Annotated in this window: 53 protein-coding genes (2 of these 53 cut by a window edge); 27 read left to right on the top strand and 26 right to left on the bottom strand. The window is 64.6% G+C overall.

Translation table 11 applies throughout. The features are described from left to right. The 3 genes from alkB to JOE27_RS03415 form a co-directional block, all read right to left on the bottom strand. Positions 1-436: the 5' portion of a DNA oxidative demethylase AlkB gene (gene alkB, locus JOE27_RS03405; RefSeq protein WP_046787656.1), read on the bottom strand. Its footprint begins 209 nt before the window's first position; 436 of the gene's 645 nt are visible here — the first part of the coding sequence; its start codon is at positions 434-436; the stop codon falls past the left edge of the window. Positions 437-477: 41 nt separating this feature from the next. Continuing rightward, positions 478-831 (bottom strand): cupin, encoded by a 354-nt coding sequence (locus JOE27_RS03410; protein WP_115274980.1) that lies wholly within the window; start codon positions 829-831, stop codon positions 478-480. A 98-nt stretch (positions 832-929) separates the two neighbouring features. Continuing rightward, positions 930-1,541: a LysE family transporter gene (locus tag JOE27_RS03415; protein WP_174141515.1), complete on the bottom strand. Its 612-nt coding sequence runs from the start codon at positions 1,539-1,541 to the stop codon at positions 930-932. 106 nt (positions 1,542-1,647) lie between these two features. Between JOE27_RS03415 and JOE27_RS03420 the strand changes: the two genes are divergently transcribed. Then, positions 1,648-2,643, top strand: a complete 996-nt coding sequence (locus JOE27_RS03420; protein ID WP_204917865.1) for a helix-turn-helix domain-containing protein — start codon at positions 1,648-1,650, stop codon at positions 2,641-2,643. Here the strand turns inward: JOE27_RS03420 and JOE27_RS03425 are convergent. The 3 genes from JOE27_RS03425 to JOE27_RS03435 form a co-directional block, all read right to left on the bottom strand. Then, positions 2,610-3,461 carry a CAP domain-containing protein gene (locus tag JOE27_RS03425; protein WP_115274977.1) on the bottom strand — a complete coding sequence of 284 codons (852 nt, stop codon included), beginning with the start codon at positions 3,459-3,461 and terminating at the stop codon, positions 2,610-2,612. The two genes, JOE27_RS03420 and JOE27_RS03425, sit on opposite strands and share 34 nt — an antisense overlap. Before the next feature lie 254 nt (positions 3,462-3,715). Continuing rightward, on the bottom strand, positions 3,716-4,327 hold the full coding sequence (locus tag JOE27_RS03430) for a cell wall hydrolase (protein WP_046787649.1): 612 nt from the start codon (positions 4,325-4,327) through the stop codon (positions 3,716-3,718). A gap of 48 nt (positions 4,328-4,375) precedes the next feature. Beyond that, a complete protein-coding gene (locus tag JOE27_RS03435; RefSeq protein WP_046787648.1) occupies positions 4,376-5,293 on the bottom strand; it encodes an AEC family transporter in 918 nt (305 codons plus the stop codon). 206 nt (positions 5,294-5,499) lie between these two features. Between JOE27_RS03435 and sodC the strand changes: the two genes are divergently transcribed. Continuing rightward, on the top strand, positions 5,500-6,015 hold the full coding sequence (sodC, locus tag JOE27_RS03440) for a superoxide dismutase family protein (RefSeq protein WP_046787647.1): 516 nt from the start codon (positions 5,500-5,502) through the stop codon (positions 6,013-6,015). A gap of 6 nt (positions 6,016-6,021) precedes the next feature. On the opposite strand, the gene JOE27_RS03445 is transcribed toward sodC, so the two are convergent. The 6 genes from JOE27_RS03445 to JOE27_RS03470 all read right to left on the bottom strand — a co-directional run bounded on the left by JOE27_RS03445 (position 6,022) and on the right by JOE27_RS03470 (position 10,780). Further along, positions 6,022-6,621 (bottom strand): START domain-containing protein, encoded by a 600-nt coding sequence (locus tag JOE27_RS03445; protein WP_204917867.1) that lies wholly within the window; start codon positions 6,619-6,621, stop codon positions 6,022-6,024. Positions 6,622-6,710: 89 nt separating this feature from the next. Continuing rightward, positions 6,711-7,547, bottom strand: a complete 837-nt coding sequence (locus JOE27_RS03450) for a bifunctional allantoicase/(S)-ureidoglycine aminohydrolase (protein WP_012314347.1) — start codon at positions 7,545-7,547, stop codon at positions 6,711-6,713. Positions 7,548-7,747: 200 nt separating this feature from the next. Continuing rightward, a complete protein-coding gene (locus JOE27_RS03455; RefSeq protein WP_204917870.1) occupies positions 7,748-8,419 on the bottom strand; it encodes a class I SAM-dependent methyltransferase in 672 nt (223 codons plus the stop codon). Positions 8,420-8,463: 44 nt separating this feature from the next. Beyond that, positions 8,464-9,015: a YbhB/YbcL family Raf kinase inhibitor-like protein gene (locus tag JOE27_RS03460; protein WP_204917872.1), complete on the bottom strand. Its 552-nt coding sequence runs from the start codon at positions 9,013-9,015 to the stop codon at positions 8,464-8,466. 48 nt (positions 9,016-9,063) lie between these two features. Beyond that, positions 9,064-9,375, bottom strand: coding sequence for a hypothetical protein (locus tag JOE27_RS03465; protein ID WP_174141519.1), 312 nt, complete (start codon positions 9,373-9,375; stop codon positions 9,064-9,066). 112 nt (positions 9,376-9,487) lie between these two features. Continuing rightward, positions 9,488-10,780: an MFS transporter gene (locus JOE27_RS03470; protein ID WP_204917874.1), complete on the bottom strand. Its 1,293-nt coding sequence runs from the start codon at positions 10,778-10,780 to the stop codon at positions 9,488-9,490. A gap of 532 nt (positions 10,781-11,312) precedes the next feature. On the opposite strand from JOE27_RS03470, the gene JOE27_RS03475 reads away from it, so the two are divergent. Beyond that, entirely contained in the window at positions 11,313-12,188 is an 876-nt protein-coding gene (locus tag JOE27_RS03475) for an AEC family transporter (RefSeq protein ID WP_046787642.1), read from the top strand. Between the two features lie 35 nt (positions 12,189-12,223). On the opposite strand, the gene JOE27_RS03480 is transcribed toward JOE27_RS03475, so the two are convergent. The 5 genes from JOE27_RS03480 to JOE27_RS03500 form a co-directional block, all read right to left on the bottom strand. Continuing rightward, a complete protein-coding gene (locus JOE27_RS03480) occupies positions 12,224-12,856 on the bottom strand; it encodes a hypothetical protein (protein WP_174141521.1) in 633 nt (210 codons plus the stop codon). 128 nt (positions 12,857-12,984) lie between these two features. Then, a complete protein-coding gene (locus tag JOE27_RS03485; protein ID WP_204917876.1) occupies positions 12,985-14,118 on the bottom strand; it encodes an HlyD family secretion protein in 1,134 nt (377 codons plus the stop codon). Then, complete coding sequence (locus tag JOE27_RS03490) at positions 14,115-15,764, bottom strand: MFS transporter (RefSeq protein ID WP_204917879.1); 1,650 nt, start codon at positions 15,762-15,764, stop codon at positions 14,115-14,117. The genes JOE27_RS03485 and JOE27_RS03490 overlap by 4 nt, the downstream gene beginning before the upstream one ends. Before the next feature lie 119 nt (positions 15,765-15,883). Then, entirely contained in the window at positions 15,884-18,400 is a 2,517-nt protein-coding gene (uvrA, locus tag JOE27_RS03495) for an excinuclease ABC subunit UvrA (protein WP_204917881.1), read from the bottom strand. Between the two features lie 519 nt (positions 18,401-18,919). Further along, positions 18,920-19,003, bottom strand: a complete 84-nt coding sequence (locus tag JOE27_RS03500; protein ID WP_237858969.1) for a DUF2345 domain-containing protein — start codon at positions 19,001-19,003, stop codon at positions 18,920-18,922. On the opposite strand from JOE27_RS03500, the gene JOE27_RS24970 reads away from it, so the two are divergent. Both JOE27_RS24970 and JOE27_RS03505 read left to right on the top strand, forming a co-directional pair. Next, positions 18,968-19,372 (top strand): hypothetical protein, encoded by a 405-nt coding sequence (locus tag JOE27_RS24970; RefSeq protein WP_237858347.1) that lies wholly within the window; start codon positions 18,968-18,970, stop codon positions 19,370-19,372. The genes JOE27_RS03500 and JOE27_RS24970 overlap by 36 nt on opposite strands. A 75-nt stretch (positions 19,373-19,447) precedes the next feature. After that, positions 19,448-19,798, top strand: a complete 351-nt coding sequence (locus tag JOE27_RS03505) for a hypothetical protein (RefSeq protein WP_204917883.1) — start codon at positions 19,448-19,450, stop codon at positions 19,796-19,798. A gap of 226 nt (positions 19,799-20,024) precedes the next feature. Here the strand turns inward: JOE27_RS03505 and JOE27_RS03510 are convergent, their stop codons facing one another. Both JOE27_RS03510 and JOE27_RS03515 read right to left on the bottom strand, forming a co-directional pair. After that, positions 20,025-20,294: a DUF3077 domain-containing protein gene (locus JOE27_RS03510; RefSeq protein WP_204917885.1), complete on the bottom strand. Its 270-nt coding sequence runs from the start codon at positions 20,292-20,294 to the stop codon at positions 20,025-20,027. A 164-nt stretch (positions 20,295-20,458) separates the two neighbouring features. Next, on the bottom strand, positions 20,459-20,701 hold the full coding sequence (locus JOE27_RS03515) for a hypothetical protein (RefSeq protein ID WP_115274965.1): 243 nt from the start codon (positions 20,699-20,701) through the stop codon (positions 20,459-20,461). 481 nt (positions 20,702-21,182) lie between these two features. On the opposite strand from JOE27_RS03515, the gene JOE27_RS03520 reads away from it, so the two are divergent. The 7 genes from JOE27_RS03520 (at position 21,183) to JOE27_RS03550 (ending at position 30,366) form a co-directional block, all read left to right on the top strand. After that, positions 21,183-22,352, top strand: coding sequence for a M20 aminoacylase family protein (locus JOE27_RS03520; RefSeq protein ID WP_115274964.1), 1,170 nt, complete (start codon positions 21,183-21,185; stop codon positions 22,350-22,352). Positions 22,353-22,412: 60 nt separating this feature from the next. Beyond that, positions 22,413-23,723 (top strand): citrate-proton symporter, encoded by a 1,311-nt coding sequence (locus tag JOE27_RS03525; RefSeq protein WP_204917887.1) that lies wholly within the window; start codon positions 22,413-22,415, stop codon positions 23,721-23,723. Beyond that, positions 23,720-25,177, top strand: a complete 1,458-nt coding sequence (locus JOE27_RS03530; RefSeq protein ID WP_204917889.1) for an amidase — start codon at positions 23,720-23,722, stop codon at positions 25,175-25,177. The genes JOE27_RS03525 and JOE27_RS03530 overlap by 4 nt, the downstream gene beginning before the upstream one ends. Before the next feature lie 69 nt (positions 25,178-25,246). Then, positions 25,247-26,020 carry a helix-turn-helix domain-containing protein gene (locus tag JOE27_RS03535; RefSeq protein ID WP_115274961.1) on the top strand — a complete coding sequence of 258 codons (774 nt, stop codon included), beginning with the start codon at positions 25,247-25,249 and terminating at the stop codon, positions 26,018-26,020. Between the two features lie 182 nt (positions 26,021-26,202). Beyond that, the gene (locus JOE27_RS03540) at positions 26,203-26,859 is read left to right on the top strand and encodes an ABC transporter ATP-binding protein (RefSeq protein ID WP_115274960.1); all 657 of its coding nucleotides are present in this window, start codon (positions 26,203-26,205) and stop codon (positions 26,857-26,859) included. Then, on the top strand, positions 26,859-29,318 hold the full coding sequence (locus JOE27_RS03545; RefSeq protein WP_204917892.1) for an ABC transporter permease: 2,460 nt from the start codon (positions 26,859-26,861) through the stop codon (positions 29,316-29,318). Before JOE27_RS03540 ends, JOE27_RS03545 begins: the two co-directional genes overlap by 1 nt. Further along, positions 29,308-30,366 carry a lipocalin-like domain-containing protein gene (locus JOE27_RS03550; RefSeq protein ID WP_204917894.1) on the top strand — a complete coding sequence of 353 codons (1,059 nt, stop codon included), beginning with the start codon at positions 29,308-29,310 and terminating at the stop codon, positions 30,364-30,366. Before JOE27_RS03545 ends, JOE27_RS03550 begins: the two co-directional genes overlap by 11 nt. A gap of 69 nt (positions 30,367-30,435) precedes the next feature. On the opposite strand, the gene JOE27_RS03555 is transcribed toward JOE27_RS03550, so the two are convergent. Together JOE27_RS03555 and JOE27_RS03560 are read right to left on the bottom strand one after the other, a co-directional pair. Beyond that, the gene (locus JOE27_RS03555) at positions 30,436-31,431 is read right to left on the bottom strand and encodes an aldo/keto reductase (protein WP_012314410.1); all 996 of its coding nucleotides are present in this window, start codon (positions 31,429-31,431) and stop codon (positions 30,436-30,438) included. A gap of 97 nt (positions 31,432-31,528) precedes the next feature. After that, entirely contained in the window at positions 31,529-32,380 is an 852-nt protein-coding gene (locus tag JOE27_RS03560; RefSeq protein WP_039601455.1) for a LysR family transcriptional regulator, read from the bottom strand. A 196-nt stretch (positions 32,381-32,576) separates the two neighbouring features. Here JOE27_RS03560 and JOE27_RS03565 point away from each other — a divergent pair, with 196 nt between their 5' ends. From JOE27_RS03565 to JOE27_RS03635, 15 genes are all read left to right on the top strand, one after another. Further along, positions 32,577-33,488, top strand: a complete 912-nt coding sequence (locus tag JOE27_RS03565) for a LysR family transcriptional regulator (protein ID WP_204917896.1) — start codon at positions 32,577-32,579, stop codon at positions 33,486-33,488. A 101-nt stretch (positions 33,489-33,589) separates the two neighbouring features. Beyond that, entirely contained in the window at positions 33,590-34,498 is a 909-nt protein-coding gene (locus JOE27_RS03570; RefSeq protein WP_204917898.1) for a hydroxymethylglutaryl-CoA lyase, read from the top strand. An 11-nt stretch (positions 34,499-34,509) separates the two neighbouring features. Continuing rightward, positions 34,510-35,703, top strand: coding sequence for a CaiB/BaiF CoA-transferase family protein (locus tag JOE27_RS03575; RefSeq protein WP_204917900.1), 1,194 nt, complete (start codon positions 34,510-34,512; stop codon positions 35,701-35,703). 2 nt (positions 35,704-35,705) lie between these two features. Beyond that, positions 35,706-36,230, top strand: coding sequence for a gamma carbonic anhydrase family protein (locus tag JOE27_RS03580; RefSeq protein WP_046786350.1), 525 nt, complete (start codon positions 35,706-35,708; stop codon positions 36,228-36,230). A 65-nt stretch (positions 36,231-36,295) separates the two neighbouring features. Next, positions 36,296-37,612, top strand: a complete 1,317-nt coding sequence (locus tag JOE27_RS03585) for an MFS transporter (RefSeq protein WP_046786349.1) — start codon at positions 36,296-36,298, stop codon at positions 37,610-37,612. A 52-nt stretch (positions 37,613-37,664) separates the two neighbouring features. Further along, the gene (locus tag JOE27_RS03590; RefSeq protein ID WP_115274952.1) at positions 37,665-38,948 is read left to right on the top strand and encodes an OprD family porin; all 1,284 of its coding nucleotides are present in this window, start codon (positions 37,665-37,667) and stop codon (positions 38,946-38,948) included. A gap of 228 nt (positions 38,949-39,176) precedes the next feature. Then, positions 39,177-39,914: a gluconate 2-dehydrogenase subunit 3 family protein gene (locus JOE27_RS03595; protein ID WP_119688979.1), complete on the top strand. Its 738-nt coding sequence runs from the start codon at positions 39,177-39,179 to the stop codon at positions 39,912-39,914. Positions 39,915-39,917: 3 nt separating this feature from the next. Further along, positions 39,918-41,702 carry a GMC family oxidoreductase gene (locus JOE27_RS03600; protein WP_204917902.1) on the top strand — a complete coding sequence of 595 codons (1,785 nt, stop codon included), beginning with the start codon at positions 39,918-39,920 and terminating at the stop codon, positions 41,700-41,702. An 11-nt stretch (positions 41,703-41,713) separates the two neighbouring features. After that, entirely contained in the window at positions 41,714-42,961 is a 1,248-nt protein-coding gene (locus tag JOE27_RS03605) for a cytochrome c (protein ID WP_204917904.1), read from the top strand. Positions 42,962-43,019: 58 nt separating this feature from the next. Further along, positions 43,020-43,298, top strand: a complete 279-nt coding sequence (locus JOE27_RS03610; RefSeq protein ID WP_204917906.1) for a hypothetical protein — start codon at positions 43,020-43,022, stop codon at positions 43,296-43,298. 787 nt (positions 43,299-44,085) lie between these two features. Further along, positions 44,086-45,108 carry a LacI family DNA-binding transcriptional regulator gene (locus JOE27_RS03615; RefSeq protein ID WP_115274945.1) on the top strand — a complete coding sequence of 341 codons (1,023 nt, stop codon included), beginning with the start codon at positions 44,086-44,088 and terminating at the stop codon, positions 45,106-45,108. A gap of 72 nt (positions 45,109-45,180) precedes the next feature. Then, a complete protein-coding gene (locus tag JOE27_RS03620) occupies positions 45,181-45,960 on the top strand; it encodes an AP endonuclease (protein WP_115274944.1) in 780 nt (259 codons plus the stop codon). Continuing rightward, positions 45,953-46,903, top strand: coding sequence for a sugar kinase (locus JOE27_RS03625; protein ID WP_046786342.1), 951 nt, complete (start codon positions 45,953-45,955; stop codon positions 46,901-46,903). The genes JOE27_RS03620 and JOE27_RS03625 overlap by 8 nt, the downstream gene beginning before the upstream one ends. A 61-nt stretch (positions 46,904-46,964) precedes the next feature. After that, complete coding sequence (locus tag JOE27_RS03630; protein WP_046786434.1) at positions 46,965-48,257, top strand: MFS transporter; 1,293 nt, start codon at positions 46,965-46,967, stop codon at positions 48,255-48,257. Between the two features lie 9 nt (positions 48,258-48,266). Beyond that, complete coding sequence (locus JOE27_RS03635) at positions 48,267-49,268, top strand: D-glycerate dehydrogenase (protein ID WP_119688987.1); 1,002 nt, start codon at positions 48,267-48,269, stop codon at positions 49,266-49,268. A 61-nt stretch (positions 49,269-49,329) separates the two neighbouring features. Here the strand turns inward: JOE27_RS03635 and JOE27_RS03640 are convergent, their stop codons facing one another. From JOE27_RS03640 to JOE27_RS03660, 5 genes are all read right to left on the bottom strand, one after another. Next, positions 49,330-50,397 carry an NAD(P)/FAD-dependent oxidoreductase gene (locus tag JOE27_RS03640; RefSeq protein WP_204917908.1) on the bottom strand — a complete coding sequence of 356 codons (1,068 nt, stop codon included), beginning with the start codon at positions 50,395-50,397 and terminating at the stop codon, positions 49,330-49,332. Then, positions 50,394-52,340: a LodA/GoxA family CTQ-dependent oxidase gene (locus JOE27_RS03645; protein WP_204917910.1), complete on the bottom strand. Its 1,947-nt coding sequence runs from the start codon at positions 52,338-52,340 to the stop codon at positions 50,394-50,396. The genes JOE27_RS03640 and JOE27_RS03645 overlap by 4 nt, the downstream gene beginning before the upstream one ends. 27 nt (positions 52,341-52,367) lie before the next feature. Then, a complete protein-coding gene (locus JOE27_RS03650) occupies positions 52,368-53,375 on the bottom strand; it encodes a hypothetical protein (protein WP_119688990.1) in 1,008 nt (335 codons plus the stop codon). Positions 53,376-53,599: 224 nt separating this feature from the next. Further along, positions 53,600-54,787, bottom strand: a complete 1,188-nt coding sequence (locus tag JOE27_RS03655) for an MFS transporter (protein WP_204917913.1) — start codon at positions 54,785-54,787, stop codon at positions 53,600-53,602. 88 nt (positions 54,788-54,875) lie between these two features. Further along, a protein-coding gene (locus JOE27_RS03660) for an APC family permease (protein WP_115274942.1) crosses the window boundary here: on the bottom strand, positions 54,876-56,152 show its 3' portion. 97 nt of this gene lie beyond the right edge of the window; only the last 1,277 of its 1,374 coding nucleotides appear in the window; its start codon lies beyond the right edge, outside the window; the stop codon is at positions 54,876-54,878.

Genomic DNA, 56,152 nt, shown 5'->3' on the forward strand with positions numbered 1-56,152 from the left:
ACACGATCGGCTGGCCGAAGTCCGCTTCGTCGCGATCCTGGTGCAGGCTCAGGCGGGTACCGGGCAGATAGTGGTTGACCAGGCAGGCATCAGGTACGAACGCGTCGAAGCCTGCCGCGGCCGCAGCACGCCCGGCCAGGTCAAGCAGAGCTTCAGGCAGGGCTGGCCAAGGTTCGCCGTTGGCTGGGTCGGTCGGGCTGTATCGGTAGCCCTTGGCGTCGCTGACCCAACCCAGCGAACCGCAGTTGGTCAAGGCCACCGCCATGTGCAGCCCGCCAGGCGTACGCATGTGCCGGAAGGGGGCTGCGCGAAGCACAGGGCGCAGAGCGTCGAGCAGCCGCTCGACTTGCGCAAGGGCGAAGCCGGGCAACAGCACGGTGTGGCTGGCCAGCCGTTGTGGCTGGGGGCCGAACAGGTCGAGATCGGACTGGATCATGGTCGTGATGTCGAGGGATGTGTGTGGCCATTCTAACCCGCTCAGCAGGCAGGCCAGGGTTTTTCACTGCTATAGAACACGGCGAGCCACACGGTATGGGTGCCTTGTGCGGTCCATTCCACGCGATGGCGGCAATGGGCCGGGATGTCCAGGCAATCACCCGGCGCCAGCAGCCGTGTGTAGGCTTCATGCTCGAGGCGCAGGCCGGCACTGCCGCTCAGCAGCACGATCCATTCGCCTTCGGGCTGGTCGTACCAGAACCCGGCAGGGCTGCACTGGCCGCTTGAAACAATGCGCTCGATACGCAGGCCCGGGCGTTGCAGGAGGTCATCGACCCGTTCCGGTGTGGCAGGGTCACACGGTGGGAGGGTGGTCAGCACGTTGGCAGGTGTCATAGCGCATCTCGCTGTATGGGAGGTATTTCACTATGGACTGGATCGAAAGGTCGCGCGCTTCTTGACCACCTATCTCGAATGTAGGGATTTTCTGAGATTTATCGGCCGAAAGGCAACGCCACTCCGATCAACGCGAACAAGCCCCCGCAGCACCGATTGAAACCCTTGCCAGCTTTGGCCAGCCAAGGCCTGATACGGAACGCCAACCGAGCCAGCAGGTATTCGACCACGAACTCCACGCTGGCGAAGGTGGCGGCCATGAGCACAAACTGCATGAGCAAGCCGCGCTGCGGGTCGATGAACTGCGGCAGGAATGCGCCATAGAACAGCAGCACCTTGGGGTTGGCCATGGCCGACAGCAGGCCCTGGCGGAACAGACCGGCATTGCTCAGCTTTGCGGGGCGCGTGTTCATTTCAAGGTGCAAGGCCGGGCTGCGCCAGAGCGTAATCCCCAACCACACCAGGTAGGCGCCACCTACCCACTTCAATACCGTCAGCAATGCCGCTGACGTTTGCAGCAGGGCCGTCAGGCCGAACATGGCCAGGGCGATCAGCGCGCTGAAGCCGAACACACCGCCAACGATGGTGAACAAGGTACGGTGAGCGCCATACAGCGCGCCATGGGTCAACGCCAGTAAGCTGTTCGGCCCTGGGGTCAGCGACAGGCCGATGCTTGCCAGCAGGTAAATGAGCCAGGTATCCAGAGCCATGCAACGCGCCTTTTTCGATCAGTGTTCAGGTGTCCAGTCTAAGCGACGGCGTGGCTGGGGCAGGGTATGATCTGGACATTCGAAGGTACTTTCTGGACATCCTCGCATGGCCCCCGATATTCGCCTGCTGATCCTGCCCTTGCCGGATTTCGCATTGCTGCCCTTTGGCGCATTTCTGGACAAGCTGCGTTTCAGCGCCGATGACGAAGATTACAGCCGCCAGCGCTACTGCAGCTGGACACTCGGCGGGCTGACCGGGGAGCCTGTGGTTTCCAGCAGCGGCGCGGTGGTGCAAGTGGCGGCGATTACCGATTCGCTGGCGCTGGAGGGTTTCGATTACCTGGTGCTGTTCGGCAGCCGCAACGCGCAGGCAACTGCCGGGTTGGCTCCTCGCTACAAGAGCCTGCTCAAGCGCGCAGCCAGGGCTGGGGTGAAATTGGTCGGCGTCGACAACGCGGTTTTCCTGCTGGCGGCCTGTGGTTTGCTGGAGGCGCACAGGGTGGTTGTGCACTGGCGTCACGAAACCGAGTTCCGCGCATTGTTCCCGCACCTTCAGGTACTGCGCGAGCAGCTGTACTGCATCGACGGGGCCCGTATTACATGCGCCGGTGGCACGGCAGCCATCGACCTGGCGGTGGCGCTGTTGTCAGAGGCCTGTGGCCGCGCTCGCGCGCTCAAGGGGTTGGCCGACATGCTGGTGGATGAGACCCGTGACAGCCGCCATGCCCTGCGCTCGCTGGAGGCCGGCGCAGGGCAGGGGCGCCAGGTGCAGCGCGCGCTGGCGTTGATGCGCCACCAGATGGGGGCGCGCCTGTCCATCGAGCGATTGGCGGCAGAGCTGGGGATCAGCCGGCGGCAACTGGACCGCCAGTTCCAGGCCAGCCACGGCATGAGCGCCAAGGCCTGGTGGCTGGAAATGCGCCTGCAACAGGCCCGCTGGCGGCTGTGCAACTCCAGCCATGGCCTGGCGCAGATTGCCGAGGAAGTAGGGCTTGGAGATGCCAGTTACCTGGGCAGGCGCGTGCGACAGCGCTTTGGTTGCACCGCGCAGGCGCTGCGCAAAGCGGCTCATTGCGGCGTGCCGAACAACGCCGTCCAATAGATGCCCGCATCGCTTTTGGGGTCCACTGCATAGGCAGCCCCCATTTCGCGGAAGTCTGGGTTCATCAAGGTTGCGCAATGCCCAGGGCTGGCCAGCCAGCCATCTACCACCTTTTGTGCCGAGTCACGCCCGGCTGCGATGTTCTCGCCAATCTGCTGGTACAGGTAGCCGGCCAGTTCGGCACGGTCACCCGGCGTGCGGCCGTCGCGGTCGATGTGGTCGAAGAAATTCTGGTTGGCCATGGCCCTTGTATGGTTGGCCGCCACCCCCGCCAGCACGGTGCTCCAGCCAAGCGCGGGTGCTGCGGCAAAGGGTTGGCCGCCGCATTGTCGTGGGGCCTTGCGCGCAGCGTTGATCGCCTGCAGCACATTTTGCCCCTCTGCCTGCCAGTCGCCCAGGCGCCCGCTGAGCAATGGGCGCGCCAGTACGATGCGCCAGTCGCGGCCTTCCTGGCTGACGCCAATGTCGACGAACTGGGGGTCGAGCACCACCTGGCAGAAGCTTTCCTGGATGGCATGCATCGCGGCGCGGGCGTCGCGCGGGCCGGACAGGCTGATCGCCTGTACGTTGACCATGGGGTAGGCCGCGCGGGTCATGGCCTGCTGCAGGTCGCGCGTACCTTCGGGCGACAGCGCCAGGCGGGTGTCGCTGTTGAGCGGCGGCAGCTCGAGCGATGCTCCATCGCCGCAGGGTTGGGCCTGGCTGCGGTAGGCATTGATCGAATCGATCAGTTGCGCCTCTTCGCCGTTGGCAGCCAGGCTCGAAGTCGAAACGGCCAGGCTTAACGACAAGGCGGCAACGGATGACAGGACGCGCATGTGGATCTCCCTGTGACTGGCAGCGTCTTGGTATGCGCTGCTCATCCTACACAAGCCCAAGGCTTTTGGCCCGGTGTCGTGCAAAGCAATGAAAACAAAACACCAGCAATGGCTTGCAGGCGACAAAAGAGGTGGTAGACCGCGGGTTGCCTGAAAAGTGCGATGCGTTGCCCATCATTGTCGGGGCTTGAGTTTGACTGCGCGCTGTGTGCAAACGTTCGCCGGTGTCAGGGGCTGCGCAACAGTCACCCGGCTCAGCGCGCCAACGCCGGGTTGGGTTTGTAGAACAGAAAGAGCCTTGTCTGGGCGGTCCTGCGGTAGGCTTTGGCCCAGTCGGGGCGCACTGTGCGGTCATGGAAGTAAAGCGCGCCGCCGGTGGTGTCTTTGAGCTGCTGGTTGAGCGCCTTGCGCGCGATCTCCTTGGCGATGTCGTAGCGCTGCGGCTCCTCGACCTGGTCGGAGCGCCCGTCACACCACCAGGAAAACTGGCAGGACTTGCTTTCAACCCCTTGCTTGACCACACCACAGATGGTGTTGGGGAAACCGTCCTTGCCAAGGCGGTTGAGCACCACGCTGGCCACAGCGCTCATGTCTTTTTCATCGGCACCTTTGGCTTCCCAGTAGATCGTGCGTGCCAGGCAGGTGATGCTGTCGTCCAGCGGCGCCTGGCCTGCGGGGTCGACTGCCTTGACTTCACTGGGCGTCAGGGTTTCGGCTTTTTTCGGTGCTGGCGCATCGTCGGCCACCTTCTCTTCAAGCACCTCGGCCTTTTCCTCGGCAACAGTGGCCTTGGCAGTGTCGGCGGCATTCAATGGGCCTGCGAGCAGGGCCGAGGTGAAGCCGATCACCATCCACGATAGGCGCATGGTCCAGGTTCCGAAGTGTTTGCTGATCCTCAGTCTAGCCAAGCGTTTTCAATTGAGCGAAAGCATTAACATCAAGGGTAGGGTCACCGCGGCGGCCACGGTCTGCAAGGCGATGATGGTCGCCATCAACGGTGCGTTGCCGCCCATTTGCCGCGCCATGACATAGGACGACGATGCTGTAGGCAATGCCTGGAACAGCACCGCCACCACCGCCGCCTGGCCGCTCAGGCCGAGCAGGCGGCACAGGCCCCAGGTGGTCAGCGGCATGACCAGGAACTTGAACGTCGAAGCCGCCAGCAGCGGGCGTACCTGTTGGCCGACGCTGGCGCCGCCCAGTGCTGCGCCGACACACAAAAGGCCCAAGGGCAGGGCGGCCTGGCCCAGCGCCTTGACTGTTGGCTCGATGCCGGCAGGGAGCCCCAACCCGGTGACGCGCAGCAGCAGCCCGCCAGCACACCCCACGATCAACGGGTTGGCGAAGATCGCCCGCAGCACGGTGACCGGGGAACTGTGGCGTGCACTGAAACGGGCGAACACCAGCACGCAAAGCAGGTTCACCAATGGCACGATGGCGGCGTTCGCCACCGCCGCCAGGGCAATGCCCGCACTGCCGTAGAGCCCGGCGGCCAGGGTGGCGCCAATATAGTTGTTGAACCGCACGCCACCCTGGAACACCGAGGTGAAGTCTGCGCCATCGTGGTTCACCGCACCTTGGTACAGCACCAGTAGCGCGGCGCCGAGCAAGGTAGAGAGCATCAGCACGCCGACCATGCCCAGCACCGGCACCCCGTCCAGGTTGGCGGTGGCCAGGCCATGAAGGAACAGCGATGGCAGCAGCACGTAGTAGCTCAGGCGCTCGGCACCAGGCCAGAAGGTTTCAGCCAGAAAACCGCGTACGCGCAAAAATGTGCCCAGAGCGATCAGCAGGATGATGGGAGCCAGCGTGGTCAGCAGGAGGTGGAGCATGGGCGGGGTCCGTGGCCGGGTAACGGCCACAGGTTAGCGCGGCTGGCGGGTTGGTAAAAACGCTTATTTGGGCTTTGCAGAATACGCTGACCGGTTCTGGTAGGAAGTATTTCATTCTGTGGCTGGATTGAATGCCTGCCAACCTGTGCAGTCCCACCTGTTATGTGGGTATGACACCCGCTCACCTCAAACCATGGAGATACATCATGAAAGCACTGGTATTCAGCGCCTTGCTGGCCTCGGCCGGCCTCGCCCAGGCAGCGCAGACCGTGGAACTGAAGCTGGCCGCCGCGGACGGCCCGGGCAAAGTGATCGGCACCGTCAGCATCGAGCAGAGCAAGTACGGCGCCGTGCTCACCCCGGACCTCAAAGACTTGCCACCGGGTGTGCACGGCTTCCACCTGCACCAGAAGCCTTCTTGCGCACCTGCCGAGGAAAATGGCAAACCTGTGCCTGCAGGTGCAGCGGGCGGCCACTGGGATCCGGACTCGACCAATGCACACAAGGGCCCTTACGACGATAGCGGCCACCGCGGCGACCTGCCGGCGCTGTATGTGGGCGCAGATGGCAAGGCCACCTACCCGGTACTGGCGCCACGCCTGAAGGCTTCGGACTTCAAAGGGCACGCGCTGATGGTGCATGCAGGGGGCGACAACCACAGTGACCACCCCGAGAAGCTCGGTGGCGGCGGTGCACGGGTCGCTTGCGGGGTGGTTCAGTAGGCTGCCTCAAGGCTGGCGCTCGGCCACGGCCCGAAGGGTGCGCAGCGTCACTACCGGCGCATCCACCACGAAGCGGTTGGCCAGCCAGCCTGGCACATCCCCGGCCGGATCGGCCTGTAGCTCATAGGTCACCTCGGTCGTGCGCTCGCCCAGCGGTTTCATGACCCACTCGCCACTGAGGTGTTGTACGCGGATCAGCCCCGGCTGCTCCGGCAGTTTGTTCGGCTCGGCACTCAAGTGGCGTACCAGGGTGCCGTCGTCGAGCCGTTCGCTGGTGACTTTAAGGATGATGTCGCGCGGCAGGGTAGGCCATGGCAAGTCGGTGGTCAGGTAGACCCAGGTGCTGTCGCCCGCGACTTCCAGCAGGCGCATCTGCGCGCAGGCATACAGCCATTTACAGGCGACACGTAGATTTTCCTGCAGGTCGGTGAGGGTGCGCACGCTGGCCTGCATGGTGCTGACCCCGCGGAACTGCTGATAGGGTGAGCCGGTCACGCCGCGCAGGTACACGCGAATGCCTTCGCGGTCGTAAGCCAGGCTCCAGTCATCAGCAGCTTGCACGCAGGTGAAGGCCAACAGGGCAGCAAACAGGGTACTGCGGTTCATGGCGTGCACCGCGAAGTGGGTAGGCCCTTGAGTATGTGCGGCAAACACAAAGCCCGCCAGGTGGCGGGCTCTGCTACAGCATTCAGGCCTTAACGCTGCGGGTTCAGCGTCAGGTGCACGTGACGGTTCACGTCTTTGTACAGCAGGTAGCTGAACTTGCCTGGGCCGCCTGCGTAGCAGGCTTGCGGGCAGAATGCACGCAGCCACATGAAGTCGCCCGCTTCCACTTCGACCCAGTCCTGGTTCAAGCGATAGACCGCTTTGCCTTCCAGCACGTACAGGCCGTGTTCCATGACGTGGGTTTCAGCGAACGGAATCACGCCGCCCGGCTGGAAGGTCACGATGTTGACGTGCATGTCGTGGCGCATGTCGGCCATGTCGACGAAGCGGGTGGTGACCCAGCGGCCTTCGGTACCCGGCATTTCGATGACGGTGGCGTTGTCGCGGTGGGTAACGAACGACTCAGGGATGTCCAGGCCTTCAACCTTCTGGTAGTGCTTGCGCAGCCAGTGGAAGGTGACGTTGGACTTGCTGTTGTTGCGCAGGCTCCACTCGGCGCCCGGGGCGAGGAATGCGTAACCGCCCTGGCCCAGGGTGTGGTGCTTGCCTTCGACGGTGATGTCGATTTCGCCTTCGACGACGAATACGACGGCTTCGGCATTGGGGTCCAGTTCAGGACGCTCGCTGCCGCCTTCCGGGGCCACTTCGACGATGTACTGGGCGAAGGTTTCGGCAAAGCCGGTGAGTGGGCGGGCGATGACCCACATGCGCATCTTGTCCCAGAACGGCAGGTGGCTGGTGACGATGTCACGCATCACGCCTTTGGGAATGACGGCATAGGCTTCGGTGAACATTGCACGGTCAGTCAGCAGCTCGGTTTGAGCCGGGTGCCCACCGTGGGGGGCGAAGTAGGAGTGATTCGACATGAACGATCTCGACTTGTTGTTCTCTCCCCATGCCTTGGACCACACCGGCCGGTGCGTGCAGGGGATGCACTGACAGCATAGGGGCCAGCCCCACACATCCACAAATTAAATGTTGGAATGCTCGGTATTTGGTTGCTGAATGCCAGGCCGCTACGCTGTGCTTGCCCTTGCCCAGGGTTTCCCCCGGGCTGTCGGCACAGTCAATCAACCCGCTCAGCCACCAGTAGCAATGACTGCGGCCCTGTACTCTGTGGGTGTTGCGGCTCCTGCAGGCTCGCCAACCTGAAACCTGCCATTTCCAGCGCGTTCAACCAGCTGGCCAGGGTGCGGAAGTACCAGGGCATCGGCTGCCACTTGCCGGCAACACCGGCAAACGATTCCTCGCGCCAGCCATCCTGGTAATCACCGTGCGCCTCACTCCAGGGGTGCAGTGTCTGGATCACCAGCGCACCGCCGGGTGCCAGCAGTGCGCCAAGCGCCGCCAGCAGGGGGATGATGTCTTGTTGCAACAAGGCGAAGTTGCTGCAGATCAGGTCGTAACCGCTGCCAATCTCCACCGCGCGATTGCACAGCTGCTCATAGCTTGCCAGGTGCACCTGTGGCGAGCCGGCTACCCGTGCCGCCTCGACCAGCGAAGCATCGCCATCCACCCCGGTGGCGTCGATACCACGCTCGGCCAAGGCGCGCAGCAGCCACCCTTCACCACAGCCCAGGTCGAGAACATGTTCGGGCCGGCGGCCGAGTATGGCCACAAGGATGGCTTGATCGGTGACTTGCCGGCGGCTTTCGATGGCGCCACTGCGCACGGCTTCGATCCAGTTTTTGGCGTTTTGCTGCCAGCTGAGGCGCAGGGCTGCTTCAGGTGAGGGCATGGTGGCCTCCGGGTTTGCCTGCGAAAAAACCGGCGCCTTCAACCTCAATGTCCATACCGGCCAACAAGGCTCTGCGCACCCAAGGCATGCCCTTGCAGCAACTCCATCAGACCAGTGCGGTCCAGCCCCTCGGGCAATACGCCGATGGGTATGTCAGTGGCTATGAGTGTCAACGCATAGTGGTGCGGGTTATCCCCGGCTGGCGGGCACGGCCCACGGTAGGTGAGGGTGCCGCGCGAATTGCGGCCCACGGTCACACCCTTGGTGGTCAAGGCGTACCTGCCTTCTTCCAGGCTACCCAATTCAGGGTCGATGTTATAAGCGACCCAATGCACCACCCCGATACCCTTGCCGCCGTCCGGGTCGAACATCACCAAGGCCAGCGAGCGCGTGCCGGCAGGCAAGTTCGTCCAGCTCAACTGCGGGGTACGCTCCTCGCCCGCCCCGCAGGCCGGGTCGGGCCCGACCTGCTGCAGGGCGATGACACCACCATCGGTGAAGGATGACGAGCTGATCGACAGTGCACCGGAGCCGCTGCCCGCGGCCAGTACAGTGCAAGGCAGCAGCGCGGCGAACAGCCAGGGTTTGAGGTTCATGGCGATTCCTTGGCAGGGCGATTCGCCGCAGTGTAGCCCAGGCTGCCTTCAGCGGCTGTCCTGGTCCTCGGCAGTGCCACCGGTATGCCCGGCGCCAGACCCCGTTGCTTCGCCAGTGCTGTTGGAGCCGCCTGCGGCGCCATCGGCCGCATCGCCGCCGGTGTCGGCGCTGTCGTTGTCCTGGCTGCTGCCGGGGCTGTTGACGCTGCTGCCCTCACCGGCAGTCTTGCCGCCTTGCTGGTCGGTTTTCGGGTAGGTGTCGGTATTGGTGTTCGAGGTATCGGAAGCAGCGAAACTGGTTGCCGAGCCCAGGCCCAGGGCGAGCGTGAGGAGCAGGGGGAGGGGACGAATGCGGATCATGGCGAATCTCCTGTGCGGATGATCTGTCATTCGTTTGGCTGGCCGGTGATTGCGGGGTGCCCTTGGGGCGACGGGCGGTCACCATAGAGGGCTGCCCGGCAGCCCCCTGGGTTCAGTGTGCGTTGACGCTTGGCGCCTGCGCCTCTGCCGGCTCCAGCGGCGGGTGCTCCTGCGCCGCCTGCTTCAGGTCTTCGGTCACCCGCAACTCGGCACCGGTCGGCGAGAACGTGGTCGAGGCAGTGAACGGTGCCGGGTGCTCCGCCGCCGGGCGTTTGCCCCGGCGCCACAGGAAAAAGCACACCATGCCCAGGTTGACCACGGCAAATGCCCAGAACAGCCCGGCCTCGCCAAACTCGGTCATGGCCGGCGAAATCGCCAGCGGGGCCATGGCCGACCCCAGCGAGTTGATCAGCAGCAGGCCCTGGATCATCGGCACCAGCGCATCGGACGGGGCCCGGTCGGCCGCATGGCTGACCGCCACCGGGTACAGCGCGAACACCCCGCCACCGAGCAGGAACAGCATCACCGGCAGCAACGATGACTGCGACGGCAGGAACACGGTGATCAGCGACAGCACCACGCAAAGCGCTGCCAGGGCGATCAGCACATCCTGGCGGTCCTTGCGGTCGGACCAGCGCCCCACCGGATACTGCAACAGCATGGCGCCGAGGATTACCCAGGCCATCATGTTGCCGACTTCGCCCACGTCCAGGCCGATGCGCTGCAGGTACAGCGGCAGCAAGGCGTAGATCCCGGCAATGGCCACGCCCGAGCCGAAGCAGCCGACCAGCCCGGACGGCGCCACACCGAGCAACTGGCGCGGCTTCAACGGTTCGACCTGGTCCAGCAGCGGCGATACCCGCGGCAGGATCACGATCGGCAGCACCGACAACGCGGCGAGCATCCCGGCCAGCATGAACGGAGCGCTATCACCCAGGTGAGTGATTTCGCCCAAACCGGCCTGGGCAATCACCCCGGCGCCGTAGAAGGCAATCATGTACAGCGCCAGCAACCGGCCGCGGATTTTCGCGTCGCCGGCCAGCAGCAGCCAGCTCTCGATCACCAGGAACACACCGACCGCCGCCCAGCCGTTGATCAGGCGCAGGATCGACCACCAGGTGGTGTCGTAGAAAAGGCCCTGCAGCAGGATGGTCGCGGCGATCAGCGCGGCGAAGCTGGAGTAGGCGCGGATATGGCCGATGCGCAGGATCAGCCGGTCGTTGAAGATCGCGCCCAGGGTCAGGCCCAGGAAGTAGCTCGACGACACGATACCGATCATCGTTGCCGATTCACCGGCAGCGCCAAGGCGCAGGGTCGTCAGGGAAGACATGAAACCGTTGCCCAGGGCAATGATGAAAAGCCCGAGCAGGGGCGCCAGCGCCATGGCCAGCAAACGCGCAGACATACAAACCTCAAGTTGGAGTGGCGGTTGGGAGCGCCTTTTCGAACGCGCACGCCAAACAGGCCCAATGAGGGCCGCAAGGCTGCACGGGTGTGCCTGGGCTGGATGCGACCTGGGCAAGACTCAACCGCTGGCCGCACAAAGAGCTGGGCCGGGCGGGGTCGGTTGAGCCTATTTCACATGGACGGGCATGTGGTCAGGCACGGACTCTGTCGTTGCTGCCGGTTGCCACCGTTCAAGGCGACGGGCGAAAAGGAGGCGCGATTCTACGGCCTGCGAGGGGTTTGCCCAAGGGGGTGTAGAGTGCGACAGGACGCCGCAGGTCGGAATACTTCGGCTTCGTGTCTGGAGCCGACATTGTGTGGGGCTGCTTTGCAGCCCAATCGCTGGCAAGCCAGCTCCCACCCCGACAGCGTGATCCCAAGCATACTGCTGTCCCTGTGCCGGCTTGCCGGCGATAGGGCTGCAAAGCAACCCCGCGATGTTGAAGGCTGCGGCATACTGTCGCCCAAACGCTCCAAGGAAGGCCCACCCCATGCTCGCTTCACTGTTCGCCGTTCTGGCCCCTGTCTTCATCGTCGCCGGCATCGGCTACGCCTGGGCCCGCAAGGGCCTGGACTACCCCACCGCGTTCGTCGCCCGCATGGTCATGACGGTGGGCACCCCTTCGCTGGTGCTGTCGACCCTCAGCCGCACCGAGCTGGACCCGGCAGCCTTCACCAGCATGGCAATGGCCTGCCTGCTGTGCACGCTGGCGATGGCGTTGGGCGGCTGGCTGGTGTGTCGCGCCTCGGGCCAGCACTGGCGCGTGCTGATGCCAGCGTTCATGTTCCCCAATACCGGCAACATGGGCCTGCCCATCAGCCTGTACGCCTTCGGCGAGCATGGGCTGGCGTTGGCGGTAGCGTTCTTCCTTACCCTGTCGATCGTGCAGTTCACCCTCGGCATGGCCATCGCCGGTACGGCGGCCTCGTTCAAGGCGCTGTTGCGCAACCCCATCGTCATCAGCCTGGCTGGGGCCATGCCGATCATCTTCCTGGACTTCGAGCTGCCGCGCTGGCTGGCCAACACGGCAGACCTGCTCGGTGGCATGTCGATCCCGCTGATGTTGCTGACCCTGGGTGTATCGCTGGCGAGCATCCGCGCGCAGCACATTGGCAGCGGCCTGGTGCTGGGCGGCCTGCGCATCGTGCTGGGGGCGGCGGTGGGTTGGGCAGTGGGCATGGCACTGGGGCTGGAGCAGATGGAGCGCGCGGTGCTGATGCTGCAGTCGGCCATGCCGGTGGCGGTGTTCAACTACCTGATGGCAGTGCGCGCCAACCGTGAGCCGGAGCAGGTGGCCAACCTGGTGATGTGCTCGACAGTGCTGTCGTTTGCCTGGTTACCGCTGGTGCTGGCCTGGTGGCTGTGACGGGACCGGCCCCGCGAAAGGGCCGGTAGGCACCCTCATTTATCAAACAGGCGCTCGTGCACCCAGCCCTTGTTGGTCAGCACCATCGCCCGTGTCTCCGTGGCCGGGGTCTGGTTGGTGGCCACGGCCTCACGCAGCGGGGGGATGTTCGCTTGCACTTCGTTGTTAGCCGCCCAGGCTGGCAGGCCGGTGATCGTGTAGGCATAGGTGACGTTGGAAATCGTCTGGCCCATCACTTCACCCGGCTCGGTGAAACGCTCGATCGCAGTGACCTGCGCCTTGCCGAAACACAGCCCGCCGCGGGTGCTGCCGTTGAGCATCTTCTGCGCATCGGCCTTGTAGTACTTGCGGCCTTCAGCGGTAAGGTCGTAGGCGTAATAGATGTCGGTGCGTGCCGGCTGCCACAGGCGTTCCGGCACTTCGGTGCGGGAGATTTCCTTCTCGCTGACCACGCCGACTTGCGCCAGCGCATGCAGCGCCTTGTTGGTGCCGTTGGTATCGAAGTCCTGGGTCTTGGCGGGGAAAGATGTGACCAAGAAGCAATGGGGGTACTGGGTGTCGAGGTAGGCCTGCGCTGCTTTCTGGAAATGGGTTTCGCTGGTGTCCGTGGTGTCCGAGCAGCCGGCCAGAGTGGCCAGCAGCGCCAGCGGTACGAGCTTCCTGTACATGATCAAGCGTCCTTGGATGGCGAAGATAAAACCGGTGGGTCAGAATTAGAACCCACGGGCTAGAGCGGCGCAATCGTGGCAGGACGGCATCTCGACGCGGTTCTCAGATTCACCCCGCGCGGGGCCAGTCATTTTTCATCACGGGTATCGATACTCACCACCACCGACATCCCCGGGCTCAGGCGCCTCGCCGCTGGCTGGTCGGCATCGACAGTGATCCGCACGGGTATCCGCTGGGCGATCTTGACGAAGTTGCCGGTGGCGTTGTCGGCCTGCAGCAAGGCGAACTCGGAGCCTGTGGCCGGTGAAATCTGCTGCACATGGCCCCGCAGCTTCAGGTGGTTGAGGGCGTCCACGGTGAAGGTCACCGGCTGGCCGATGCGCACATTGGCCATTTGGGTTTCCTTCATGTTGGCAATCACCCACACGGTATCGGGCACCAGCGCCATCAGTTGTGCGCCGGAGTTGACGTAGGCGCCCAGGCGGGTGCCGATCTGCCCAAGCTGGCCATCACGCGGCGCAGTGACCCGGGTGTTGTCGAGGTCGATGCGGGCCAGCTCCACGGCCGCCTTGGCGTTTTCAACCGAGGCCTCTAGCGCGGCGCGGTTGACGATGACCGTCTCGCGGTCCTGGCGGGCGATAGCCAGCGCGGCCTTGGCCTGGGCCAGGGTGGCGACGGCAGCAGCCTGGCTGGCGCGGGTGACGTCCAGGTCGCGGCGCGACACCGAGCCATCGCTGACCAGCGCCTGGTTCCGGCTGAGGTCGGCGCGGGCCTTTTCCGCCTGGGCCTTGGCATCGCCAATGGCGGCCTGGCGCTGGGCGATGGTGGCTTCGGCGCTATTGCGCTGCTGCAGGTTGTTGGCCAGCGACGCCTGCTCCTGTTGCAGTTGGGCGATGGCCTGGGCCAGGCGCTGTTTGTAGATGCGGTCGTCCAGTTGCACCAGCAAGTCGCCGGCCTTGACGAACTGGAAGTCATGCACAGGTACATCGACCACATAGCCGCTCAGTTGCGGCCCGATGATGGTGACCTGGCCGCGTACCATGGCGTTTTCGGTACTTTCTATGGCACTGCCGAACGGCGGCAGGCGCCAGGCATAGAGCACCAGCAGGATGCCGGCCAGAGCCACGCAGGCGAACATGACCGAAGACAGGATGCGCACCCGTCGCGTGCGTACCGGGCTGGTCGGTTCGCTGGGCGGTGCGGCGCCTTCCGGGGTTTCGGCAAGGGCAGTGGTGGTGGTTGTGCGGGTTTGGTCGGTCATCGGTTGGCAGTACCGCTGGTGGAGTCGGGTGAAGCGGCCTGGCGGGCTGTGTACCACAGCCAGGAACCGCGGATGCAAATCCAGATCATGGTGAGGATAGCGATGCTGCCGATCAGCATGAACACATCGTTGTAGGCCATGACGTTGGCCTCACGCGTGGCCGCGTTGGCCAATACGCGCAGCCCGGCCTCGCTGCGCAGGGCCGGGTCGGCGAGGATGCCGGCATAACCACCGCCACCGCTTTGCACGCGGGCGTTGACCAGCGGCTCGAGGTAGCTGAGGCGGTCGACCAGGTGGCTGGAATGGAATTTTTCGCGCCAGGTCTGGAAGGTACCCAGCAGCGCGGCGCCGATCAGGCCTCCGAGGTTGTTGCAGATGCCGAACAGCACCGAGAAGCTCACCAGGTTGCGCGGGTTGGCGCGCACGTGGCTGATGCCCAGGGCCATGGACGGGCCGAGGAAGAAGGTGCTGCCAAAGGCCAGCAGGAACTGGCTCAGGTACATCTGCGCCGGCCGCGTGAGGTTGCTCGAGCTGCTGTCCATGAACGCCCCGGTGGCCATGGCCAGCAACGAGATCAACAGCGGGAGCACCAGGTGGTTGGGGCTGATGGTCAGCGCGCTGCTGGCCAGGCCCGCCACCGCGCCGAGCAGCATCACCCAGTACAGCGTGCGCATCTGCTCGCTGCCCATGTTCAGCACTTGCAGAAAACCCACGGCGCCGGTGGACTGCTCGGAGGTGACCATGCGGATCAGGATCACGCACAAGCCCAGGCGGATGATGGCGCCGCTGCCCAGCCACCGCGTCATCAGCAGCGGGTTCTGGCGGTTGTGCTCGATGGCCAGGCCACTGAACACCAGGGCGATCGACGCTGCCAGGGCGACCCCGATCCATGGCGCCTCCAGCCACCACTCGATGCGCCCCAGCGACAGGGCGGCGCAGAGCAGGGCGGTGCCGCCGGCCATCAGGGTGAAGGTCAGAAAGTCCAGCGGCTCGAAGGTTTTGAAGCGGTCGCCCGGGGGCAGCTTGAGCAGCAGAACGCAACCCAGCGCGGCCAGCGCCAGGCCCAGTTCGAACAGGTACAGGCCGCGCCATTCAGCGATTTGCAGCAGGTCTTCGGAGAAAATCCGCGCCAGCGGCAGGGCCAGCTGCGAGGCACCCAGGCCCAGCACCATGGCCTTGAGGCGCCACTGCGCCGGGAACGCCTGGATCATGTAGTACAGGCCCAGCGAACTCAGCGCGGCACCCACCATGCCGTGGGCGGCCCGCACGGCGATGGCCGAGTTGAGGTCGTTGACGAACAGGTGGGCGAAGGTGACCAGTGCGTAGAGCACCAGAAACACTTCGGTGAAGGCGCGCAGGCCGAACTGCTGGCGAAACTTGACCAGCAGCAGGTTGATCGACACGTTGGTCATCACGTAGGCGGCAGGCAGCCAGGCCATTTCTGCGGTGGTTGCGCCCAAGGCACCCTGCAGAAACATCAGGTTGGCGGTGACCAGCGCATTGCCCAGGCCGCCGGTGATCGCCACCAGCAGGCCGACCACACCGAAGGCCAGGCGTTTGGCCGGGGTATGCAAGGGCGTGGAAGGGGAACCGGGCAGGCTCGGCTTTTCGTGCGGGAGCCACTGGTGAGGGGTGTATTTATCCATGGCGCAGACTGTACCCACAGGCCCTACGGCCAGCAAGCCGGCTCACTGGGTTTGCGCTGAGCTTGAGAGCAGCGGGGTACTTGTGGGCCGGCTTGCCGGCGATAGGGCCAGTACAGGCGCTATAGGGCTCTGGCCAGAAACTCGGCTGTGCGGCTTTCACCGCACCCCGCAACATCCCGAGGCGTACCACTCACCACCACCGTGCCCCCCGCATCCCCAGCCCCCGGCCCAATGTCGATCACCCAGTCGCTCTGCGCTACTACGCGCATGTCATGCTCGACCACCACCACACTGTGCCCGCCGTCGACCAGGCGGTTGAGCTGCACCAGCAAGCGGTCGATGTCCTGCGGGTGCAGCCCGTTGGTGGGTTCATCCAGCACATACAGCGTGGCGCCGCGGGCGGTGCGCTGCAGTTCGGTGGCCAGCTTGATCCGCTGCGCCTCGCCGCCGGACAGCTCGGTGGCCGGCTGGCCCAGGCGCAGGTAGCCCAGGCCGATGTCCTGCAGCACCTGCAGGCAGCGCCGGGCGGGGGGCTGTTCGGCAAACACTTCAAGCGCCTGGTCGACGGTCAATTGCAGCACCTGGGCGATGGTCATGCCTTGCCATGTCACGGTCAGCGTCTGTGGGTTGTAGCGTGCGCCGTGGCAGGTCGGGCAGGGCGCATAGACGCTGGGCATGAACAGCAGCTCGACACTGACGAAGCCTTCGCCCTCGCAGGTCGCGCAGCGGCCCTTGGCGACGTTGAACGAGAAGCGCCCGGCATCGAAGCCAAGGGCCTTGGCCTGCTCGGTAGCGGCGAACAGTTTGCGCACATGGTCGAACAGCCCGGTGTAGGTGGCCAGGTTGGAACGTGGCGTGCGGCCGATGGGTTTCTGGTCGACCTGCACCAGCCGCTTGATGCACTCCAGCCCCGCGCTCACGCGCCCGCTGCTGGGCTGCTCGGGCGCGTCTTCAAGGCTCTGTTCCTCGGCCTCGGCCGGCTGTGCGGCATGGCCCAGGTGTGCACTCACCAGCTCCAGCAAGGCCTGGCTGACCAGGCTCGACTTGCCCGAGCCGGAAACGCCAGTGACCGCGGTGAAGCAGCCCAGCGGAAACTGCGCACTGAGCTCACGCAGGTTGTTGCGGGTAATGCCTTCAAGCCGCAACCAGGCTTGCGCCGGGCGCGGCGTGCGGCTGGCCGGCTGTTGACCGGCGAACAGGTAGGCGCCGGTGCGCGACGCCGCAACCTGTGCAAGGCCCGGTGGCGGGCCGCTGTAAAGCACCTGGCCGCCGTGTTCACCCGCCGCAGGGCCGACATCTATCAGCCAGTCGGCCCTGCGCATGGTGTCCAGGTCGTGCTCCACCACATACACCGAGTTGCCCGCCTGTTTTAGCCGCTGCAGCGCCTCGAACAGCGCCTCGCTGTCGGCCGGATGCAGCCCGGCCGACGGCTCGTCGAGCACATAGATGACGCCAAACAGCTGCGAGTTGAGCTGGGTGGCCAGGCGCAGGCGCTGCAGTTCGCCGGAAGAAAGCGTCGGTGTGCTGCGCTCCAGGGCCAGGTAGCCGAGCCCCAGGTCGATCAGCGGCGCGATGCGCTCCAGCAACTCGTGGGCGATGCGCTGTGCGGCCAGGCGTTTTTCCAGCGTCAGGGTGTCTTCATGCTGCTCCAGGTAACCGGGTGCCGCCACTGTGCGCAACACCTCGGCCAGTGCCTGCAGCGGCAGGCGCGACAGCTCGCCGATGTCGCGGCCGGCGAAGGTGACTGCCAGCGCTTCACGCTTCAGGCGTTTGCCCTGGCACAGCGGGCAAGGGCTGGGGCGCATGAACTGGGAGACGCGTTTGCGCATCTGCGCACTCTGCGAATGCATGAACGTGTGCATCACATAGCGCCGGGCACCGCTGAAGGTGCCCTGGTAGCTGGGTTCGAGCTTGCGCTTGAGCGCGGCGCGGGTCTGCGCCGGGGTGAGGCCGGCATACACCGGTACGGTGGGTGTCTCGTCGGTGTAGAGGATCCAGTCGCGTTGCTCTTGAGGCAATTCACGCCAGGGGATGTCGACGTCGTAGCCCAGGGTCACGAGAATGTCGCGCAGGTTCTGCCCCTGCCAGGCCATTGGCCAGGCTGCCACCGCCCTTTCACGTATGGTTAGCGACGGGTCGGGGACCATGGTCGCCTCGGTCACCTCATAGACCCGGCCCAGGCCATGGCATTCGGGGCAGGCGCCCTGGGGCGTGTTGGGCGAAAAGTCCTCTGCATACAGCATCGGCTGGCCCGCCGGGTAGCTGCCGGCGCGGGAGTAGAGCATGCGGATCGAACTGGACAGGGTGGTGACGCTACCCACCGACGAGCGTGCACTAGGGGTACCGCGTTGCTGCTGCAGGGCCACGGCTGGCGGCAGGCCCTCGATGGCGTCGACATCCGGCACGCCGACCTGGTCGATCAGGCGCCGGGCATAGGGCGCGACCGATTCGAAGTAGCGGCGCTGGGCTTCGGCGTAGAGGGTGGAGAAGGCCAGCGAGGACTTGCCTGAGCCAGAGACGCCGGTGAATACCACCAAGGCGTCGCGGGGGATGTCGACGTCGATGTTCTTGAGGTTATGCTCACGGGCGCCACGTACGCGGATGAAGCCTGGCGGGGTGGGGTGGCGTGGTGGCATGGGGCGGTCCTTGGCAACGGTTAAAAGCTCAAGTTAACAGGATTTCCATTGGCAAGGGCGTACGTGCTTTTGTTTGTGGAGTGGGCGCTTCTGGGTAGACTGTACCTTTTTAAGAGGCAGCCCCCCGCGCATAACGCTATTGCACTCTCGGTTGGCTCGCCGCATCGGTTTCACATCCATCAGTATCGCCGTTGTGGGCGTGCTGTTCTCACTGTATGTGGCGCTCGACTCAGGCGGCCACGACGCCCCCATGTTCATTGGCAGCTCCTCCATCATGTGGGCTTTGACGTTCCTTTGGCTCACCAACGTGATCACCTTGGTACTGAACGCCGTGGTATGGCTTTTTGGGCGCCGCCCCAGATGGCTCTGTTGGACCTTGGGGGGTCAAATGCTGTGCACGATCGGGCTGCTGTTCGTGGAAGGGTGATTGCTACAGGCGTTTGAGGCTGCTCGTCACGGTGTCCCAGAACTGAAGGGCTTGCGGGTCGCTGCGATACCCAGGACCACCGTCCACTGCATTCAGCTCCAAACGTCCTCACCGGTGCTCACGGTCAGGTCCTTGCCGCTGTGCAGGTGGGTGTCCTGCGGGGTGGCGGTGGCGATGTCGGCCGGGGAGGAGGCGACCAGCAGCGGCTTCTGGTAACCCGGGGTCTTGCCCCGGATTTTGTTATCGTTTTGAGTTTTAATGTCAAAAGCGTGTTGCTAAACGGAGTTGGTTATATGGAAGGCCTGATTGCGCTTAGGCATATGATTCAAAGCAATGGTTATTTTGAATCAGTTGTCGCGGGTGTCGAGAGTTGGGAGGTTATTCTCGGGAAGCGAGATCAGCCACCCTTTGATAAATGTTGGATTGATGCATTTAATGCGGTGCAAGGATTGAATTATCAGGATCCTGATGATGAGGCTGCTATCTCTGCCTTGAGGGAGTTCGCATTTAAACAGACGTATCGTGTCACCAGGATCCCGAAGTAGCAGCATAACTGGGCTTATCCCAGGCAAGGCTATCGGTGCGTGCCAAGCCGCAATAAGTGGAAAAGGAGATTTCAAATGCCTGCAAGGACGAGCAAACGTACGAAAAAAGCGCAGCACCCCGGCGGTGAAGTCCATGACCACCTTGTAGAACTGGACTTTTGGGTGAAGTGTGCCTACCTGTTTACCCCGGCGTTCCTGGCGCTTTTTGGCGGCCTGGATGCCGCAGGGATAGCCGTATTCATTTATCCCCTGATCAGCATCACGTACTTCATCATTCGCTACCGTTTTCTGAAAAGCGTGCCGCCTGAGCGGCTGGTACATGTAGTGCCTTGGAGCCATATTTATGAAGGGCGCAGGATTTCTGGGTTCATTCTGATCGCTTCTGTACTAGCGTGTGGGTACGCGCTGTATAATCACGTTTGGTAGATAAGTTCCCCACGTAAGATCACGTTGGATTGTACTCCTTTGGTGCCATAATCGGGCCATTTGAGAGCCCATGATCACCCCATCGCCTTATCGAACTGGCCCATCACTTGGCTTTGTATGAAAACTCCTGAAGGCGCTGACAAGCCAGCTCCAACGGTGGCAGCGATACACAACTTTTCGTACGGAGCCAAGTTGTCCTCGATGGGCGAGCCCGCCGCTTGCTGACCTACCGCTGCATCCCCAACTCGGCATCATCCAGCAGCGCCTTGGCCAACGCGCTCAGGTAATAGGACGCCCAGATCAGTTGCGGGTTTTCTTCCATCAACCCGGTGATGGTCAGGTCGCGCACACACCCCATCAGCTCCGAGGCTTGCTCCCGGGCGTCTTGGCAGGGGATGCCCGGGGCGATGCAGAACAGGGATTGGGTTTGGCCCTCTGCCTGGTAGAACATGGTTTTGCCGGGTGTGGTGTATTCGTTTGTGTCGTCTTTTGGCATTGGTCGGCTCCCTGAAAATGCGGGTGCCTGGGCTGGCCCTTTCGCCGGCAAGCCGGGCCCACACGGGTTCACCGAGCGCCTAAGGGTCGTCTACAACCTCAGGGGCGGCGCCGTGCGAGTGGTTAGCCTTTGAAAGAGCCAGGCCAGGCCTGACATGATGCGACTTAGTGCAGCGTTCTCGGCTCTGTCGGCATTTGCACTTGCGCCAAGGCCACCTCAAGCAATTTGCGCAAGGTTTCGAGCTCGTGCATGGAGGTCATGATCAACAAGGAGGAGGGCGATTTGGGTTGCATCATCATCGCCTGCTGGGCAACGGCTTCTGCGCAAAGTGCGTAGTCCGCAGCCATCATGAGTGTGTCTTCCAGGGAGTGGGAAGTGTGGGGTGGATCGGGGACTATCTTCAGCATAAAACCCTCTCAGTGCCTGTAGGGCTGCCGCTAATCCGCTGTCAAACGGAAAGGGTGGCAGCTGTTCGTGGGTTGACAGACCGAGGGCACTGAGAATCCCGGCGCACACAGAGGTGCCCCACGTACAGCTGCCATAACAGGCATTGCACATGCTCTCAGTGACTCACGGTCTGTCAAAACCGTATCGCCGATTGGCAGCGACCGGCCGAGACTATGGCCCACGTTTAGCGCGTGCAACGAAAAACAGGCGTCGGCAGTATCTTTGGGAAACGGACTACAAGAAAGGGAATTAATCTGATTTTTTCAGCCGGTTTCTGTAGGAAAACATCCCCGCCCATGTGATGTTCCACCACGTGAAACTACATTCAATTGTGCTCCCGCCCCACTCGCGCTTATCTGTCCGCAACCACGACCTGCCTAAACCGTCGTGATCTCAAAGCGAACAACAAGAACGGGACCCACCCGCGCGAGGAGATTCCACATGCAGCAACACCAGCACATCCTGGCCTGGCTGAACGACGTGGCTAGCGACCTGCACGCCATCCGCCACGATATCCACGCCCACCCCGAACTCGGTTTCGAAGAAAGCCGCACCGCGGCCCTGGTCGCGCAACTGCTCAAAGACTGGGGCTACGAAGTGCACACCGGCATCGGCAAAACCGGTGTGGTCGGCGTGCTGCGCAATGGCAGCAGCCCACGCAAACTGGGCCTGCGTGCCGACATGGACGCGCTGCCCATCGTAGAAGCCACCGGCGCTGAATACACCAGCCGCCACCAGGGCTGCATGCACGCCTGCGGCCACGACGGGCACACCACCATGCTGCTGGGCGCGGCACGCTACTTGGCGGCCACGCGCCAGTTCGATGGCACGCTGACGCTGATCTTCCAGCCGGCCGAGGAAGGCCAGGGCGGCGCCGAGGCGATGCTGGCCGATGGGCTGCTGGAGCGCTTCCCGTGTGACGCCCTGTTCGGCATGCACAACATGCCGGGGTTGCCGGCGGGGCACCTGGGCTTTCGAGAAGGGCCGATGATGGCTTCGCAGGACCTGCTCACCGTGACCATCGAAGGCGTCGGCGGGCATGGCTCCATGCCCCACCTGACGGTCGACCCGTTGGTGGCCGCAGCCAGTGTGGTGATGGCCCTGCAAACCGTGGTGGCGCGCAATATCGATGCGCAGGAGGCGGCCGTGGTAACGGTGGGCGCACTGCAGGCAGGCGAGGCGGCCAACGTGATCCCGCAGCAGGCGTTGCTGCGTTTGAGCTTGCGTGCGCTGAACGCCGAGGTGCGCGCGCAGACCCTGGAGCGGGTGCAGGCGATCATCCTCAGCCAGGCCCAAAGTTACGGCTGCACCGCCAGCATCGAACACCGCCCGGCGTACCCGGTGCTGGTCAACCACGCCGACGAAAACGCCTTTGCCCACCAGGTCGGCGTCGAGCTGCTCGGCGCCGAGGCGGTGGACGGCAACACCCGCAAGCTGATGGGCAGCGAAGACTTCGCCTGGATGCTACAGCGCTGCCCCGGGGCCTACCTGTTCATCGGCAACGGCGTGCAGCGGCCGATGGTGCACAACCCTGCCTACGACTTCAACGACGACATCCTGCTGACCGGCGCCGCCTACTGGGGCGCCCTGACCGAGCGCTGGCTCAACTAGGGAAGCTTCAAGCTGCAGCCCGCCGCCGTTTCTGGCCAACAGATTGATGGAGTGTTCCGCATGCAGACTTCACACACAGGCGCGTCGCGTACCCGGCAAGTGGTCGCGGCGGTCATCGGTAATGCCCTGGAGTGGTATGACTTTATCGTGTACGGCTTTCTGGCCAGCATCATCGCCCGCCAGTTCTTCCCCTCCGACGACGAGTACGCCTCGCTGCTGATGGCCTTGGCCACCTTCGGCGTGGGCTTTTTCATGCGGCCGGTGGGCGGCGTGCTGCTGGGCATCTATTCCGATCGCAAGGGGCGCAAGGCGGCGATGCAACTGATCATCCGCCTGATGACGGTGTCCATCGCCATGATCGCCTTTGCCCCCAGCTACCTGGCCATTGGCATGGGCGCGCCGCTGTTGATCGTGGTGGCGCGCATGCTGCAGGGCTTTGCCACGGGCGGTGAGTACGCCAGTGCCACGGCGTTTCTGGTGGAAAGCGCACCGGCCCACCGCAAGGGGCTGTATGGCTCGTGGCAGCTGGTGGGGCAGTGCCTGGCGGTGTTCAGCGGGGCGGGGATGGTCGCGCTGGTGACCCACCTGTGCACGCCTGAGGCGCTGGACAGCTGGGGCTGGCGGATTCCGTTCGTGATCGGATTGCTGATCGGCCCGGTGGGGCTGTGGATTCGCAAACACATGGAAGAACCCGAGGAATTTCTGGAGGCGCGCAAGCAGGCCAAGGGCCAGGCGCCCAGCCTGTGGCAGGTGCTGCGGGAGCATCGGCGCAGCCTTTTGGTCTCGATGGGCTTGGCCTGTGGTGCGACGGTGTCGTTTTACGTAGTGCTGGTGAACATGCCCACCTTCGCCCACAAAAACCTTGGCCTGCCACTGGACCAGGTGCTGCTGGTGCAGATGCTGGCCGTGGGCCTGATGACCGTGGTCATCCCCCTGGCCGGAGCGCTGTCGGACCGGCTTGGCCGGCGGCCGGTGCTGATGGCCTTTACCCTGGCATTTTTCGTAATGGTGTACCCGCTGTACGTGTGGGTGGCCGCAGCGCCGTCGATCGAGCGCCTGCTGGTGATGCAACTGCTGCTGTGTACCGCCATTGGCGGCTTCTTCGGCCCGGCGCCAACCGCCCTGGCCGAGCAGTTCCCGATCGAGGTGCGTTCCACCGGCGTGTCGGTGGCCTATAACGTGGCGGTGATGGTGTTCGGCGGCTTTGCCCCGTTGATTGTGACTTGGCTGAGCAAGGTGCTCGGCACCCCGGTGGCGCCGTCGTTCTATGTGCTGTTCGCCTGCCTGTTGACGCTGCTGAGCACCTATTGCCTAAAAGAAGCACCCCGCGATGGCAAGGCTGTCGCTTTCAACCTTGGAGTTAAACCGTGAACCCGTTAGCCATCGACCCGATCGTCGCCCTCGATGCCCAGGCGCTGTCCGAGGCGATCCACGTGCGCCAGTTGTCGTGCCGTGAAGTGATGCAGGCCTACCTGGGCCATATCGAGCGCTTCAACCCGCAGGTCAATGCGCTGGTGTCGCTGCGCGAGGGCGCGGTGCTGCTGGCCGAGGCTGAGGTGCGCGACCGCGAGCTGGCCGCCGGCCAGTCGCGTGGCTGGATGCATGGCATGCCGCAGGCAGTCAAAGACCTGGCGGCCACGGCGGGGCTGCGCACGACGCTGGGCTCGCCGCTGTTTGCCGAGCAGGTGCCGGCGCATGACGCCATCAGCGTGGCGCGGGTGCGGGCCAACGGGGCGATCATTGTCGGCAAAAGCAATGTGCCGGAATTCGGCTTGGGCTCGCAGAGCTACAACACGCTGTTCGGCACCACCACCAATGCCTACGACCACAGCCGTGTGGCAGGCGGCAGCAGTGGCGGCGCCGCAGCGGCGTTGGCCATGCGCCTGCTGCCGGTGGCCGATGGCAGCGACATGATGGGCTCGCTGCGTAACCCGGCAGCGTTCAACAACGTGTTCGGCCTGCGCCCCTCGCAAGGGCGGGTGCCATACGGGCCAACGCCGGAGCTGTTCGTGCAGCAGCTGGCCACCGAGGGGCCGATGGGGCGCACGGTGACGGACGTGGCGCGGTTGCTGTCGGTGCAGGCCGGGCACGACCCGCGCGCGCCCCTGTCGCTCAGTGACGGCCCACGTGACTTTGCCGCCGGGTTGCAGCGCGATTTCAAGGGTGTACGGGTTGGCTGGCTGGGCAACTTTGACGGCTACCTGCCGATGGACGAGGGGGTGATGGGCCTGTGCCAGGCGGCGCTGGCAGACTTCGCCGAGCTGGGCTGCGAGGTCGAGGCGTGCCAGCCGGGGTTCGACCTGGGGCGTTTATGGCAATGCTGGCTCACCCATCGCCACTTCCTGGTGCACGGCAACCTGGGCGCGGCGTATGCCGACCCGGGCAAACGCGCAATGCTCAAGCCTGAGGCGCAGTGGGAGGTGGAGGGCGGCCTGCGCCTGACCGCAGCGGACGTTTACCAGGCCTCGCTGGACCGCAGCGCGTGGTACCAGGCGCTGGGTAAATTGTTCGAGCGTTACGATTATTTGCTGTTGCCGGCTGCCCAGGTGTTCCCTTTCGACGCAGCCGAGCCGTGGCCGAAGGTGGTTGGCGGGCAGGCCATGGACACCTACCACCGCTGGATGGAGGTGGTGATTGGCCCGACCTTGGCCGGCCTGCCGAGCATGAGCGTGCCGGTGGGTTTCAACGCCGCCGGCCTGCCGATGGGCCTGCAGATCATAGGCCCGGCCCAGGCCGATCACGCCGTGCTGCAACTGGCCTATGCCCATGAACAACTGACGCGCTGGGTAGCGCGGCGGCCGCCTGGGTGTTTGCAGGCGCGCTGAAAGCCCTGGGCAGGCCCGTATCTTGCTGGGCATGATGACCATCCACGCACAGACAGGGAGGTCGAACCCATGGGTATTACCGCAGACAGCGGTGGCGTGCGCTCGGTGGAGCGGGCACTGGCGATCGTCGAACTGCTTGGCGAGCACCAGGCGCTGGGGCTCGAAGAGCTGCACTACCTGACGGCACTGCCCAAGGCCACGGTATCGCGCATGCTTGCCACCTTGCAGGAACAGGGTTGGGTTTACCGTGGCCTGAGCGACCGCCGTTACCGCTTGTGTGCCCGGCGCCTGTTTGGCGACCGCCAGCTGCGCTTGAAGCGCCAACTGGTGGAACGCGCGGCGCCGCTGCTGCTGGAGCTTTGCGAGCGCACCGGGTTGGTGGCGGACCTTTCTTCTTTCGACGGCGAGCGGCTGGAGGTGATGGAAAGCGCCATTCCGCAGGTGCTGCGCAAGCGCTACCCGCACAACTGCCAGCTCGTCGGGCAGCATGCCAGCTTGTTTCACTCGGCCATGGGCCGGGCGTGCCTGAAGGAGCTGGCGCCGGCTGAGGTGCAGCGCCTGGCGACGCATGAGCGGGTGGGCGATGAAGCACTGTTGCGCGATATCGAGGCCGATGGGCACAAAGGCTTTGGCCAGCGCACCGAAGGGTTTTGGGAATACCCCGTGCGCTTGCCTTTCCTGATCCGGGCGATTGCCTTACCGGTGCGGGTGGAGGGGCGGCTGGCGGGCAGCATTGCGCTGCACTGGCCGCTGGACCAGGCACCGGTGGAGCGGGTGCTGAGCTTGCACCTGAACAGCTTGGCGGCGACGGTGGGGCAGGTGCAGCACGCATTGGTGAACTGAGGCGGCTGTACCGGCCTCATCGCCGGCAAGCCGGCTCCCACCGGGAGCCCACTGCACTCGATAGCGGTCTGTAGGAGCCGGCTTGCCGGCGATGAGGCCAGTGAAAACAGCACAAGCCATTTGCCCCAAAGCGGCGTTTGCAGCTATGCCTACAGTCTGACCCGGCAAATAAGGCCCGCCAAATGTTGGTCGTCGAAAACCTGTGCAAGTCGTTCGCCACTGCCCAAGGCCCGCTGGAGGTACTGCGCGGGGTGGACCTGACGCTGGCACGCGGCAGCAGCCTGGCCCTGATGGGCGAATCCGGCAGCGGCAAGAGCACCTTGCTGCACCTGCTGGCGGGGCTGGACCGCGCCGACAGCGGGCGCATCCTGATCGATGGCCAACCCCTGGACAACCGCGGCGAAGCTGCCTTGGCACGTTGGCGGCGCGAGGGCATCGGCCTGGTGTTCCAGCAGTACAACCTCATCAGCAGCCTGGACGTGGCAGCCAACCTGGCCTTCCAGGCGCGCCTGGCGGGTCGCCATGACCCGGTCTGGGTGACGCACCTGGCCACCCGGTTGGGGCTGGTCCCGTTGCTGCAACGCTACCCGGAGCAACTGTCTGGCGGGCAGCAGCAGCGCGTTGCCATCGGCCGCGCGCTGGCCAGCAGGCCCTTGCTGCTGCTGGCCGACGAACCCACCGGCAGCCTTGACGAGGCCAGCAGCGACGAGGTGTTGGCGCTGCTGCTGCAGCTGGTGCACGAGGCGGGTAGCAGCGTGCTGATGGTGACCCACAGCCAGCGCCTGGCCGCCATGCTGCAGCGCCGCTGCGTGCTGCAGATGGGCCGGGTGCAGGGGTGATGAACAGCTCGCGGATCACCGTGCAGGCCCTGTGCAGCCATTGGTGGCGTCACCGGCTGCAGTGCATCAGCATCTTCACCGGTTTGTGGCTGGCCACGGCCCTGTGGACCGGCGTTCAGGCGCTCAACACCCAGGCGCGCAACGACTACGCACAAGCCAGTGCGGTGCTCGCCGGGCCTGCCCGCCCGCAACTGGTGGCACGCTCGGGGCAGCGCTTCGACCAGGCGCTGTATGTGCAATTGCGCAGGCTGGGCTGGCCAGTGACGCCGGTGCTGGAAGGGCGCTTGCGGCTGGCTGCAGCGCCGCAGGTTGCGCTGCGCCTGGTCGGGATCGAGCCGCTTGGCCTGTTGCCGGGCATGGCCGTTGCCGGTGCCGATGTGCAGGATTTTGACCTGCAGGCGTTCGTGGGTACGCCGGGGCAAGCGTGGGTGGGCCCGGACACGCTGCGCCAGCTGGGGCGCCAACCCGGCGAGCAGCTGACCACGGTGGACGGGCAAGTATTGCCGCCGCTTACCCTGCATGCGCAGCTGGCACCGGGTGTGGTGGTGGTCGACATCGGCCAGGCGCAGGCCTTGCTCAATGCCCCCGGGCAATTGTCGTGGCTGCTCAGCGACAGTGACCAGCCACTGCCGAGCGACATTGCGGCGAGGCTGAAGCTGCAGCCGCCCGGGGATGATGCCGACCTGCAGCGGCTGACCGCCAGCTTTCACCTGAACCTCACCGCCCTCGGCCTGCTGGCCTTCGTGGTGGGGCTGTTCATTGCCCATGCGGCCATTGGCCTGGCGCTGGAACAGCGGCGCGGGTTGATCCGCACCTTGCGCGCTTGCGGCGTGAGCTTGCAGGTGCTGCTGGCAGCCCTTGCCCTGGAGCTGGGGTTGTTTGCCGTGCTGGGCGGCGTGGCAGGCGTGGCTGCAGGTTACCTGCTGGCCGCACTGATGCTGCCTGATTTCGCCTCCAGCCTGCGCGGGCTTTATGGCGCCCAGGTGGCGGGGGAGTTGCACTTGCCGGCCACCTGGTGGCTGGCAGGCATTGCCGTCAGCCTGTTGGGCGCGTTGCTGGCGGGGCTCGACAGCCTGCTGCGTGCCGCGCGCCTGCCATTGCTGGCCTTGGCGCAGCCGCAAGCCTGGCGCCTGGCGCAAGTGCCGTGGTTGCGGCGCCAGGGTGTCGCCGGCGGCGTGCTGCTGATGGTGGCGGCGGGCTGCGGCTACCTGGGCAATGGGCTGCCCAGTGCATTCGGCATGCTGGCGGCTTTGCTGCTGGCGGCGGCGCTGGTGTTGCCGGGGTTGCTGGCGCTCTTGCTCGGCGGCCTGGCGCGGGTGTGCCAGCGCCCGCTGGCGCAGTGGTTCGTTGCCGACAGCCGCCAGCAACTGCCGGCCTTGAGCCTGGCGTTGATGGCGCTGTTGCTGGCCTTGGCCGCCAGTGTCGGGGTTGGCGGCATGACCGAAGGCTTTCGCCGCACCTTCATCGGCTGGCTGGACCAGCGCCTGGCCGCCGATGTGTACGTCACGCCCCGCGACAGCGCGCAGGCGCAGCAGATCTACGCGCGCTTGCTGGCAGACCGTACCGACAGCGCGGTGCTGCCCAGCTGGCGGGTGGACTGGCGCCTGCAGCAGTGGCCGGTGCAGGTACAGGGGGTGGATGATCACCCGTTCTACCGCCAGCACTGGCCACTGCTGCAGCAGGCTCCGGGCGCCTGGCAGGCGCTGGCCGCCGGCCGTGGTGCAATGCTCAGCGAGCAACTTGCCCGGCGCCTTGGCCTGGCTGTAGGGCAGACGCTTCAGTTGCCTGGCGAGCCGCCCCAGGCCATGACCGTGGTGGGCGTTTATGCCGACTATGGCAACCCCAAGGGCCATGTGCTGGTAAACGCCGGCTGGTTGCGTAGCCATGCACCAGCGGCCAGCCTCGCGGGTTTCAGCCTGCTGGTGCGGCCTGAACGGGTGGCTGCGCTGAAGGATGAACTGCAACGGCGCTATGCCCTGGATGACAATCAGGTGGTGGAGCAGGCCCGCCTCAAAGCCTGGTCCAGCGAGGTGTTCAGCCGCACCTTCGCGGTCACGGCGGCATTGAACAGTCTGACCCTGGGGGTTGCCGGCGTGGCGTTGTTCATCAGCCAGCTGACCTTGAGCCAGCGCCGCCTGGGGCAGTTGGCGCCGTTGTGGGCCTTGGGTGTACCACGGCGCTGGCTGGCCTGGCTGAGCCTGGGGCAAACGCTGATGCTCAGCTGCTTCACCGTGCTGCTGGCGATCCCCTTGGGCCTGCTGCTGGCCTGGTGCCTGGTGGCGGTGGTGAATGTGCAAGCGTTCGGCTGGCGTCTGCCTTGGCATGTATTTACCGGGCAACTGGTGCAGCTGGCCGTGCTGGGCCTGTTGACCAGCCTGCTGGTCAGTGCCTGGCCGTTGTGGCAACTGGCACGCAGCCAGCCAGGCGCGCTGTTGAGGCAATTTGCCGATGAAAGCTGAAACCTTGCTATTGATGGCCTGCCTGCTGCTGGCAGGGTGCGACCCGCCTGCACCAGAACCCAAGAGTTATGCGGGCCTGGGCGACGATGCGGCGGCGTTCAGGCAGGTGATACCGGGGCATGCGCTGGTATTCCCACGGGACCATGGCGCGCATGGGGGCTTTCGTATCGAATGGTGGTACGTCACCGCCAACCTGCGCGATGCCCAGGGCCGGGACTGGGGTGTGCAATGGACGTTGTTCCGCTCCGCCTTGCGGCCTGGGCCTGAGACCTGGAACTGGAACAGCCCCAACCTGTGGATGGGCCACGCCGCGCTGACCGGCCCGGGCGGCCACCAGGTCAGTGAAACGCTCGCGCGCGGTGGGGTTGGCCAGGCGGGCGTCGAGGCACAACCGTTCCGGGCGTGGATCAACGACTGGTCGTTGCAGGGCAAACCCGGTGTCGACCGCCTGCAGATGCGGGCCAGGGGCCAAGGGTTTGGCTATGACCTGGCCCTCACCAGCGATCAGCCGCTGCTGCTGCACGGTGTTCAGGGTTACAGCGAAAAATCCGGCAAGGGCCAGGCGTCGTACTACTACAGCCAGCCGTTCTATAGGGTCAGTGGCGAGGTCGAGCGAGAGGGGCAGCGGGTCGCCGTCACAGGGCAGGCCTGGCTTGACCGGGAATGGAGCAGCCAGCCGCTGGCCGCCGGGCAAAGTGGCTGGGACTGGTTTTCGCTGCACCTGGGCACGGGCGCCAAGCTGATGCTGTTCCAGGTGCGCGAGGATCAGGGGCCGCCTTACCGCGCGGGCACCTGGGTCGATGCCCAAGGGCAGGCGCGTGCGCTGCAGGGCGGGCAGATCGAGCTGACACCGCTGGCCTGGACGCGGCAGAACAATGGCAAAAAGGTGCCCACCCGTTGGCGGGTCAAGGTGCCAGCGGTGCAGGTGGATGTAGAGGTGGATGCGCTGGAGCCCAAGGCCTGGATGGGCACACGCTTCCCTTACTGGGAGGGCCCGGTGCGAGTGGGTGAGCAGGGGCGTGGGTATCTGGAAATGACGGGCTATTGAGGTACTGCACCTGCCTGGGTGCAGTACCTGTGCGGGCATCGGTTTGCCGCTGGTGAGGCCCGGGCAGGCCTACTTGAAGCCCGTCACTGCATGCGGCACGTAGGGCGCTTGCAGGCGCTCCACTTCTTCGGCGCTGAGCTCGAACTGCAACGCGCCAATCGCATCATCGAGCTGCGCCACCTTCGACGCGCCCACGATCGGCGCCGAAACCCCTTGCTTGCCCAGTACCCAGGCCAGCGCCACCTGGGCCATGGGCACGCCACGCTCGCGGGCTATCTGTTCGACCACATCGATCACCCGGCCGTCTTCCACTTCGGTTTTTTCATAGAACGACCGGCCGGAAATGTCGGTACGGGTACGTTCAGTCTGCTGGCCATGCGGGCGGGTCAGCCGGCCGCGGGCCATCGGGCTCCAGGGCATCAGGCCCACGCCCTGGTCCAGGCACAGCGGGATCATTTCGCGCTCTTCCTCGCGGTAGATCAGGTTGAGGTAGTTCTGCATCGACACGAAGCGGCTCCAGCCGTTGCTGGCCGCCACCTGCTGGGCTTTGGCGAACTGCCAGGCATACATCGAGGATGCGCCGATGTAGCGCGCCTTGCCGGCTTTGACCACATCGTGCAGCGCCTCCATGGTCTCCTCGATCGGGGTGTGGTAGTCCCAGCGGTGGATCTGGTAGAGGTCGACATAGTCGGTCCCAAGGCGGGTGAGGCTGGCGTCGATGTTGGCCATGATCGCCTTGCGTGACAGGCCCTGCTCGTTGGGCCGGGTGCTGCCTTCCCACATGTTGGCCGGGAAGAACACCTTGGTGGCGATCACGGTTTCTTCGCGGCGGGTGAACGCCTTCAGCAGCTTGCCCAGGATCAGCTCCGAGGTGCCGGCCGAGTAGCTGTTGGCGGTGTCGAAGAAGTTGATGCCTTGCTCCACGGCGTGGCGGATGATCGGGCGGCTGTCGGCTTCGCCGAGGGTCCAGGGGTGGGTACCGGCGCCCGGCTCGCCGAAGGTCATGCAGCCCAGGCACAGTTTCGAAACATCCAGGCCGGTGTTGCCCAACTTGACGTACTGCATCTGCTTCTCCTCGGTAGTCGTTTGCGATGGGGGGAAGCTTAGCGGGGCTGTGGGCGTGCGGAAATCCCGTATCGGTGCAGGCGAGCTCTGCAGAAATTCACAAGCGCAGCAGTGGCTTGACCTGTTGCTGCAAAAAATCGGTGACGGCCTTGATGCGCGGGGTGTTGCGCACGTCTTCATGCACGGCCAGCCATAGTTCGATGCTCATGGTCTGTGTTTCCTCCCCGATGGCCTGCAGGCCATGCTCCTGGGCCATGAATGCCGGCAGGCAGGCAATGCCGATGCCGCCGGCAGCGGCCTGGGCCTGGATGCGCAAATCGTTGCTTTGCACTACAAAGGGCTGGTGGTGGGTCTGGGCGAGCAGCCACTGTTGCTGCGCCGACTTGGCCTGGGACTGGTCGTAGCCGATATAGCGCGGCGTGCTGGTGCTGCGCAGGTAGCCGGGGGCGGCGTACAGGCGGTAATCCAGGTAACCCAGCAGGCTGGCCACCAGGGTGGGCTCGCTGGGCCTGGCCAGGGCCACGCTGATATCCGCCTCGCGGCGTGCCAGCGAGGCGCGCGACTTGCTGCCGACCAGTTTCAGGTGCAACTGCGGGTAGCGGTTGCACAGGGTGGCCAGGCGCCGCGCAATGAGGCTGCCGAGCAAGGCGGGCGGGGCGGCCAGTACCACCTGGCCTTCAACCTGCTGCTGGCCTGCGCTGGCGAAGTGTTCCAGGGCGAAGGAGGCCTGGGTCATCTGCTCGGCGTACTCGCCCACCCGGCGGCCTTGCTCGGTCAGCACGTAAGCCCTGGGGCGGCGGTCGACCAGCTTGAGGTTGAGCGCAGCTTCCAGCGCGGCGATGCGCCGCGCCACGGTGGCGTGGTCGACGCCCAGCTGCTTGGCTGCGGCCGACAGGGAGCCGGTGCTGATGAAGGCGCAGAAATGGCGCAGGTCTTCCCAATCGAACATAGCGGGCCTCTGTGGTGGAGGGCCATGATAAAGCCTCCTGGCGATTCCCACGACCTGAACCGGCCCCAACGCCGGCACACACGTTTCGCGTCAATTTCAAAAGCACCGCCATCGCTGCCAGGGCCGGCTTGCCGGCGATGGGGCAACACAAATAACTGATGCTAGGATGGCTGCCTCTCCTTACCCGGATACCGCCATGCAGCCCCTCGACCACCTGTCCTTGCACCTGTTCATCGTGGTCTGCGAAGAGGGCACCATCGCCCGCGCCGGTGAGCGGGCGTTCATGGCGCCTTCGGCTGTCAGCAAACGTATCTCGGACATCGAAGCGCGCTTTGGCACCACGCTGTTCAAGCGCAGCAAGCGCGGGGTCGAACCCACCCCGGCAGGGCTTGCCCTGTTGCGCCATGCCCGCGGCCTGACCCGGGCCATGGAGCGCCTCGACAGTGAGCTGAGCGAATACGCCGAGGGCGCACGGGGGCATGTGCGGGTGCTGGCCAATGTCTCGTCGATCATGGAGTTTCTGCCCGAGGAACTGTCGGCCTTCATGCTGGAAAACCCGTTGATCCAGGCCGATATCGAAGAGCGCTTCAGCCCCGATGTGGTCCGTGGCGTGGCGGAGGGCAATGCCGACCTGGGTATCTGCAGGAAGTCCACCGCAGTCGGCGGCCTTGAGTTCGTGCCTTATCGGCAAGACCACCTGGCGGTGGTGGTCGGTGCCAGCCACCCGCTGGCAGCGCGCAGCAGCATTGCCTTTGCTGAAACGCTTGGCTACGAGCACCTCGGGCTGTCGGCGTTCGCCACGTTGAACAGTTTCATGTGCAAGAGCGCCGAGGCAGTTGGCAAGGAACTGCGTTTTCGCTCGTACGTGTCGTCGTTCGATGCGGCCTACCGGCTGCTGCAGTTCGGCCTGGGCCTGGCGGTGTTCCCGCAGGAGGCGGTGGCGCGTTATGCGCCACTGTTCGACTTGCGGGTGATCCCGCTGACCGATGACTGGGCGTTGGGTGAGTTCGTCATCTGCATGCGTGACCGGCACGCGCTGTCGCTGTCGGCGCGGCGCCTGCTGGACCACTTGCTGCTGCGCGCGCCGGCCTGGCAGGTTATGCCCTGATATCCATCGCGGCTGACGATGGATCAGCCCGTGAAAGACGTCTTTTCTGCCCGCCATGCGGCTCTTAGTCTGGCCACACGCTTCAGACAGAGAGCCCCCTGATGACAACAATAACAATCAATGAAGTCGGCCTGCGTGATGGCCTGCAGAGCCTGCAGACGGTCATGCCGACCGCCGCCAAGCTGCGCTGGATCGACAGCGCGTATGCCGCTGGCGTGCGCCACATGGAAGTTGCCTCGTTCGTGCCGGCCAGGCTGTTGCCGCAGATGGCCGACGCCAAACAGGTGGTCGCCCACGCACTGACCTACCCAGGCCTGCTGGTTACGGTACTGGCCCCTAACCTGCGCGGTGCCCAGGATGCACTGGAGTCTGGTGCGCAACGCGTCGTCGCCCCAGTGTCGGTAAGCAACGCCCACAGCATGGCCAACGTACGCCGCACGCCGCAGGAAATGGTTGAGGAGCTGGGGCGCATGTGCCAGTTGCGCAGCGAGATGGGCCGGCATGACGTGCAGATGATCGCCGGCATGTCAGTGGCCTTCGGCTGCACCCGTCAGGGTGATGTGCCGCTGGGTGACCTGTGCGCATTGACACGCCAGGTGATTGAGGCGGGTTGCGACCTGGTGTCGCTGGCCGACACCACCGGCTACGCCAACCCCGGGCAGGTAGCCAAGGTGATCCAGGCGGTGCGGGCCATTGCCGGGGAGCGCCTGCGCGCCGCGCACTTCCACGACACCCGTGGCCTGGCGCTGGCCAACAGCCTGGTCGCCGTGCAGCAAGGTATCCACGAGCTGGACGCCTCGCTGGCCGGGCTTGGCGGTTGCCCGTTCGCGCCAGGTGCCTCCGGCAATACCGTGACCGAAGACCTGGTGTTCATGCTGCAAAGCATGGGTTACGACACCGGCATCGACCTGCAGGCATTGATCGACTCACGCCAGGTGCTGCGTGATGCCTTGCCCGATGAACCCCTGTACGGCGCGCTCGCCCGCGCCGGCCTACCGCTCAACTACTAAGGGCTACCCGCATGTCCAGACTCCCCTTGGACGGCATTCGTGTCGTTGAGATTTCGCACATGGTCATGGGCCCCACCTGCGGCATGATCCTCGGTGATCTTGGCGCTGAGGTGATCAAGATCGAGCCCACCCGTGGCGATGGCACACGGCGCTTGCTCGGCGCAGGCGCCGGGTTTTTCCGCACCTTCAACCGCAACAAGCAATGCATCGCCGTGGATGTGCAAACGCCCCAGGGCCGGGATGCCGTGCTCGCGCTGATCGACACGGCCGATGTGTTCATCGAGAACTTCAAGCCAGGGCGCATGCATACGCTCGGCTTTGACTACGCCGCGCTACGCGAGCGCAACCGGCGGTTGATTTACGCCTCGCACAAGGGCTTTCTCAACGGCCCTTACGACAATCGGCTGGCACTGGATGAAGTGGTGCAGATGATGGCGGGCCTGGCCTACATGACCGGGCCGGTGGGGCGGCCGCTGCGTGCGGGCAGTTCGGTGAACGACATCATGGGCGGCATGTTCGGGGCCATTGGTGTGCTGGCCGCGCTCAACGAGCGCAACAGCACCGGCGTTGGCCGCGAGGTGCAGAGCGCACTGTACGAGAACTGCGTGCTGCTGGCCGCCCAGCACATGCAGCAGTTTGTGGTCACGGGGGAGGCGGCAGCGCCAATGCCCAACCGCATCAGTGCCTGGGCCATTTATGATGTGTTCACCTTTGCCGGGGGCGAGCAGATGTTTGTCGCCGCCACAGGGGAGGGGCAGTGGCAGGCGCTGTGCAGCGTGCTTGGCCAGGCGGCATTGCGCGACGACCCCACCCTGGCCAGCAACAACGACCGGGTGTTGCAGCGCCCGCGTTTGCTGGCGCACCTGGCCGAGGTATTCGCCACACTTGATGCGCAGCAACTGGCGGTCGAGCTTGAGGCCAATGGCATCCCCTTCGCGCCGATCCGTCGCCCGGAGGAGCTGTTCGATGACCCCCACCTGATGCAAAGCGGGGGCATGGCCGACCTCACCCTGGAGGACGGCAGCAGCACACCGATGCCACTGCTGCCGCTGGCGCTCGATGGCCAGCGCCTGCAACCGCGCCGGCCGATTCCGCGTATCGGCGAGCACACCCGCAAAGTCATGCGCGAGCTTGGTTACAGCGATGCGCACATTGCCGAGCTGTGCGCCGCAGGCGTGCTCAAGACTGACGAGCAGGAGCGCTGAAAATGGCCATCTACCGATACGACACGCTTGTCCCGAACCTGCACCCGGAAACCTTCGTCGCCGAGCAAGCTACGGTGATCGGCGATGTAACGCTGGCGCAAGGCGTTAGTGTGTGGCCGCAAGCGGTGCTGCGCGGCGACAATGAACCGATCCACATTGGCCAGCACAGCAATGTGCAGGAGGGCGCGGTGCTGCATGCCGACCCTGGTTTCGCCCTGACCGTGGGCAGTGGCGTGACCATCGGCCACCAGGCGATGCTGCATGGCTGCACGATTGGCGATGGTGCACTGATCGGCATACAGGCGGTGGTACTCAACGGCGCGGTCATCGGCCGCAATTGCCTGGTGGGGGCGGGTGCCATCGTCACCGAAGGCAAGGTCTTCCCCGACAATTCACTGATCCTCGGTGCACCTGCCAAAGTGGTGCGTGAGCTATCGCCTGAGGCCATCGCGCACATGCACGCCAATGCCGCCGACTATGTGCGCAAAGGCCAAGCCTGCAAGGAAAAGCTCGTGCGTATCGGCTAACCCCCTTCAGTGGCGCCCTGAAGGGCGCCGCCGCTCTCCAATAATTACAAGAACGGAGATCCACCATGGTTGCCTTGACCGGTGTTCTGGCGCGTGAGCGCAATGAGCGTCACATCAATGAACTGCTGCTGTACCGGCGGGTGGCCTGGCGCATCATGCCATTGGCCATCATCTGTTTCCTGTTCTCCTATTTCGACCGCATCAACATCAGCTTCGCCAAGACCCAGATGCAGGCCGAGCTTGGCCTGAGCGACGCGGCCTACGGGCTGGCCGCGAGCATGTTCTTCATTGGCTACGTGCTGTTCGAGGTGCCGAGCAGCCTGGGCCTGAAACGCTACGGCGCGCCGGCGTGGATCTGCCGGATCATGGTGTCCTGGGGGCTGGCCACTGCGGCTCTGGTATTTGCCTATACCCATTACACCCTGTACTTCCTGCGTTTTCTGATCGGTGTGATGGAGGCCGGTTTCGGGCCGGCCATCCTGTTCTATCTGGCCTGCTGGTTCCCCCGCAAGCACCTGGCGAAGATGAACGGCCTGTGGTTTCTGGCCGTGCCCTTGGCTGGCGCGGTTGGCGGCCCTGCGGCGGGCTTTTTGCTAGGGACCATGGACGGTGTGCTGGGCCTTGCCGGCTGGCACTGGCTGTTTCTGATGTCGGGCCTGCCGTGCGTGGTGCTGGGCGTGCTGGTGCTGTGCAAGCTCGATCGCGACATTGCGTCGGCCAAGTGGCTGACCCTTGAAGAGAAAGCCCTGTTGCAGGAAAACCTTGCCCAGGACAAACGCGCGGACAAACCGGTGCTGGGTTCGCTGTGGCGGGTGCTGCTGACCCGAGAAGTGGCGATCATGGCGTTCATCTACTACGTGATCAAAAGCGCGTCCTATGGCCTGAATTTCTGGATGCCGCACCTGATCAAGTCATCAGGGGTACAGGACATGCTGTGGGTCGGTGTGTTGTCTGCGCTGCCTTATGCGGTGGCGTGCGTCGGCATGGTGCTGCTCACCCGGCGCTCGGACCGCACCGGCGAGCGCAAGCGCTACCTGGTGTACTGCCTGCTGGCCGCAGCCGTCGGTTACTTGCTCGCGTGCCTGTTCTCGGGCTCGTCGTGGGCGATGATGGCAGCGCTGGTAATGGCGACAGCGGGTACGTTCATTGCCATTCCGATCTTCTGGACCATCCCGCAGTCGACCTTCTCCGGGTTGGCGATTGCAACCGGCACCGCAGCAATCAACTCCGTGGGCCAGCTCAGCGGCATCGTGGCACCGGTGATGGTGGGGCAGATCAACGACATCACAGGCAGCACGTACATGGGCATGCTCTCGATTGCACCGCTCATCCTGCTCGCCTGCCTGGTGGTGATGCGCTATGTCAGAAACCCCAAGGTCTGAACCTGGCACGCCCTTGACGCTGAACAACAAGAACAATAACAAGGCATAACCCATGAACACTTCCGTCTCACGGCGGGCATCACTGATGCTCGCGGTGTTGTGCTGTGCGTGGCAATCGGCCCAGGCTGCCTTTGTCGCTGACGGCAAAGGCAGCCTGGAGCTGCGCAATTTTTACTTTGATCGTGACTTTCACGGTGCTGCTGCCAGCCAGTCCAGGCGCGGTGAGTGGGCCCAGGGCTCTTTGCTCAAGTGGCAATCGGGCTACACCGAAGGTGTCGTCGGTTTTGGCCTGGACGCGGCAGGGATGCTTGGCGTCAAGCTCGATTCGTCCCCGGACCGCAGCGGCAGCGGGCTGTTGCCCCGCGGCAGCGACAGGCGCGCGGTGGATGGCTATGGCAAGGCAGTTGCCACCGTCAAGGCGAAGCTTTCGCAGACCCAACTGCAGCTGGGTGGTTTGAGCCCCCAGTTGCCATTGCTGGTGTCGAACTACAGCCGGTTGTTCCCGCAGTGGTTCAAGGGTACGCAGTTGGTCAGCAAGGACTTGGACCGTTTCACCTTTACCTTGCTGCAGGTCGATGCCACCAAGCTGCGCGACTCCACCGACTTTGAAAGCCTGACCGCCATGGCGCAACAGGGCGCCTATTCGGCAACGGTGACCAGCGACCGCCTGTACTACGCGGGTGTCGATTATCAGCCGGCGAAAAGCCTGACCCTCAGCGTGCACACCAGTCAGCTTGAAGACCTGTTCCAGCGGGAATTTGCGGGGTTCAAGTACAGGGCCGGCCTTGGGCCGGGGGAGGCGTTCACCGAATGGCGCTGGTTCAACGCGCACGACCAGGGCAGGGCGTTGCTGGGCGAGGTGGATAACCGGACCTTGAGCACCAACATCGGCTATGGCCTGCACGGGCATACCTTCAGCGGTGGTTACCAGAAGGCCAGTGGAAATACCGCCTATGCGTATGTTGGCGGGACCGATACCTACCTGTTCAGCGAGCAGCAGGTGAGCACGTTTGCCCTGGCCAACGAGCGGGCATGGATGCTGCGTTACGACTACAACTTTGCAGCATTGGGCATCCCGGGGCTGACGTTCAATGTGCGCTACGTCAAGGGTGACCAAGTCGACCCACAGCGGATTGCCAGCAGCAAAGGCCGGGCGCTGGCCGCGCGGGGTGGCGAAGGTGAGGAGTGGGAGCGGACCACCGACATCAGCTATGTCGTGCAGTCGGGGGTGTTCAGGAACCTGTCGCTGCGTTGGCGCAATGCGACCATGCGCTCCAATTTTGCCGATGCGGCGGATGAAAATCGGGTGATCGTGGGGTACACGGTCGAGTTTTGAGCGTTGGAGTACAAATGTGCTCTTAGGTTGATATCGGGTGTGTTGGAAGGGGCCGTTCTGGGCGCATGTCATCAAGTTAACGGCGTTGGGAGGGCCTAACGCCCTCTATGAAACCGGTTTCAAAATGTTTCCGAACCAGCTAGATTACGCGGCTTTCTCAGGGCCTCTCCCTGATCCAAACCCAGACGGCGCAACCCAAGGCCGCCCCAATGCTGATGAGGACTTGCAATGCCTGAGCATGCCCCCGACAACCCGCGCCGGGACTTTCTGCGCAAAACGTTGACCCTTATTCCCGTGGTCACCGTGGCTACCAGCACCGGCCTGGGTGCCGGCCAGCTGCTGGCCCAGCCGGCCCCCGAACCCAAGGTGCCTGCTACACCGCCCGCTGGCCATTACCAGCCGACTTTCTTCACCGCCGAAGAATGGGCCTTTGTACAGGCGGCGGTGTCGCGCATCATCCCCGCTGACGAGCTGGGCCCCGGCGCATTCGAAGCAGGCGCCGCCGAGTTTATCGATCGCCAGATGAACACCCCCTATGCCACAGGTGCCCAGTGGTACATGCAGGGCCCGTTCAAGGCCGACGCCGCGCCAGAGCTTGGCTACCAGCTGCAACTGAGCCCCCAGCAGATCTACCGCCTGGGCATCGCCGCTGCGGATGCATGGTGCAAAAACGCCAGCGGTAAAACCTTTGCCGAGCAAGATAGCGCTACCCGAGACAAGGTTCTCGGCAAGATCGAAGCCGGTGAGATCGTTTTCGAACAGCTGCCTGCCAAGGTGTTTTTCAGCCTGCTGGTGCAGAACACCCGCGAGGGGTTCTTCTGCGACCCGATTCACGGTGGCAACAAGGGTATGGTCGGCTGGACGCAAATCGGCTTCCCCGGCGCCCGTGCAGACTTCATGGACTGGGTCGAGCGCAACGAGCCTTACCCGTTCCCGGCAGTATCGATTCGTGGCGAGAGGGCGTAAGGCATGGCCAATGCAATGAAGAAGGTCGATGCGGTGATCGTCGGTTTCGGCTGGGCGGGCGCCATCATGGCCAAGGAACTCACCGAGGCCGGGTTGCAGGTGGTCGCGCTGGAGCGCGGGCCGATGCAGGACACCTACCCCGAGGGCAGCTACCCGCAGGTCATCGATGAGCTGACCTACAGCGTGCGCAAGAAGCTGTTCGTGGATGTCTCCAAAGAAACCGTCACCATCCGCCACAGCGTCAACGATGTCGCGCTGCCCAACCGCCAGCTCGGTGCCTTCCTGCCCGGCAAGGGCGTGGGCGGCGCAGGCCTGCACTGGTCCGGCGTGCATTTTCGTGTAGACCCGATGGAGCTGCGCATGCGCAGCCACTACGAAGAGCGCTACGGCAAACGCTTCATCCCTGAACACATGACGATCCAGGACTTTGGCGTGAGCTACGAGGAGCTAGAACCCTGCTTCGACTTCGCCGAGAAGGTCTTCGGCACCTCGGGCCAGGCCTGGACCGTGAACGGCAAGGTGGTCGGCGAAGGGAAGGGTGGCAACCCTTATGCACCGGACCGCTCCAACCCCTTCCCGCTGGTGTCGCAGAAGAACGTGGTGTCGGCGCAGCTGTTCCAGAAGGCAACCGCCAGCCTGGGCTACAAGCCCTACAACCTGCCTTCGGCCAACACATCGGGGCCCTACACCAACCCCTATGGGGCGCAGATGGGGCCGTGCAACTTCTGTGGCTTCTGCAGCGGCTACGTGTGCTACATGTACTCCAAGGCGTCGCCCAACGTGAACATCCTGCCGGCGCTGCGCCAGGTACCCCATTTCGAGCTGCGGGCCAATGCCCATGTGCTGCGGGTGAACCTGGACGACAGCAAGCGCAAGGCTACCGGGGTGACCTACATCGATGCCCAGGGGCGGGAAGTGGAGCAGCCGGCAGACATCGTCATCCTTGCCGCGTTCCAGTTCAACAACGTGCGCCTGATGCTGCTGTCGGGCATCGGCAAACCCTATGACCCGATCAAGAACGAAGGGGTTGTGGGGCGCAACTTCGCCTACCAGAACATGGGCACGGTGAAAGCGTTCTTCGACAAGGACACCTACACCAACAACTTCATCGGCGCCGGCGGCAACGGGGTGGCGATCGACGACTTCAACGCCGACAACTTCGACCATGGGCCGCACGGTTTCGTCGGCGGCTCGCCGATGTGGGTCAACCAGGCTGGCAGCCGGCCGATTGCCGGTATTGCCAACCCGCCCGGCACGCCCGCCTGGGGCAGTGCCTGGAAGAAGGCCACGGCCGATTACTACACCCACCAGCTGTCGATGGACGCCCACGGCGCGCACCAGTCGTACCGCGGCAACTACCTGGACCTCGACCCGACCTACCGGGATGCCTACGGCCAGCCGCTGCTGCGCATGACCTTCGACTGGCAGGAAAACGACATCAAGATGAACCAGTTCATGGTCGACAAGCTGAGCAAGATCGCCCAGGCGATGAACCCCAAGGCCATCGCCGTGCTCGGCAAGAAGGTCCAGGAGCACTTCAACACCGCCAGCTACCAGACCACCCACCTCAACGGCGGCGCGATCATGGGCTCCGACCCCAAAACCAGTGCCTTGAACCGCTACCTGCAAAGCTGGGACGTGCACAACGTGTTCGTCCCGGGCGCATCGGCGTTCCCCCAGGGCCTGGGTTACAACCCCACCGGCCTGGTGGCTGCGCTGACCTACTGGTCGGCGCGGGCCATCCGGGAGCAGTACCTGAAAAACCCCGGCCCGCTGGTTCAGGCTTGAGGAGCGATGGCATGAAAAAACTGTTGATCGCGACCCTGCTGCTGGGCACGGGCCTGGCTGCCCAGGCTGATGAAGCTACCGATGCGCTGGTGAAGAAGGGCGAGTACCTGGCCCGCGCCGGTGACTGCGTGGCCTGCCATACCGCCAAGGGCGGCAAGCCCTTTGCCGGTGGGCTGCCGATGGAAACCCCCATCGGCACCGTGTACTCCACCAACATCACCCCGGATGCCACCGGCATCGGCCAGTACAGTTTCGAAGACTTCGACCTGGCCGTGCGCAAAGGTGTGGCCAAGGACGGCAGCACGCTGTACCCGGCCATGCCGTACCCGTCCTATGCGCGGGTCAAGGACGAGGACATGCGCGCCTTGTACGCCTACTTCATGCAAGGCGTGCAACCGGTGGCGCAGCCAAACAAGGCCACCGACATCCCTTGGCCGCTGAGCATGCGTTGGCCGCTGGCGATCTGGCGTGGCGTGTTCGCACCAGAGGTGAAAGCCTGGCAAGCGCCGGCCGGTGCCGACCCGGTGGTCAGCCGCGGCGCCTACCTGGTGGAGGGTTTGGGCCATTGTGGCGCGTGCCATACCCCGCGCGCCCTGACCATGCAGGAAGAGGCCCTGAGCCCCGCGGATGGCAAGCAGTTCCTGGCCGGCAGTGCGCCGTTGGAAGGCTGGATCGCCAAGAACCTGCGCGGTGACCACAAGGACGGCCTGGGCAGCTGGAGCGAAGAGCAGCTGGTGCAGTTCCTGAAAACCGGGCGCAGTGACCGCAGTGCCGTGTTCGGCGGCATGAGCGATGTGGTCGAACACAGCATGCAGCACTTGAGCGATACCGACCTGACGGCCATTGCCCGCTACCTCAAGACGCTACCGGCAAGCGACCCGCACGACCAGCCGCATGTGTACGACAAGCACGTGGCACAGGCTTTGTGGAACGGTGATGACAGCAAGCCGGGTGCGGCGGTGTACATCGACAACTGCGCTGCCTGCCACCGTACCGACGGCCAGGGGTATACCCGCGTGTTCCCGGCGCTTGCCGGCAACCCGGTGGTGCAGACGGCCGATGCCACCTCGTTGATCCATGTGGTGCTGGATGGCGGCACGGTGCCGGCGACGCATACCGCGCCGTCGAACCTCACCATGCCAGCGTTCGGCTGGCGCTTGAGCGACCAGGAAGTGGCTGAGGTGGTGAATTTCATCCGGACCAGTTGGGGTAACCAAGGTAGTGCTGTTTCGGCCAGTGATGTGAAAGCCATCCGCTAAGGCCGGCGCCTGGCGCCATACGTTGTGGGGCTTGCCGGCGATGCAGGCGCTGCGGTGCATGGCACCGGCTTTGCCGGTGATCGCCGGCAAGCCGGCTCCTACAGGGTTGGCGCCGGCTGTAGAAATTGAGTATGTCAGTGCCACGGAAGGTGGTGAAACCGCATGGATGCCATTCGATCAGGCCGGCGCAGTACCTTTTGTGGGAGCCGGCTTGCCGGCGATGCAGGCGCTGCGGTGTAGGGCACCGGCTTTGCCGGTGATCGCCGGCAAGCCGGCTCCTACAGGGTTGGCGCCGGCTGTAGACATTGAGTATGTCAGTGTCACGGAAGGTGGTTAAACCGCTTGGATGCCACTCGATCAGGCCGGTGCAGTCCCTTTTGTGGGCCGGCTTGCCGGCGATGCAGGCGCTGCGGTGTAGGGCACCGGCTTTGCCGGTGATCGCCGGCAAGCCGGCTCCTACAGGGTTGGCGCCGGCTGTAGACATTGAGTATGTCAGTGTCACGGAAGGTGGTTAAACCGCTTGGATGCCACTCGATCAGGCCGGTGCAGTCCCTTTTGTGGGCCGGCTTGCCGGCGATGCAGGCGCTGCGGTGTAGGGCACCGGCTTTGCCGGTGATCGCCGGCAAGCCGGCTCCTACAGGGTTGGCGTCGGCTGTAGACATTGAGTATGTCAGTGCCACGGAAGGTGGTGAAACCGCTTGGATGCCACTCGATCAGGCCGGCGCAGTACCTTTTGTGGGAGCCGGCTTGCCGGCGATGCAGGCGCTGCGGTGTAGGGCACCGGCTTTGCCGGTGATCGCCGGCAAGCCGGCTCCTACAGGATTGGCGTCGGCTGTAGACATTGAGTATGTCAGTGCCACGGAAGGTGGTTAAACCGCTTGGATGCCACTCGATCAGGCCGGTGCAGTACCTTTTGTGGGCCGGCTTGCCGGCGATGCAGGCGCTGCGGTGTAGGGCACCGGCTTTGCCGGTGATCGCCGGCAAGCCGGCTCCTACAGGTGGGTGCCGGCAGTGCGCCGGGAAAGGTAGAATCCCGACGAACGGTAGGTGACGAAACCGCGCGGTTTTGATGTATTGAAACCGGTTTCAGTCACCGTCACCGACAATAATCACAAGGGACCGAAATGACCGACTTGCCTGCCCATTCCCGCGAACGCGTGACCATCAGTGAGGTCGCACGCGTTGCCGGCGTCTCCAAGGCCACCGTGTCGCGCTACATTGGCGGCGATCGCCAGTTGCTGGCCGAAGCTACCGCCAAGCGCCTTGAAGAAGTCATCGAGCGCCTGGGCTACCGGCCCAACCAGATGGCCCGCGGCCTCAAGCGTGGCCAGACGCGGCTGATCGGCATGCTGGTAGCAGACATCCTCAACCCCTATTCAGTCGCGGTGATGCACGGCGTTGAAACCGCGTGCCGTCAGCACGGCTACAGCCTGGTGGTGTGCAACACCAACCGCGACGACGAGCAGGAGCGCCATCACCTGGCGGCCCTGCAGTCTTACAACGTCGAGGGCCTGATCGTGAATACCCTTGGCCATCACCCCGGCGAACTTCTCAACCTGCAGCGCGACATGCCCATGGTCCTGGTAGACCGGCAACTGCCGGAGCTGAACGTAGACCTGGTAGGGCTGGATAACGCCCAGGCCATCGAGCAGGCCCTGGACCACCTGCAGGCGCGTGGCTACCGCGACATCCTGGCGGTCACCGAACCACTGGACGGCACCAGCTCCCGGCTCGAACGCACGCAGGCGTTCACCGCCTCGATCAGCCGTCGCGCCGGCATGCGTCAGCAACTGGTGGAGATCGACGGCAACCTGCACGCCCGGCTTGATGCCTTCCTCGGCAGTAATGGGCACGGGCCCCAGGCTATTTTCACCTTCAACGGCGTGGCCACCCTGACGGTGACCCGTGTATTGCACGACGCGGGTTGCAACCTGTTCCAGGACGTCGGCCTGATTGCGCTGGACGAACTGGACTGGTACCCGCTGGTCGGTAGCGGCATTACCGCGCTCGCCCAACCCACCGAACGCATCGGTGTGGCCGCCTTCGACTGCCTGCACGACCGCCTGCGCGGCGAGAGCGGGGCGCCACGGCGCCTGGACTTCAAGGCAGAGTTGATCGTCCGAGGTTCCACTCAACTACGCGAATGAAGAAACGGCCGGCAACGACGCCGGCCATTGTTGCAGCCAAAAAATGAAACCGGTTTCATAAGGACAAGAACAATGCACGAGAACCCCGTTTCCATCAGCCTCTCCAGCTACGGTGCCAGCTTGGTCCGGGAGCGTGGGCAGGAGAGTTTCCTTGAACTGCTGGCCGCTGCCGGCGTGATATGTGTCGAACTGCGCGAAGAGTTGTTCGACGAGGCCCCGGACGCCGCCGCGCTGTCGGCGGCAATCAACGCGCTGCAGTTGCAGTGCCTGTATTCCTCGCCACTGGAGCTGTGGACCCCTGAAGGGCAGCTGGACGCGCGCTTGCCTGCCAAGCTGGCGCTGGCCCGCGCACTCGGCGCCGTGGCGCTGAAGGTGTCGTTGGGGCATTACGCTTGCGCATGCGACCTGGCGGCCTTGCAAGCGCAACTGCGCCCTGGTGACCCGCTGTTGCTGGTGGAGAACGACCAGACCACGCAGGGCGGGCGCATCGCGCCGCTGCTGCAGTTCTTTGAGCGCTGCGAGGCCCAGGGGCTGGCGCTGGGCATGACCTTCGATATCGGTAACTGGCAATGGCAGGGCGAATCCGCCGCGCAGGCAGCGCGGTTGCTCGGCCGCTGGGTGCGTTACGTGCATTGCAAGGCAGTGCAGCGCGAGGCCAGCGGGCGCCTGGTGGCCGTTGTGCCGCAGGCCCGGGACCTGATGGCCTGGGAGGCAATGTTCGCCGAGTTCACCCCCGGGCTGATGCGCGCCGTGGAGTACCCGCTGGCCGGCGCTGACTTACTGGCTTTGACCCGCGCCCAGGTCAACAACCTGGCCCGCATCGGCATGAGCGAGGAGGTGAGCCATGCCTGAGCATGACGTGCTGTGTTTTGGCGAAACCATGGCCATGTTCGTTGCCGAGCAGGCCGGTGACCTGGCGGCTGTGGGGGCGTTTACCAAGCGCATTGCCGGCGCCGACAGCAATGTGGCCATCGGCCTGGCCCGGTTGGGTTTCCGGGTGCGCTGGCTGAGCCGGGTGGGCAACGACTCGCTGGGCCGCTTCGTGCTCGACACCCTGCAGCAGGAGGGCCTGGACTGCAGCCACGTGGAGGTCGATGACCACCACCCGACAGGCTTCCAGCTCAAGGGCCGTTGCGACGATGGCAGCGACCCTGTGGTGGAGTATTTTCGCCGCAACTCCGCGGCCAGCCACCTATCGCTGGCGCAGTTCAGCCCGGCGTTGCTGCAGGCCCGCCACCTGCACGCCACCGGTATTCCGCTGGCGCTGTCGGCCGGCTGCAGGGCGCTGGCCCATGAGCTGGTCGAGCGCATGCGCAGCGAGGGGCGCAGCATTTCCTTCGACCCCAACCTGCGCCCGTCGCTGTGGCCTGACCGCGCCAGCATGGTCCGTGAAGTCAACGCGCTGGCGATAAAGGCGCACTGGCTGCTGCCAGGGCTCGAGGAAGGGCGGTTGTTGACCGGCCTGCAAACCCCGGCGGACATCGCCGCGTTCTACCTCGACCGTGGTGTCGAGCACGTAGTCATCAAGTTGGGCGGTGAGGGTGCCTACTACCGCAATGCCCAGTGCCAAGGGCAGGTCGCCCCTGTGCCGGTGGCCAAGGTGGTGGACACCGTCGGTGCCGGCGACGCCTTTGCCGTTGGCGTGGTCAGCGGCCTGCTCGAAGGCCGCCCGCTCGCCGAGGCGGTGGCTCGCGGCAACTGGTGCGGCAGCCGCGCCGTGCAATCGCGCGGCGACATGGAAGGCTTGCCACTGCGCCGGGAGCTGGAAGCGTACGCATTACCCAAGAGTGCCTGAAACTTTGATCGCCGGTACGCCGGCCGGTTGCTACAAAAACAACAAGCTCAGGAGCCGCATCATGCAATCGACAAGCCTCGCCCCACGCCGTTGGTGGTACATCATCCCGATCGTCTTCGTCACTTACAGCCTGGCCTACCTCGACCGCGCCAACTACGGCTTCGCCGCCGCCTCGGGCATGGCCGATGACCTGAAGATCACCCCGGCGCTGTCGTCCCTGCTGGGGGCGCTGTTTTTCCTCGGGTACTTCTTCTTCCAGGTGCCTGGTGCCATCTACGCGCAAAAACGCAGCGTCAAAAAGCTGATTTTCGTCAGCCTGATCCTCTGGGGCAGCCTGGCGACCCTGACCGGCATGGTCAGCAATGTCTACCTGCTGATCGGCATCCGCTTCCTGCTCGGGGTGGTCGAGGCGGCGGTGATGCCGGCGATGCTGGTGTACCTGTGCCACTGGTTCACCCGCGCCGAACGCTCGCGCGCCAATACCTTCCTGATGCTGGGCAACCCGGTGACCATCCTGTGGATGTCGGTGGTCTCGGGGTACCTGATCAAGCATTTCGACTGGCGCTGGATGTTCATCATCGAGGGCCTGCCAGCGGTGCTCTGGGCGTTCATCTGGTGGCGCCTGGTGGACGACCGGCCAGCCCAGGTGGGCTGGCTGAGCGAGCAGGAAAAAGCGGCGCTCGAACAGGCCCTGGCCGCTGAACAGCAAGGCATCAAACCGGTTAAGAACTACCGCGAGGCGTTTCGCTCGCCGCAGGTCATCGTGCTGTCGCTGCAGTATTTTTGCTGGAGCATCGGGGTGTACGGCTTCGTGCTGTGGCTGCCGTCTATCCTCAAGCAAGCGGCGAACGTCGACATCGTCGAGGCCGGTTGGCTGGCCTCGGTGCCCTACCTGGCGGCGGTCGTGGCCATGGTCGGGGTGTCGTGGGCCTCTGACAAACTGCAGAAGCGCAAGCGTTTCGTCTGGCCACCCTTGCTGATCGCCGCGTTGGCCTTCTATGGCTCCTACGCCTTGGGCACCGAGCATTTCTGGGCGTCCTATGCGCTGCTGGTGCTTGCCGGGGCTTGCATGTACGCCCCCTATGGCCCGTTCTTCGCCATCGTGCCGGAGATCCTGCCCAGCAACGTGGCCGGTGGGGCCATGGCCCTGATCAACAGCATGGGCGCGCTGGGTTCGTTCGGTGGCTCGTGGCTGGTCGGCTATCTCAATGGCGCCACCGGTGGCCCTGGCGCTTCTTACCTGTTCATGTGCGGTGCGCTGCTGACGGCAGTGGCGCTCACGGCTGCGCTGAAAACATCACAAACCTCCGGCCAGGCCAAGCCCCGCAGCCAGCGCCTGGCAATGAGCCAATAGGAAACGGCTATGAAAAAGCGAATCGTCCTTTACAAGCGCCTGCCCGAGGCCCTGCTGGCGCGCCTGCAACAGCAGGTCGAGGTGACCTGGGTGGATACCTCCGGCAGTGATGGCCTGGCCCGGCTGCGCGATGCCTTGCCCGGTGCCCATGGCCTGCTGGGCGCCAGTTTGCGGCTGGACAGCAGCCTGCTGGACCTGGCGCCACAGCTTGAAGTGGTGGCCAGTGTGTCGGTTGGCGTCGACAACTACGACATTGCCGAGCTGACCCGCCGTGGCGTGATGCTGACCAACACCCCTGATGTATTGACCGAGACCACCGCCGACACCGGCTTTGCCTTGATCCTGGCCACTGCCCGGCGGGTGGTGGAGCTGGCCGGCTGGGTACGTGACGGCCACTGGCAGGCCAACCTTGGGCCGGCGCATTTTGGCAGTGATGTGCATGGCAAGACCTTGGGCATCGTCGGCATGGGGCGCATTGGTGAGGCCTTGGCCCGCCGTGGTGCGGCCGGGTTCGGCATGCGCGTGCTGTACCACAGTTCGCGAGCCAAGCCAGAGGTGGACGCCCGCTATGGTGCCCGGTATCGCACCCTGGACGAGCTGCTGAGCGAGGCGGATTTTGTCTGTTTGACGGTGCCCTTGAGCGCCAGCACCGAAGGCCTGATCGGCGCACGGGAGCTTTCGCTGATGAAGCCCGAGGCGATCCTGGTGAACATTGCCCGCGGGCGTGTGGTGGATGAACAGGCACTGCTTGCGGCGTTGCAGGCCAAGCGCATCCGCGGCGCCGGGCTGGATGTGTTCGTACAGGAACCACTGCCGGCCCACTCACCACTGTTGCAACTGGACAACGTGGTGGCCACGCCGCACATCGGCTCGGCGACCCACGAAACCCGTGAGGCCATGGCGCGCTGTGCGGTAGAGAATCTGTTGAGCGCGTTGGCGGGCGAGCGGCCGGCGAACCTGGTGAACGAGGGCGCGTGGCGAGCGCCAAGCCCCTCTAGGTCGCAACCCTGACGCAATCGCTGTAGCAGCGGTTCAGCGGCAAGGCCGGTGCCGTGCACTGCAACGCCCCAGGTCAGGCGCGCAGTGCCTCATTGCGACGCAGGCGCCAGAAGTGCGCCTGCGGCCAGCGTGTCTGGGCCTGGTAGTAGTAACGCACACGGCGCAGGTAATGCTCGCGCACCTGGTGCAGTTGGCCAGAATACGCTTGCGCGCCCAGTTGATCGCCGCGATGGTGAGCCACCACGGCTTGCGCACCGCGCAGCGCTGTGTACAGCGCGTTGAAAATGCCCTGCGAAGACAGCGGGTCGAAGGCCAGCGCCGCATCACCCACCGCCAGCCAGTCAGAGCCTTGCGCCGTGCACAATGCGCCACCGCCTGCACCGGTAGCGCTCAGCGGGCTCCAGCCCTCGCTGGCCCGGCACCAGTGCTGCAGGTACCGGGTACCGGCAAGCCCCTGATGCCATAGCGACGGCGTGTGAATCAGTCGCGAGGCGTTCCCGGCATCGGTATGCAACACGGCAATACGCCGGCCGCCAGGCAGGCAGGCGCTGTACCACCAGCCCTCGGGCGTGGCTTCCAATACCGTACGGTGATCCTCATGGGCGTCGCGCGCGCTGGCATACACCGCCACCAGCGGCGTATCGCAGATGCGTGCAAGCCCCAGCCGGCGACGCAATACACCGTGTCGGCCACTGGCATCGACGACGAAGCCTGCGCTGAAGTCGCCCGCTTGAGTGCCAACGCGCCAGCCTTCGGGCAGACGCTGCACGCGGTTGACCTGGGCGTCTATATGCAGCACGCCATCACTGCGCGCCGCCTCAAGCAAACAGGCGTCGAAACGTGGCCGGTCCAGGTGCCAACCCAGGCCGTGGGGGTCTTGAATGAAATCGGTGGGCTGCAGGGTGTCGTTGTCCCAGCTCACCAGGTTGCCCAGATTGGGCAGCGGTGCGCTGTGGTCCAGGACGCTCAGCAGGCCCAGGTCGCGCAACAGCGGGCGGGCCGCGCCAGGCAGGCTTTCGCCAGGCCGCAAGCCTGCCCCTGGTCGGCCCACCAGCAGCGTAGCCTGGCCGGCGCGGTGCAGTTGCCGCGCGATGACGGCGCCGGCAGTACCGGCGCCGATCACCAGCACATCGACCCTCAATGCCGGAACCGGCTCAGGGCCTGGCGATAGTGCTCCAGGCTTTCCCAGCCTGCTTCGCGCAGCGAGCGGTCCAGCGCCGGGTTGCCGGTGGAAACCGCTGCGCGCAGGCGCGGGGTGCGGGTCAATGCCGCGTTGCGGGTTTCCACTTGCATCAGCGCGGGCAGTTCAGGGTCGTCGGGTACGCCGGGACGCTCGCCGACAATGCCGATGTCGCCGAAATGCTCGGCCATGCACTGGGCCTTGTCGGCAAAGGTATCGCCTGCGAGGTTGCGGTCCCAATGCGCGCGGCGGTTGAATGCGGCCAGCCGTTCTTCGCGGGGCTGGCTGCTGTCGATGGCGATACGATAGTCCTCTTCGGTCAGCACCTGGTTCGGTACCCGCGCTGGCCAGAACGTTGGTAGGTAAGGGTCGTACTGATGGTCGTAGCCCGACCGGCAACCGGCGGCATCGACCTGCCACGGCAATGCCATCCAGCGGCTGATGCCGCCAGGGCGCTGGCCGTTCAGCGGCCCCGTAGGGGAAAGCACCTGGGCCTGGGACAGGTGCGGGCCGTAATCGGGTTCGCCAGCCTCCCCATCGTCATGCTTGATCCGCCAGGGCGCGCTGTACAACGACAGGTTGCGCATGGGCCAGCTCATCTCGATACCCGGGTGGAAGGCATCGGCCACACAATGGTCCAGCGCAGCCTGGTCGAGCATCGCGGGCTGCTCGCTGACCTTTACCTTATCGAACGGCAGGTGCGAGGGCAGCTTGCGGTCCCAGTCGTCGACGAAATCGCCTGCCACCCAGCGCGCGAGCACCTGGTCGCGCACGCCGGAAGCGCTGAGCATATCGGTGGGCGAAGGGACCTCCTCGCCAAAGGTGTCGCCGTAGATCCATGGCCAGGTACGCGGGTCGTACACAGGGTTGTCGCTGGCACGAAAGGCGTTGTACACCGTACGGCGCAGTTGCCCGTAGGCATCCTGGGTTTCACTGTCGGGGACGGCGGCCAGTTTGCCGAGCAACGCCGGGTCGTTGAAATCGAAAGGGCCGCCACTGCCGAACATCGCCGCGAAGCCCTTGTTGACCCACTGCAGGCCACTCATGCGCAGTAATACAGGCAGCACGTGCTTGCGGAACGACACCTGTTCCGGTGCCTGGAGCCAGCCGTACTGCACATAGGTATCGAACAGCAGGTCGTACATGGTCCGCCAGCTAAGGGTGTTGGGCGAGTAGTTGGGCTGCGCGCAGACCACCCAGGCGCCTTCGACTTGCAGCTCGCTGCCATTGATGCTGACCGTTGCGGTCACCGGACCGTCCGCTGTGTCGTCGTGCCAGCCCGGCGCGTTGGCAAAGGTCGAGGGGTTTGCCGGATCGAAGATGGGCGTACCTTGCGGCGACCCTGAGCTGCCAAAGCCGCCCAGCACCAGCAGGCGCCCGGCTTCGTCGGTGCGCAGTTCACCGAGCGGCACGGGGGTGCCGAGGAACCGCCCGGAGTCGAAGTGGTACTGTTCACCCTGCTGCTCGAAACCGCTGATACTGCGCGGGCCGGGGTCGATGGCGAGTTGCTCGCGCTGTTCGCCGAGCACTTGCGGGTTGCGCAAGGGCACTTGCAGGTCGCGGGCGGCGGGCACGTCCAGGGCCAGCACGAAGGCGTACCACTGCGCCTTGCGGTTGGCCAGATGCACATTCCACTTGATGGTGGCGTTTTCTGCCGTGAGTTCGGCCACCACCTCGCCTGCGGCATTGTAGCCATACACCCTGAAACGTGCGGCCTGGCGCTTGATAGCACCGTTTTGGTCGCGCATCGACTGCGCGTCGATGGCTGTGGGCCCGGTGGTTTCGGGGCCGATGAAATAGCCGTCGGGGCGTTGGCTGTTGCCCAACCGGGCGATGCCGATGGCCGGGTGAATGGCGGCTCGCACGATGCTGTCGAGGGCGGCAGCGTGGTAGGTGTCGGTCATGTGTGCGCTCCTTGCGGTGGGTGGGTGTCAGCGTGCGCTCGGCACAGGGGGGGTGACCGGTAGTTCGGTAGGGCGCGGGACCTGAGGCTCGCCGACAGTCTGGCCGTTGACGTTGCGGCGCAGGTCCGCCGAGACCCGGTAGATGTGCCGGCGTGCTTCAGCGATGCTGCCCACTGCTTCAAACCCTTTGAGCGTGCGGGCCGGGTTGAACGCCAGTGCTTCACCGTAATCGGCCTGGGTATGGGTGGTGATGTCCTGGGCTGGAATCACCAGGGTAGCCACGTGCAAGGGCACGGAAAGCTGCTCGTCCCAGCGTGCGGTGGCGCGGTCCAGCGGCATGTCATCGCCGCCCACGCGGCGTTGCATGAGCAGCCGGTAGCGGAACGGCTGAGCGGCGAGGCGTTGCTCAAGGTCCTTGGCCAGGTAGTTGGGGTCGTTGTAGTCGGGGTTGCCGGGTGTGGGCGCCTGCTCCGGTTCAAGGATGTATTTGCACCAGGTATCGCTGTACTTGAAGGGAATCACGCTCCAGACTTTTTCGCCCAGGGCGGTGGGGACGGTCTTTTCCATCTCGTCTAGCAGTTGGCCGGTCAGCGGATGTTTGGCGATGTAGGCCTCGGAGTCTTGCAGGAAACTGCAGAAACCGGCGGCGTCATCGACGAAGAACACCGGGAAGTTCTGGAACAGAAAGTCCAGTGTCGGTGCCTGACCGTCGGGTTCTAGGCTTTTTTCACCGGGCACGTCGAACAGCTTGAACGAGACGCCTACGGTGCTTTTGAGGTCGGGGCGGTCATCAGGGATATCACTGGAGAAACGCACCCATGCCGGGTAGCTGGCGGGTCTGGCGAACAGCCCTGCGGGCGTCACGCCTGCAGGGGTAGGCAACACTTCAAGCGTGGCATGCGCCACGCCATGCAGCCGAAGGAAGACGGGACGGCGTGCCGGGCACTGGCCGGCAGCGATGCGTTTTTTCTGCACCTGGTCGATGAAAACGTTTTCGATGCAGGCTATGGCCGAATCACAGTCGGTACGGTTCATGGCAACATTCCTTGTCTTGTTTTCGGGGGCTGCATCCTGGGCCCGCAAGTGCTGCCCGGGGGAGGCCTTTCACTTGAGATTTGGAGTCTAGCCGAGCGGGGCGGTTGGCAAGCACCGGTCGTCGGCAGTGCTGCCGAAGGTTTGTTGGGAAGGGGGCATTACCAGGGGGCTACCGGGCATTGCGCGCCAGTAGCCCGGTTTGGCGGGGGCTGCGACCAAGGGGCTTAGTGGCCGCCCTTCATGCGCCGTGCTAGCAGGTAAATCCCTAGCCCGACCAGCGCCGCAGCGGCGCCGATATAGCCGGTGCTGGTCCAGCCCAGCCCGGCACTGATGGCCATGCCGCCAAACCAAGGCCCCAGGGCATTGGCCAGGTTGAAGGCTGCATGGTTGGAAGCCGCTGCCAGGCTCGGCGCTTCGTGGGCGATGTCCATCAGGCGGATCTGCAAGGGGGCGGCCAGGGCGATCATGGTGCCGACCAGGCCGATGCCCAGCAGCAGTGTCCACAGCGAATGGGCAGCGATGGTGAAGAACAACAGCACGGCGGTCGACCACACCAGCACGATGCCCACGGCGCGGAACTGCAGCCGGTCGAACAGCTTGCCGCCGGCAATGTTGCCGATGATGCCGCCAATACCGAAGGCGGCCAGGCCGAAGGGGATCCACTGGGGAGCGACCTGAGTCACCTCCAGCATGGTCGGCGCGAGGTAGCTGAACACACAGAACATGCCGGCAAAACCGATCGAGGCGATGGCCAGCGCCATCCACACCTGCGGCAGGGTGAACGCTTGCAGCTCCTTGCGTGGGTCGCTGCGTGTTTCATCGCGCCGCTGCGGCACGTACTGCCAGACCAGCGCGATGGTGCACACAGCGATCAGGCCCACCAGCAAAAACGCCGAGCGCCAGCCGAAGTACTGCCCCAGCAAGGTCGCCACAGGGTTGCCCAGCAACATGGCCAGCGTGAGGCCCATCATTACCCGGGCCACGGCACCGGCGCGCTGGTTGCTCGGCACCATGCTCGAGGCAACCACCGCGGCGATGCCGAAGTACGCCCCATGGGGCAAGCCGCTGATGAAGCGGAAGGCCACCAGGCCTGCGAATGACGGGGCGAACGCGGTAGCCAGGTTGCCGACGGCATACAGCGCCATCAACAAAAGCAGCATGTGCTTGCGCAGCAGCTTGGCGCCGAGAATGGCCAGCGCTGGTGCACCCACCACCACGCCCAGTGCGTAGGCGCTGATCGCATGGCCTACCTGCGGTTCGCTCAGTTGCAGGTTGCCGGCGATGTCCGGCATCAGCCCCATGATCGCGAATTCGCCGGTGCCAATGGCAAAACTGCCCAAGGCCATGGCGGCTTCCATCTTGCCGATTTCGCCTTTGGAGAGGGCGACCGGCGGTATTTCCTGAACTGACATTAGGGTCCCTATTGAAACATGCTGAAACGTTCAAGTCGGGATCATAGTCAATTCGCGCCCTGAGCGTCGAGGATGACGGCTTGTCGGATCAGTCCGTCATCTGCAGGTCGGGCAGCTTCACCCGGAAGGCGCGGGTCAGCCCCAGCAGGCAGACGAAGCCTGCGGCCATCCAGCACAGGCCGATGGTGAACGACATGCTCGACAGGCTGCTCCACAGCCACAGTGTGCTCAAAAAGCCCAGCGCCGGCAGCGCGCCATATAGCAGGCAGTTGCGTGTGCCACGCAGCTTCTGGTCGACCAGGTAATGCTTGACCACCGCCAGGTTGACTGCAGAGAAGGCGAACAGCGCGCCGAAGCTGATCATGTTGGCGACGGTGTCCAGGGTGATGAACAGGGCGACCAGCGACAGGGTGCTGACCAGCATGATCGCCGTGGCCGGCACGCGCTTTTTCGTCACCAGGCGGCCAAAGGCCCGCGGCAATGCACCGTCGCGGCCCATGGCGAACAGCACGCGGGACACGCTGGCCTGGGACACCATGGCCGAGGCGAAGCAGCCGGCCACGTAGGTGGCGGTAAAGCCGGTCACCAGCAGTTCGCCACCGACATGGCGCATCACATCCACCGAGGCGGAGTCCGGGTCAGCGAAAGATGTCCAATCGGGGAAGACCATCTGGGCGCAGTACGACACCAGCAGAAACAGCAGGCCACCGATCACCGACACTGCCATGATGGCCTGCGGGATACGCCGGGTCGGGTCGCTGGTTTCCTCGGCCATGGTCGACACTGCGTCGAAACCCAGAAACGACAGGCACAGCACCGCAGCGCCGGCCATGACCAGCGCAACGCTGAAGCCCTCATGGTGGAACGGTGCCAGCAATGACACCGGCGCGCTCTGGTCGCTGAGGTTGCGCACCGACAGCGCGACGAAGACGACGATGAACACCAGTTGCGCTACCACCAGTATCCAGTTGACCCGTGTGATCGATTCGATGCCTATCAGGTTGAGGAAGGTGACCAGGGCGATCGAGCCGAGCACCCACACCCAGGCAGGCACCGCCGGGAAGTACTCGGACATGTAGATGCCGATCAGCAGGTAGCTGAGCAAGGGCAGGAAGATGTAGTCGAGCAGCAGGGTCCAGCCGGCGATGAAACCAAAGTGGCTGCCGAAGGCTTTGCGGGTGTAGGTGTAGACCGAGCCGGAGTAGGGGTGCGCCTGGACCATGCGGCCATAGCTGTAGGCGGTGAGCAACATGGCGGCGAGGGTCAGCAGGTAGGCGGTGGGCAGGTGCCCTTTGGTCATCTGGGTGACCAGCCCGTAGGTGGTGAACACGGCCAGGGGGACCATGTAGGCGAGGCCGAACAGCA

Source organism: Pseudomonas sp. M5 (genome assembly GCF_016907075.1).
Taxonomy (GTDB): Bacteria; Pseudomonadota; Gammaproteobacteria; order Pseudomonadales; family Pseudomonadaceae; genus Aquipseudomonas; species Aquipseudomonas putida_E.

What these genes read in the sequence shown, in the direction of transcription:
- JOE27_RS03410 (WP_115274980.1), bottom strand. Translation starts at nt 831, where the DNA reads ATGACACCTGCCAACGTGCTGACCACCCTCCCACCGTGTGACCCTGCC.
- JOE27_RS03415 (WP_174141515.1), bottom strand. Translation starts at nt 1,541, where the DNA reads ATGGCTCTGGATACCTGGCTCATTTACCTGCTGGCAAGCATCGGCCTG.
- JOE27_RS03420 (WP_204917865.1), top strand. Translation starts at nt 1,648, where the DNA reads ATGGCCCCCGATATTCGCCTGCTGATCCTGCCCTTGCCGGATTTCGCA.
- JOE27_RS03425 (WP_115274977.1), bottom strand. Translation starts at nt 3,461, where the DNA reads ATGCGCGTCCTGTCATCCGTTGCCGCCTTGTCGTTAAGCCTGGCCGTT.
- JOE27_RS03430 (WP_046787649.1), bottom strand. Translation starts at nt 4,327, where the DNA reads ATGCGCCTATCGTGGATGGTGATCGGCTTCACCTCGGCCCTGCTCGCA.
- JOE27_RS03435 (WP_046787648.1), bottom strand. Translation starts at nt 5,293, where the DNA reads ATGCTCCACCTCCTGCTGACCACGCTGGCTCCCATCATCCTGCTGATC.
- sodC (WP_046787647.1), top strand. Translation starts at nt 5,500, where the DNA reads ATGAAAGCACTGGTATTCAGCGCCTTGCTGGCCTCGGCCGGCCTCGCC.
- JOE27_RS03445 (WP_204917867.1), bottom strand. Translation starts at nt 6,621, where the DNA reads ATGAACCGCAGTACCCTGTTTGCTGCCCTGTTGGCCTTCACCTGCGTG.
- JOE27_RS03450 (WP_012314347.1), bottom strand. Translation starts at nt 7,547, where the DNA reads ATGTCGAATCACTCCTACTTCGCCCCCCACGGTGGGCACCCGGCTCAA.
- JOE27_RS03455 (WP_204917870.1), bottom strand. Translation starts at nt 8,419, where the DNA reads ATGCCCTCACCTGAAGCAGCCCTGCGCCTCAGCTGGCAGCAAAACGCC.
- JOE27_RS03460 (WP_204917872.1), bottom strand. Translation starts at nt 9,015, where the DNA reads ATGAACCTCAAACCCTGGCTGTTCGCCGCGCTGCTGCCTTGCACTGTA.
- JOE27_RS03465 (WP_174141519.1), bottom strand. Translation starts at nt 9,375, where the DNA reads ATGATCCGCATTCGTCCCCTCCCCCTGCTCCTCACGCTCGCCCTGGGC.
- JOE27_RS03470 (WP_204917874.1), bottom strand. Translation starts at nt 10,780, where the DNA reads ATGTCTGCGCGTTTGCTGGCCATGGCGCTGGCGCCCCTGCTCGGGCTT.
- JOE27_RS03475 (WP_046787642.1), top strand. Translation starts at nt 11,313, where the DNA reads ATGCTCGCTTCACTGTTCGCCGTTCTGGCCCCTGTCTTCATCGTCGCC.
- JOE27_RS03480 (WP_174141521.1), bottom strand. Translation starts at nt 12,856, where the DNA reads ATGTACAGGAAGCTCGTACCGCTGGCGCTGCTGGCCACTCTGGCCGGC.
- JOE27_RS03485 (WP_204917876.1), bottom strand. Translation starts at nt 14,118, where the DNA reads ATGACCGACCAAACCCGCACAACCACCACCACTGCCCTTGCCGAAACC.
- JOE27_RS03490 (WP_204917879.1), bottom strand. Translation starts at nt 15,764, where the DNA reads ATGGATAAATACACCCCTCACCAGTGGCTCCCGCACGAAAAGCCGAGC.
- uvrA (WP_204917881.1), bottom strand. Translation starts at nt 18,400, where the DNA reads ATGCCACCACGCCACCCCACCCCGCCAGGCTTCATCCGCGTACGTGGC.
- JOE27_RS03505 (WP_204917883.1), top strand. Translation starts at nt 19,448, where the DNA reads ATGCCTGCAAGGACGAGCAAACGTACGAAAAAAGCGCAGCACCCCGGC.
- JOE27_RS03510 (WP_204917885.1), bottom strand. Translation starts at nt 20,294, where the DNA reads ATGCCAAAAGACGACACAAACGAATACACCACACCCGGCAAAACCATG.
- JOE27_RS03515 (WP_115274965.1), bottom strand. Translation starts at nt 20,701, where the DNA reads ATGCTGAAGATAGTCCCCGATCCACCCCACACTTCCCACTCCCTGGAA.
- JOE27_RS03520 (WP_115274964.1), top strand. Translation starts at nt 21,183, where the DNA reads ATGCAGCAACACCAGCACATCCTGGCCTGGCTGAACGACGTGGCTAGC.
- JOE27_RS03525 (WP_204917887.1), top strand. Translation starts at nt 22,413, where the DNA reads ATGCAGACTTCACACACAGGCGCGTCGCGTACCCGGCAAGTGGTCGCG.
- JOE27_RS03535 (WP_115274961.1), top strand. Translation starts at nt 25,247, where the DNA reads ATGGGTATTACCGCAGACAGCGGTGGCGTGCGCTCGGTGGAGCGGGCA.
- JOE27_RS03540 (WP_115274960.1), top strand. Translation starts at nt 26,203, where the DNA reads ATGTTGGTCGTCGAAAACCTGTGCAAGTCGTTCGCCACTGCCCAAGGC.
- JOE27_RS03545 (WP_204917892.1), top strand. Translation starts at nt 26,859, where the DNA reads ATGAACAGCTCGCGGATCACCGTGCAGGCCCTGTGCAGCCATTGGTGG.
- JOE27_RS03550 (WP_204917894.1), top strand. Translation starts at nt 29,308, where the DNA reads ATGAAAGCTGAAACCTTGCTATTGATGGCCTGCCTGCTGCTGGCAGGG.
- JOE27_RS03555 (WP_012314410.1), bottom strand. Translation starts at nt 31,431, where the DNA reads ATGCAGTACGTCAAGTTGGGCAACACCGGCCTGGATGTTTCGAAACTG.
- JOE27_RS03560 (WP_039601455.1), bottom strand. Translation starts at nt 32,380, where the DNA reads ATGTTCGATTGGGAAGACCTGCGCCATTTCTGCGCCTTCATCAGCACC.
- JOE27_RS03565 (WP_204917896.1), top strand. Translation starts at nt 32,577, where the DNA reads ATGCAGCCCCTCGACCACCTGTCCTTGCACCTGTTCATCGTGGTCTGC.
- JOE27_RS03570 (WP_204917898.1), top strand. Translation starts at nt 33,590, where the DNA reads ATGACAACAATAACAATCAATGAAGTCGGCCTGCGTGATGGCCTGCAG.
- JOE27_RS03575 (WP_204917900.1), top strand. Translation starts at nt 34,510, where the DNA reads ATGTCCAGACTCCCCTTGGACGGCATTCGTGTCGTTGAGATTTCGCAC.
- JOE27_RS03580 (WP_046786350.1), top strand. Translation starts at nt 35,706, where the DNA reads ATGGCCATCTACCGATACGACACGCTTGTCCCGAACCTGCACCCGGAA.
- JOE27_RS03585 (WP_046786349.1), top strand. Translation starts at nt 36,296, where the DNA reads ATGGTTGCCTTGACCGGTGTTCTGGCGCGTGAGCGCAATGAGCGTCAC.
- JOE27_RS03590 (WP_115274952.1), top strand. Translation starts at nt 37,665, where the DNA reads ATGAACACTTCCGTCTCACGGCGGGCATCACTGATGCTCGCGGTGTTG.
- JOE27_RS03595 (WP_119688979.1), top strand. Translation starts at nt 39,177, where the DNA reads ATGCCTGAGCATGCCCCCGACAACCCGCGCCGGGACTTTCTGCGCAAA.
- JOE27_RS03600 (WP_204917902.1), top strand. Translation starts at nt 39,918, where the DNA reads ATGGCCAATGCAATGAAGAAGGTCGATGCGGTGATCGTCGGTTTCGGC.
- JOE27_RS03605 (WP_204917904.1), top strand. Translation starts at nt 41,714, where the DNA reads ATGAAAAAACTGTTGATCGCGACCCTGCTGCTGGGCACGGGCCTGGCT.
- JOE27_RS03610 (WP_204917906.1), top strand. Translation starts at nt 43,020, where the DNA reads ATGGCACCGGCTTTGCCGGTGATCGCCGGCAAGCCGGCTCCTACAGGG.
- JOE27_RS03615 (WP_115274945.1), top strand. Translation starts at nt 44,086, where the DNA reads ATGACCGACTTGCCTGCCCATTCCCGCGAACGCGTGACCATCAGTGAG.
- JOE27_RS03620 (WP_115274944.1), top strand. Translation starts at nt 45,181, where the DNA reads ATGCACGAGAACCCCGTTTCCATCAGCCTCTCCAGCTACGGTGCCAGC.
- JOE27_RS03625 (WP_046786342.1), top strand. Translation starts at nt 45,953, where the DNA reads ATGCCTGAGCATGACGTGCTGTGTTTTGGCGAAACCATGGCCATGTTC.
- JOE27_RS03630 (WP_046786434.1), top strand. Translation starts at nt 46,965, where the DNA reads ATGCAATCGACAAGCCTCGCCCCACGCCGTTGGTGGTACATCATCCCG.
- JOE27_RS03635 (WP_119688987.1), top strand. Translation starts at nt 48,267, where the DNA reads ATGAAAAAGCGAATCGTCCTTTACAAGCGCCTGCCCGAGGCCCTGCTG.
- JOE27_RS03645 (WP_204917910.1), bottom strand. Translation starts at nt 52,340, where the DNA reads ATGACCGACACCTACCACGCTGCCGCCCTCGACAGCATCGTGCGAGCC.
- JOE27_RS03650 (WP_119688990.1), bottom strand. Translation starts at nt 53,375, where the DNA reads ATGAACCGTACCGACTGTGATTCGGCCATAGCCTGCATCGAAAACGTT.
- JOE27_RS03655 (WP_204917913.1), bottom strand. Translation starts at nt 54,787, where the DNA reads ATGTCAGTTCAGGAAATACCGCCGGTCGCCCTCTCCAAAGGCGAAATC.